General features: G+C 71.9%; 38 protein-coding genes and 4 pseudogenes (1 of these 42 cut by a window edge). 19 read left to right on the top strand and 23 right to left on the bottom strand.

What is annotated here, in order from left to right; translation table 11 throughout:
* Window positions 1–73 precede the first annotated feature (73 nt).
* From ACF09K_RS18995 to ACF09K_RS19010, 4 genes are all read right to left on the bottom strand, one after another.
* The gene (locus ACF09K_RS18995) at window positions 74–460 is read right to left on the bottom strand and encodes a DUF4440 domain-containing protein (protein WP_392244943.1); all 387 of its coding nucleotides are present in this window, start codon (window positions 458–460) and stop codon (window positions 74–76) included.
* A gap of 50 nt (window positions 461–510) precedes the next feature.
* Window positions 511–2,646, bottom strand: a complete 2,136-nt coding sequence (locus ACF09K_RS19000; RefSeq protein ID WP_392244945.1) for a putative bifunctional diguanylate cyclase/phosphodiesterase — start codon at window positions 2,644–2,646, stop codon at window positions 511–513.
* The gene (locus ACF09K_RS19005; RefSeq protein WP_392244947.1) at window positions 2,643–3,455 is read right to left on the bottom strand and encodes an SAM-dependent methyltransferase; all 813 of its coding nucleotides are present in this window, start codon (window positions 3,453–3,455) and stop codon (window positions 2,643–2,645) included. The genes ACF09K_RS19000 and ACF09K_RS19005 overlap by 4 nt, the downstream gene beginning before the upstream one ends.
* Before the next feature lie 335 nt (window positions 3,456–3,790).
* Window positions 3,791–4,768: an SCO0930 family lipoprotein gene (locus tag ACF09K_RS19010; RefSeq protein ID WP_392245105.1), complete on the bottom strand. Its 978-nt coding sequence runs from the start codon at window positions 4,766–4,768 to the stop codon at window positions 3,791–3,793.
* Between the two features lie 991 nt (window positions 4,769–5,759).
* On the opposite strand from ACF09K_RS19010, the gene ACF09K_RS19015 reads away from it, so the two are divergent.
* The 3 genes from ACF09K_RS19015 (at window position 5,760) to ACF09K_RS19025 (ending at window position 7,511) form a co-directional block, all read left to right on the top strand.
* On the top strand, window positions 5,760–5,888 hold the full coding sequence (locus ACF09K_RS19015) for a hypothetical protein (RefSeq protein WP_392244948.1): 129 nt from the start codon (window positions 5,760–5,762) through the stop codon (window positions 5,886–5,888).
* A 21-nt stretch (window positions 5,889–5,909) separates the two neighbouring features.
* Window positions 5,910–6,674 (top strand): hypothetical protein, encoded by a 765-nt coding sequence (locus ACF09K_RS19020; protein WP_392244950.1) that lies wholly within the window; start codon window positions 5,910–5,912, stop codon window positions 6,672–6,674.
* Window positions 6,675–6,974: 300 nt separating this feature from the next.
* Window positions 6,975–7,511: a hypothetical protein gene (locus ACF09K_RS19025; protein WP_392244951.1), complete on the top strand. Its 537-nt coding sequence runs from the start codon at window positions 6,975–6,977 to the stop codon at window positions 7,509–7,511.
* Window positions 7,512–7,621: 110 nt separating this feature from the next.
* On the opposite strand, the pseudogene ACF09K_RS19030 reads toward ACF09K_RS19025, so the two are convergent.
* Window positions 7,622–8,020: pseudogene (locus ACF09K_RS19030) on the bottom strand (hypothetical protein); the annotation flags it as partial.
* An 807-nt stretch (window positions 8,021–8,827) separates the two neighbouring features.
* Here ACF09K_RS19030 and ACF09K_RS19035 point away from each other — a divergent pair.
* Entirely contained in the window at window positions 8,828–9,499 is a 672-nt protein-coding gene (locus ACF09K_RS19035) for a class F sortase (protein ID WP_392244953.1), read from the top strand.
* A 470-nt stretch (window positions 9,500–9,969) separates the two neighbouring features.
* Here ACF09K_RS19035 and ACF09K_RS19040 read toward each other — a convergent pair whose 3' ends face one another.
* Window positions 9,970–10,809 carry a polysaccharide deacetylase family protein gene (locus tag ACF09K_RS19040; protein ID WP_392244955.1) on the bottom strand — a complete coding sequence of 280 codons (840 nt, stop codon included), beginning with the start codon at window positions 10,807–10,809 and terminating at the stop codon, window positions 9,970–9,972.
* 464 nt (window positions 10,810–11,273) lie between these two features.
* Between ACF09K_RS19040 and ACF09K_RS19045 the strand changes: the two genes are divergently transcribed.
* Complete coding sequence (locus ACF09K_RS19045; protein ID WP_392244957.1) at window positions 11,274–11,735, top strand: universal stress protein; 462 nt, start codon at window positions 11,274–11,276, stop codon at window positions 11,733–11,735.
* Window positions 11,736–11,822: 87 nt separating this feature from the next.
* Here ACF09K_RS19045 and ACF09K_RS19050 read toward each other — a convergent pair whose 3' ends face one another.
* Window positions 11,823–12,953, bottom strand: coding sequence for a CapA family protein (locus tag ACF09K_RS19050; RefSeq protein ID WP_392244959.1), 1,131 nt, complete (start codon window positions 12,951–12,953; stop codon window positions 11,823–11,825).
* Between the two features lie 221 nt (window positions 12,954–13,174).
* Between ACF09K_RS19050 and ACF09K_RS19055 the strand changes: the two genes are divergently transcribed.
* The 3 genes from ACF09K_RS19055 to ACF09K_RS19065 all read left to right on the top strand — a co-directional run bounded on the left by ACF09K_RS19055 (window position 13,175) and on the right by ACF09K_RS19065 (window position 15,194).
* Complete coding sequence (locus ACF09K_RS19055) at window positions 13,175–13,723, top strand: sigma-70 family RNA polymerase sigma factor (RefSeq protein ID WP_392244960.1); 549 nt, start codon at window positions 13,175–13,177, stop codon at window positions 13,721–13,723.
* A 148-nt stretch (window positions 13,724–13,871) separates the two neighbouring features.
* Window positions 13,872–14,384: a hypothetical protein gene (locus ACF09K_RS19060; protein ID WP_392244962.1), complete on the top strand. Its 513-nt coding sequence runs from the start codon at window positions 13,872–13,874 to the stop codon at window positions 14,382–14,384.
* Between the two features lie 150 nt (window positions 14,385–14,534).
* Entirely contained in the window at window positions 14,535–15,194 is a 660-nt protein-coding gene (locus ACF09K_RS19065; protein ID WP_392244964.1) for a zf-HC2 domain-containing protein, read from the top strand.
* 152 nt (window positions 15,195–15,346) lie between these two features.
* Here ACF09K_RS19065 and ACF09K_RS19070 read toward each other — a convergent pair whose 3' ends face one another.
* Window positions 15,347–17,434 (bottom strand): SpoIIE family protein phosphatase, encoded by a 2,088-nt coding sequence (locus ACF09K_RS19070; RefSeq protein WP_392244966.1) that lies wholly within the window; start codon window positions 17,432–17,434, stop codon window positions 15,347–15,349.
* 157 nt (window positions 17,435–17,591) lie between these two features.
* Here ACF09K_RS19070 and ACF09K_RS19075 point away from each other — a divergent pair, with 157 nt between their 5' ends.
* The gene (locus ACF09K_RS19075) at window positions 17,592–19,013 is read left to right on the top strand and encodes a lipase maturation factor family protein (RefSeq protein ID WP_392244968.1); all 1,422 of its coding nucleotides are present in this window, start codon (window positions 17,592–17,594) and stop codon (window positions 19,011–19,013) included.
* Window positions 19,014–19,045: 32 nt separating this feature from the next.
* On the opposite strand, the pseudogene ACF09K_RS19080 reads toward ACF09K_RS19075, so the two are convergent.
* Both ACF09K_RS19080 and ACF09K_RS19085 read right to left on the bottom strand, forming a co-directional pair.
* Window positions 19,046–19,183, bottom strand: a pseudogene (locus ACF09K_RS19080) (amidohydrolase); the annotation flags it as partial.
* Window positions 19,180–20,235: an aldo/keto reductase gene (locus ACF09K_RS19085; protein WP_392244970.1), complete on the bottom strand. Its 1,056-nt coding sequence runs from the start codon at window positions 20,233–20,235 to the stop codon at window positions 19,180–19,182. The pseudogene ACF09K_RS19080 and the gene ACF09K_RS19085, both read right to left, overlap by 4 nt.
* 380 nt (window positions 20,236–20,615) lie before the next feature.
* Here ACF09K_RS19085 and ACF09K_RS19090 point away from each other — a divergent pair, with 380 nt between their 5' ends.
* The gene (locus ACF09K_RS19090; RefSeq protein ID WP_392244972.1) at window positions 20,616–21,998 is read left to right on the top strand and encodes an amidase; all 1,383 of its coding nucleotides are present in this window, start codon (window positions 20,616–20,618) and stop codon (window positions 21,996–21,998) included.
* A 105-nt stretch (window positions 21,999–22,103) separates the two neighbouring features.
* On the opposite strand, the gene ACF09K_RS19095 is transcribed toward ACF09K_RS19090, so the two are convergent.
* Window positions 22,104–22,277, bottom strand: a complete 174-nt coding sequence (locus tag ACF09K_RS19095) for a hypothetical protein (protein WP_392244973.1) — start codon at window positions 22,275–22,277, stop codon at window positions 22,104–22,106.
* 460 nt (window positions 22,278–22,737) lie between these two features.
* Here ACF09K_RS19095 and ACF09K_RS19100 point away from each other — a divergent pair, with 460 nt between their 5' ends.
* Window positions 22,738–23,184 (top strand): hypothetical protein, encoded by a 447-nt coding sequence (locus tag ACF09K_RS19100; protein ID WP_392244974.1) that lies wholly within the window; start codon window positions 22,738–22,740, stop codon window positions 23,182–23,184.
* A gap of 266 nt (window positions 23,185–23,450) precedes the next feature.
* Here ACF09K_RS19100 and ACF09K_RS19105 read toward each other — a convergent pair whose 3' ends face one another.
* The 5 genes from ACF09K_RS19105 to ACF09K_RS19125 all read right to left on the bottom strand — a co-directional run bounded on the left by ACF09K_RS19105 (window position 23,451) and on the right by ACF09K_RS19125 (window position 29,921).
* Entirely contained in the window at window positions 23,451–24,992 is a 1,542-nt protein-coding gene (locus ACF09K_RS19105) for an SDR family NAD(P)-dependent oxidoreductase (RefSeq protein WP_392244976.1), read from the bottom strand.
* A gap of 103 nt (window positions 24,993–25,095) precedes the next feature.
* Complete coding sequence (locus ACF09K_RS19110; RefSeq protein ID WP_392244978.1) at window positions 25,096–26,436, bottom strand: wax ester/triacylglycerol synthase family O-acyltransferase; 1,341 nt, start codon at window positions 26,434–26,436, stop codon at window positions 25,096–25,098.
* A 212-nt stretch (window positions 26,437–26,648) separates the two neighbouring features.
* Complete coding sequence (gene glgC / locus ACF09K_RS19115; RefSeq protein WP_392244979.1) at window positions 26,649–27,869, bottom strand: glucose-1-phosphate adenylyltransferase; 1,221 nt, start codon at window positions 27,867–27,869, stop codon at window positions 26,649–26,651.
* Window positions 27,870–27,919: 50 nt separating this feature from the next.
* Entirely contained in the window at window positions 27,920–29,089 is a 1,170-nt protein-coding gene (gene glgA, locus ACF09K_RS19120) for a glycogen synthase (protein ID WP_392244980.1), read from the bottom strand.
* A gap of 46 nt (window positions 29,090–29,135) precedes the next feature.
* The gene (locus ACF09K_RS19125) at window positions 29,136–29,921 is read right to left on the bottom strand and encodes a (2Fe-2S)-binding protein (protein ID WP_392244981.1); all 786 of its coding nucleotides are present in this window, start codon (window positions 29,919–29,921) and stop codon (window positions 29,136–29,138) included.
* 227 nt (window positions 29,922–30,148) lie between these two features.
* Between ACF09K_RS19125 and ACF09K_RS19130 the strand changes: the two genes are divergently transcribed.
* Window positions 30,149–31,435 carry a DMT family transporter gene (locus ACF09K_RS19130; RefSeq protein WP_392244983.1) on the top strand — a complete coding sequence of 429 codons (1,287 nt, stop codon included), beginning with the start codon at window positions 30,149–30,151 and terminating at the stop codon, window positions 31,433–31,435.
* On the opposite strand, the pseudogene ACF09K_RS19135 reads toward ACF09K_RS19130, so the two are convergent.
* Window positions 31,425–31,823 (bottom strand): annotated as a pseudogene (locus ACF09K_RS19135) (M23 family metallopeptidase); the annotation flags it as partial. The gene ACF09K_RS19130 and the pseudogene ACF09K_RS19135 overlap by 11 nt on opposite strands.
* Before the next feature lie 153 nt (window positions 31,824–31,976).
* Window positions 31,977–32,651, bottom strand: a pseudogene (locus tag ACF09K_RS19140) (transglycosylase family protein); the annotation flags it as partial.
* A 316-nt stretch (window positions 32,652–32,967) separates the two neighbouring features.
* On the opposite strand from ACF09K_RS19140, the gene gndA reads away from it, so the two are divergent.
* Window positions 32,968–34,407 (top strand): NADP-dependent phosphogluconate dehydrogenase, encoded by a 1,440-nt coding sequence (gene gndA, locus ACF09K_RS19145; RefSeq protein ID WP_392244985.1) that lies wholly within the window; start codon window positions 32,968–32,970, stop codon window positions 34,405–34,407.
* A gap of 588 nt (window positions 34,408–34,995) precedes the next feature.
* On the opposite strand, the gene ACF09K_RS19150 is transcribed toward gndA, so the two are convergent.
* Genes ACF09K_RS19150 through panD form a run of 3 tightly spaced genes read right to left on the bottom strand, consistent with a single transcriptional unit; the run spans window position 34,996 to window position 36,440 of the window.
* Entirely contained in the window at window positions 34,996–35,634 is a 639-nt protein-coding gene (locus ACF09K_RS19150; protein WP_392244987.1) for an aspartate/glutamate racemase family protein, read from the bottom strand.
* A gap of 9 nt (window positions 35,635–35,643) precedes the next feature.
* Window positions 35,644–35,991 carry a GNAT family N-acetyltransferase gene (locus ACF09K_RS19155; RefSeq protein WP_392244989.1) on the bottom strand — a complete coding sequence of 116 codons (348 nt, stop codon included), beginning with the start codon at window positions 35,989–35,991 and terminating at the stop codon, window positions 35,644–35,646.
* A 29-nt stretch (window positions 35,992–36,020) separates the two neighbouring features.
* Window positions 36,021–36,440: an aspartate 1-decarboxylase gene (panD, locus tag ACF09K_RS19160; RefSeq protein ID WP_392244991.1), complete on the bottom strand. Its 420-nt coding sequence runs from the start codon at window positions 36,438–36,440 to the stop codon at window positions 36,021–36,023.
* Between the two features lie 667 nt (window positions 36,441–37,107).
* On the opposite strand from panD, the gene ACF09K_RS19165 reads away from it, so the two are divergent.
* From ACF09K_RS19165 to ACF09K_RS19190, 6 genes are all read left to right on the top strand, one after another.
* The gene (locus tag ACF09K_RS19165; protein WP_392245107.1) at window positions 37,108–37,278 is read left to right on the top strand and encodes a helix-turn-helix domain-containing protein; all 171 of its coding nucleotides are present in this window, start codon (window positions 37,108–37,110) and stop codon (window positions 37,276–37,278) included.
* 230 nt (window positions 37,279–37,508) lie between these two features.
* Complete coding sequence (locus ACF09K_RS19170) at window positions 37,509–38,684, top strand: protein kinase (protein ID WP_391413906.1); 1,176 nt, start codon at window positions 37,509–37,511, stop codon at window positions 38,682–38,684.
* Window positions 38,685–38,814: 130 nt separating this feature from the next.
* Window positions 38,815–41,874 carry an SNF2-related protein gene (locus ACF09K_RS19175; RefSeq protein WP_392244993.1) on the top strand — a complete coding sequence of 1,020 codons (3,060 nt, stop codon included), beginning with the start codon at window positions 38,815–38,817 and terminating at the stop codon, window positions 41,872–41,874.
* The gene (locus tag ACF09K_RS19180) at window positions 41,871–47,321 is read left to right on the top strand and encodes a hypothetical protein (RefSeq protein ID WP_392244995.1); all 5,451 of its coding nucleotides are present in this window, start codon (window positions 41,871–41,873) and stop codon (window positions 47,319–47,321) included. Before ACF09K_RS19175 ends, ACF09K_RS19180 begins: the two co-directional genes overlap by 4 nt.
* A complete protein-coding gene (locus tag ACF09K_RS19185) occupies window positions 47,318–54,055 on the top strand; it encodes a DEAD/DEAH box helicase (RefSeq protein WP_392244996.1) in 6,738 nt (2,245 codons plus the stop codon). Before ACF09K_RS19180 ends, ACF09K_RS19185 begins: the two co-directional genes overlap by 4 nt.
* Window positions 54,052–56,358: a UvrD-helicase domain-containing protein gene (locus ACF09K_RS19190; RefSeq protein ID WP_392244998.1), complete on the top strand. Its 2,307-nt coding sequence runs from the start codon at window positions 54,052–54,054 to the stop codon at window positions 56,356–56,358. The genes ACF09K_RS19185 and ACF09K_RS19190 overlap by 4 nt, the downstream gene beginning before the upstream one ends.
* Before the next feature lie 57 nt (window positions 56,359–56,415).
* Here the strand turns inward: ACF09K_RS19190 and ACF09K_RS19195 are convergent, their stop codons facing one another.
* Window positions 56,416–57,474, bottom strand: coding sequence for a hypothetical protein (locus ACF09K_RS19195; RefSeq protein WP_392244999.1), 1,059 nt, complete (start codon window positions 57,472–57,474; stop codon window positions 56,416–56,418).
* A 63-nt stretch (window positions 57,475–57,537) separates the two neighbouring features.
* Window positions 57,538–57,671: the end of a hypothetical protein gene (locus ACF09K_RS19200; protein WP_392245001.1), read on the bottom strand. The gene runs 4,870 nt beyond the window's last position; only the last 134 of its 5,004 coding nucleotides appear in the window; its start codon lies off the right edge, out of view; the stop codon is at window positions 57,538–57,540.

Here is a 57,671-nt window from a genome sequence, read left to right on the forward strand (position 1 = left end):
GCCCCTGGGGTGGGCCTCCGGGGGCGGTTCGCGGTGGTGTGTGTGGTTCCCCGGGGCCCCGGGTGGGCTGTCGTCAGGGGATGTCGTGGGGTACGGGGGTGGCCTGGTGGTAGTACATGCGCCAGCCCGTGTGCTCGTCCTTCTTGCGCCACAGGGAGCTGCGGCGGGCCCGTCGGCCGGCGAAGCGGGTCTCGTAGGTGAGGTGGACCAGGCCGGGGGCCAGGAGGGTGCCGGTGATCTCCGCCGGTTCGTCACGGGGGCCGGCCGGGGAGCTGCCGGGGTGGTCGGGGAGCCCGACCACCGTCTCGGCGTACGTGTAGCGGCGGCCGGAGGCGCCCACCTCGGTGAACTCGGGGTCGAGCAGGCGTGCGGCCTCGGTGCGGGAGGAGCGGACGGCGGGGTCCATGAGGCTCAGTTCGCCGGCGATGGCCGCGGCGACGTCGTCCGGTTCCTGGGTCACCCGCACATGATCGCGGGTGACCCGGCCCCTCCCGCGACCGGATCGCGCCATCAGCCCGTGGCGTCCACCAGGGCCAGCTCGTGGAGGCGGTCCGGCGGGCCGGGACGGGCGTAGTACCAGCCCTGGGCCGTGTCGCAGCCCAGTACGCGCAGCTGCTCGGCCTGGGCGCCGGTCTCCACGCCCTCGACCGTGACCGTGAGGTCCAGGCTGTGGGCGAGCGAGACGATCCCCTCGACGATCTTGAGGTCGACGGGGTCGGCGGGGAACTGCTGCATGCTCTGGGTAAAGGAGCGGTCCAGTTTGAGGACGCTCACCGGCAGCCTGCGCAGGTTGGCCAGGTTGGAGTAACCGGTCCCGAAGTCGTCCAGCGCGATGTCGACGCCCATCTCGGCGAGCCGGCGCAGCGGCTTGAGGAGGTCGTCGTCCGCGCCGATCAGGGCCGACTCGGTGACCTCCAGGCAGAGCGCCTCCGGCGTCACGCCCGCGCGTTCCAGGATGTCGACGGTGTCCTGCACCAGCCCGGGGTGGGTGAGCTGGCACGGCGAGAGGTTGACGTTGACGCGCAGCGGGCCGGGGTCGCCGCTGTGCCGCCACCAGTCGCGGGCCTGGCGCACCGACTGCTCCAGGACCCAGCGGCCGAGCGGCACGATCAGCCCGGTGTGCTCGGCGAGCGGGATGAACCGGTCGGGGCCGAGCACCCCGTGCTGCGGGTGCAGCCAGCGCACCAGGGCCTCCGCGCCGCGCACGCTGCCGTCGCCGAGGTGGACGAGCGGCTGGTACTCGATGAAGAACTCGCCCCGTTCCAGCGCCGCCGGCAGGGCCGTCGTCAGACCGTGCCGGGTGATCGCGCGGGCGTCGGCCTCGGGGTCGGCCAGCTCGAAGCGGTTGCCGCCGGCCGACTTGGCGCGGTACATGGTGATGTCGGCGCTGCGCAGCACCTCCGCCGGGCCGCGCTCCCCCGCCGGGCCCTCCACGATGCCGATGCTGCCGCGCACGGTCAGCTCCCGGCCCTCGATGCGCACGGGCGCGACCAGGGCGTTCATGATGCGCGTGGCGAGGTCGTCGACCTCGCGGTGGGTGTCGGGGCCGGTGGTCAGCGCCACGAACTCGTCGCCGCCGAGCCGGGCGACCATCTCGCCGGGCGCGGTGGCGCAGGCCTGGAGCCGGTCGGCGACCTCGACGAGCAGCCGGTCGCCGGCCGCGTGCCCGAGGCTGTCGTTGATGGTCTTGAAGCCGTCCAGGTCCAGGTAGCACAGGCCGAAGCGCTGGCCCTCCCCGGCGGCCAGGACCTTCTCCAGGCGTTCGAAGAACAGGGTGCGGTTGGGCAGCCCGGTGAGCGCGTCGTGGGTGGCCTCGTAGCGCAGCCGCAGGTTGAGCAGCCGGCGCTCGGTGGTGTCCTCCATCAGCGCCAGCTGGTACTGCGGCCGCCCGTCGGCGTCGCGCAGCAGCGAGACCGTCAGGTTGGTCCACAGGACCGTTCCGTCGGGGCGGTAGAAGGCCTTCTCGACGTGGTAGTGCTCGCGTTCGCCGCGCACCAGTTCCTCGTAGAGCCGCCAGACCTGGGGGGCGTCGTCGGCGTGCGTCCACTCGCTGACGTTGCGTCCGCGCACCGCCTGCTCGCCACCGCCGAACATGCGCACCAGGGCGCCGTTGACCTCGAGGATGTTGCCCTCCAGGTCGGCGATGCCGATCCCTATCGCGGCGCCCTCGAAGACCGCGCGGAAGCGGGCCTCGCTGGCGTGCAGCGCCTGCGCGACCACCCCCTGGGCCCGCAGCGCGGCCTGCGCGATGGCCTCCTGTTCGGCCAGCGTGCGCTCACGCAGCGCCTGCGCGAAGCCGGCGGCCATGGCGTGCTGGAGCCGGGAACAGCGGGTGCGCAGGTCCTCCTGGGGACCGTCCGCGCCGCAGTAGAGCACCAGGTAGGCGTCGATGCAGTCCAGGCTGTGGGCGAGGGCCTCGGGGTCGGTGCAGTGGGCGTCGACGAGGTCGGCCCCGACCGTCCTGGCCGCCTCCGCGTCGAAGTTCCTGGCGCGCAGCGCCTCGCTCAGCCGCCGGGCCAGCGGCAGCAGTCGCTCCTCGAACTCCGGCCGGGTCAGCGACGTGGAGGTGACCGGGAAGACCGCCCGGCTCCAGATCGTCGCGAACCGCCGCAGTCTGTCCTCCGGCCCGTCCGGCTCGGCGGTCACGAAGTGCGCCCCACGCCCGCGAAACCGGAGAAGGCGTACGGGTCCTCGTCCTCCGGCGCCGTCTCCGGCCGCCAGTGCGGCATCGGCACCAGTCCCGGCTCCACCATGTCGTACCCCTCGAAGAACCGCGCGATCTCGTCACGCGAGCGCATGACCAGCGGGTTGCGAATGTCCTTGTACACGTCCACCGCGCCCTCGGCCCGCCCCTGCGGCAGGGGGATCCCCTCGTACGAGGCGTGCGTGAGGACGAGCAGGCTGCCGGGCGCGAGCGCGGCGCTCAGCTCGGCGACCGCGGCGTACGGGTCGTCGGTGTCTTCCACGAAGTGCAGTATGGCAACCAGCAGCAGCGCCACGGGCCGCTCCAGGTCGATCAGTTGCTCCACCTGGGGGCTGGTGAGGATCTCCCGCGGCTTGAGCAGGTCGGCGGCGACGACGCCGGCGTCCGGGTTCTCCCCCAGCACCGCCTGGCTGTGCGCGACGGCGACCGGGTCGTGGTCGACGTAGACGACGCGGGCGCCGGGACGGGCCGCCTGGGCCACCTCGTGGACGTTGCCGAAGGTGGGGATGCCGGAACCGACGTCCAGGAACTGCGTGATGCCCGAGTCGGCCGCGTAGCGCACCGCGCGGCGCATGAAGGCCCGGTTCGCCTGCATGATCTTGGGGAGTCCCGGCATGAACTCCATGGCCCTGCGGGCCGCTTCCCGGTCGACCTCGAAGTTGTGCGAACCGCCCAGGTAGTAGTCGTAGATCCGCGAGACACTGGGCACGGAGATGTCGATGCTCCGTGGGGCCCAGGCGGGACGATCCATCTATCTCTCCAAGGCGTAGGCGATCCGGTGTTCGAGCAGAGGCTACTGATCGCCCGCCAACAGGGCGAGCCGAAACGGAAATTGACCGTCCGTTCCCGGTCACTGCCTGCGGCACGTGCCGAAATGACATACCCGGATGTGCTCACGAAAAGTGCCCGGTGTGCTCCGGAGTGTTCCCGAGCCGTTCGAACACGGCGATGTCACCCGCACACGGCGGGTGGGGGGAAGTGCCGCCCGCAGCACAGGGGTCCGCCCCCTCCGTGCGGCACGGAGGGGGCGGACCGGGGTCGTACGGGTCGTCGCCGGAGCGGGATCGCCCCTGCGGCGGGTGATCCCTACTGCTTCGGCGCGCCGACCAGCTTGCCGTCGGGGGCCACGGCGTACCAGGTGCCGCCGACGCCCTGGCCGTTGATGTCCCCGGGGGACTTGTCGCCGGAGAAGGTGTAGATCGGCGAGCAGTTGACCGTCATCTGCTTGACGCCGTCGGGCCGGGTGAAGCTCATCAGGCCCTTCTTCTGCACGCCCTCGGTGTCGTCGGTGGCGACCGGGGCGACGGCCGGCCACTTCTCGAGGCAGGCGCCCAGGCACGCGGTCACCGGCTTCGGCCACGCCTTGTCCTTGACGAAGCGGTAGACCGTCATGCCGTTCTTGTCGACGACGATGTCGCCGAGGTTGGGGTCCTTGCGCACGGACAGACCGGGCGCGGCGGCGGAGCCGGAGCCGGAGGCCGACTTGGCCTTCTTGCCGTCGGGGGCCAGCGCGAACCACTTGCCGTTGACGCCCTGGCCGTTGGTGTCACCGGCGTTGGTGTCCTTGGCGTAGCGGTACACCGGCCAGCCGTCGACGGTCAGCTGCTTGCTGCCGTCGGAGCGGGTGACCTCGCCGAGCAGCGACTTGTCGACGCCGTCGCCGGCGGTGGCGTCGTCGGCCGGCACGGGCGGCCAGGTCGTCGCGCAGTCGCCGTCGCAGCTGGACCGGGGCGGTTCCGCGGTGTCCGCGTCGAAGCGGTACAGCGTCATGCCGGCGGCGTCGATCAGCACCTTGCCCAGCTCGGCGTTGGCGGAGACGGCGAGCTGGCCCGCCGTCTCCGCCTGCGCGCCGCCCGCGGCGGCCGGGGCACTCGCACTGGGGCTGGTGCCCGCGCCGACGCTTCCGTAGCCGGTGCCCACGCCCGCGACGGTGCCCGCCGGGGCCGTGACGCCCACGTTCTGGCTGGACGCCGCGCTACCGCTTTCCTGACCGCACGCCGTCGTCAGCGCCAGAACAGCCACAGCGCTCGCCACGAGTGAGGCGCTCCGCCAGGAGGTCTTCATCTTCAACTCCCCGATCATCCCGAACGTGTTGCCGCGCCCTGCTGCGCCGCCGCACGGCCATGGGTACGCACGGCGGGGGGCCTCGTGTTCAAAGACGGCACGAAATTCTTTTCGCCGCCCGTGCCGCCGCCCGTGCCGCCGGCCGTCCCGGGCCGTCCCCTCGGCACGGGCGCACGCGGTCCGTCCGCGGCGGCGCGGCCCCGGTCGGTCCACCTGCGGGTGCGACCGCGGGTGCGACCGCGGGTGCGACCGCGGGTGCGACCGTGAACGAGCAAGCGCGGCGGGCCCGCACGCGGAGGCGGGCACCGTTCGCCCGCGCACCGTTCGTCCACGCGCCACCGCCCGCGATCCACTCGCATGTGCGTGCGCGCGGCCGGACGTGCGAGCGCACCCGGGGCACGCCCGACGCGACGGGATTCCCCCGTTCGGGGCAATCGCCCCGCACGCCGGCGTGTACCCGCGCGTGAAGCCCCATGATCTCGTCGTGCATGGATCCGAACCGACCCGATCCGCCCTGCTGACCAGGGCGTCGGCCCTGGTGGCCGTGGCCTGGATCCTCATGGCCGCACCGGCCGGGACGGCCGTGGCCGACGCCTGCGCGTACGCCTCGACGGGCCCGGACGGCATCGAGGCGGTGGCGGTCGCGGGGAACCTCGGGTGGCCGGCCCCGCCGGGGTGGCCGGCCCCGCCGGGGTGCCCGACACCGACACCACCGGAACCCGAGCCCCCGCCACCGCCGGGACCGACACCGCCCCCTCCCCAACCGACACCGCCACCGGGGCCCGCACCGGAACCGCCCCCCGAGCCGGCACCGGAACCCACGCCGCCGGCCCCACCGCCCCGGGCCCGGCCCGAGCCTCCGCGGCCCGCACCCCCGAAGCCCGCGGCCCCCCTCCCGCCGCCGCCCTCCGCGCCGAAGCCCCGTCCGGAGCCCACGCCCACGCCCCCACCGCCGCCCGCGCCCGCCCCGCGGCCGTCCGCGTCGCCGCCCATGACGTACCCGGTCCACCGCACACCACCACGCCGGGCACCGGTCCGGCACCACCAGTCGCCGGTCACCTACGTCCTGCTCATCACCGCGCCCGCGGTCATCGCCGTCGCCGCGCTGCGGCCCCGCTGACGCCCCTCCAGGAGGCATCTCTTGCCGGAATGGCTTGTTCTCATCCTCGCGATGCTCGCCGCGTGCGTGGTGGTGATCGCCGTCACCTTCGTCCGGCACCGCACGGTGTCCGACGACGAGGACCCGTCCGAGACCCCGGACGTCATCGAGTACATGACGATGTGGATCGGCGTGGTGTACGCCATCGTCCTGGGCCTGGCGATCGCCGGCGTCTGGGAGGCCCGCAGCGTCGCCCAGGACCACGTCCAGGCGGAGGCGCAGTCGCTGCACGAGATCTCGGAACGGGTCCGGGTGTACCCGCCCGACGTCCGGGACCGCATCCGCGGGGACGTCGACGCCTACGTCGGCCACGTCGTCACCACCGAGTGGAAGGTCATGGCCGACAAGGGAGAGGTGACCGAGCGGGGGGACGAACTCCTCGAACGGCTCCGCGTCGACCTCACCGACCACCGGCCCGCCTCGGACTTCGAGGCCCAGGCCTACCAGCCGCTCCTCGACCAGCTGGCCGCCGCCGACCAGGCCCGCGACAACCGGGCCGGCTCGACCGGGACGACCATGCCCGGCGTGGTCTGGTTCGGGCTGATCACCGGCGCCGTCGTCACCGTCGGCATGGTCTTCGCGCTCCAGATCCGCCGCACCACCCGGGAACTCGTCCTGGCGGGGCTGTTCTCCGCGCTGATCGCCTTCCTGCTGTTCCTCATCTGGGACTTCGACGCGCCCTACAGCCGGGGCATCGCGGCGTCGGCCGAGCCCTTCCTCCGTCTCTTCCCCGACGCCAAGGGCTAGGTGCGCCGGCCACGAGCCCGGGCCGGTCCCCTCCGGTCCCGTCCGGTCCGGTCCGGACGAGGGGCCCCGACCGCACCGACCGCACCGACCGCACCGACCGGGGCGACGGTGGACGACACGCCGGTTCCGTCCCCCGGTCGCGGGACGCGTGTCCTCCGTACGGCCCATTCGTTTGACCCGTTCGCGTGACAGGGATCGCGGGAGCGGACCCTCGTTCCTAGCGTTTCGGTCATCGAGGCGCATGCGACGAGACGCGCGGAGAAGAACCGCGGCTGCTCCTCGGAGACCGGAGGAAACACCATGCACGCGATACGCGCCGCCTCGGCCGCACTGCTGTGCCTCGGCACCCTGGCCCTCCCCGCGCCGTCCGCCGTCGCCGCCGACGGCGACGGCACCGCCCCGTTCGGCTTCAGCGTGCTGCCGTCGACGATCGTGGCGGGCGGCCGGGTCACCCTCCGGATCGACCGGGGCGACGGCGGCTGCAAAGGCGACGTCACCATCGCCTCGGGGATCTTCGCCTCGGTGCGCATCGCCGCGCACCGCTCCTCGGCCACCACGACGGTCGATGCCGACGTCAAGGCGGGCGCGGTGCACCGGGTGACGTTCATGTGCGACGGCGTCAGCGCTTCCACCGGACTGACCGTCGCCGACGCCCGTCCGGCCACCCCCACTCCGGTGCCCGACGCGGTCCCGCGCGCCGTGCGGGCCGGTGCGGGCGGGACCGTCGCCGGGTTCGACCTGCGGGAGGTCGGGCTCGGCGCGGCGCTCGTCGCGGGGTCGGTCGGTGCCGCGTACCGCTTCTCGCGCCGGCGGACGGGCGAGGACGGCGGCGCCTGACGGCACTCGGGCGGGCATCCGGGCGTCGGGCCCCCGCCCCGGTTCCCGGAAGGGAAGGGGCGAAGGCCCGTGACGTGCGGTGGCCGTGCGCCGGAGGGGCCGCGGGGGGGTCAGGCGCGGCGTTCCGCGCGTCGGCGCATCCAGAACACGCCGCCGCCGACGGCCGCCGCGGCCACCAGCCCGCCGCCGATGGCCATGTCGGTCGGGGTGGCGCCGCTGGAGCTGCTGCCGCCGAGACCGCCGCGGACGCCGCCCATGACGGTGAAGGCGGTGGGGTTGGTGAGGGTACGGCCGTTGCAGTTGACGGTGATGCTGTGCGAGCCGGGGCGCGCGTTGCCGTTGACCGTCGCGGTGCCCCGCGCCGTGTGGTGGGCGCCGTTGAGGGGCCGGAGGTGGGTCGTCCGGAAGGCGTCCGAACTCATGGTGCCGCCGCCCCGGCAACCGTCGACGGTGACGGTCAGCTGACCGCCGCGGGGGACGACGCGGGGGTGGGCGACGATGTTGCTCGGGAAGATTCCCCCGTTGCCGCCGTGTCCCCCGTGTCCCCCGTTGCCCCCACCGCCACCCTCGTTGTTCCCCCCGTTCCCCCCGTTCCCCCCGTTTCCACCGTTGCCTCCGTTACCTCCGTTGTTCCCCCCGTGTCCCCCGTTGCCCCCGCCACCACCGCCGTTGTTACCCCCGTTGCCCCCACCGCCTCCGCCGTTGTTCCCCCCGTTTCCACCATTGCCTCCGCCGTTCCCCTCGTTACCGCCGTCGTTTCCCCCATTGCCGTTGTTGCCGTTGTTGCCGTTGTTCCCGTCGTTGCCGAACCAGTTGCCGTCTCCCGAGTAGCCTCCGCCGTTGTTGTTTCCGGCGTCGACCCAGGAGTTGTCGTTCTGGCTGCCCGGGTTGGGCGGCATACCGTCCGCGACGGCCACGGGGGCGGCGAGCCCGAGGACGGCGACCGCTGTGGCCGCGGCCGCCAGGGCGCGTGAGTTTCGCATGTGATCCTCCGCGGAAGGCGCCCCGGGGCCCGTCCCCGGTCTGTCGGCGAGAGAACGCCTCCCGGATCGACCCTCAGATGCCGCGCACGGGCCCGCATTTCGGGAATGGTCCGTCCTGGTGAGAGGACACGCCGAGGGAAATGCACGCAATCGGATATCGCCGCAGGTCATGGACCGTCAGAAATTTCCTGTGCGCGGCAACTCGGATGGCGGACCGCAGGACGCACGGGCCACCCGTTCGCCGCCGCCCCGTCGCCGGTTGCCGTTGCGGGACTTAGCGTTCTCGTATGCGCGAAAGGACGTGGCGACGGCCGCGTCGAAAGGGGATGGCGAATGTCTGGGTACGAGCTGTCCGGAATGGCGGAAGAGGAGGAGCGACCGAAGAAGCGCGCTCCTTGGGGCGTCATAGCGCTTGTCCTGCTGACCGGGCTCGCGCTCATCCGGAACGGTTCGGGGGAGTTCGACGCGGGCCCGCCGCAGCCCGCCTCCGCGGCGGCCGCCGACACCCGTGCGGCCGAGGACACCTTCGGGAAGACCGTCCAAGCCCTGCCGTTCGCGGAGCCCGACCGGGTCCGGATCCCCGCCATCCGGGTCGACGCCCCGGTCATGCAGGTCGGCCTGGACACGGACGGCTGGGTCGGCGCGCCGCCCCCGGAGGACCCGAATCTGGCCGGCTGGTTCACCGGTGCCGTCTCCCCCGGTGAGAAGGGGACCGCGGTCGTCGTCGGCCATGTCGACAACCTGCAGGGGCCGGCCGTGTTCTACGGCCTGGGTGCCCTGAAGAAGGGGAACCACGTCGAGGTGTCCCGCCGGGACGGGAAGACCGCGGTGTTCGAGATCTACGGCGTCGAGGTCTTCGAGAAGAACAACTTCCCCGGCGACCGCGTCTACGCCTCCAAGGGCGCCCCCGAGCTCCGGGTGATCACCTGCGGTGGCGGTTTCTCCAAGGCGAACGGCTACGACGGCAACGTGGTCGCCTTCGCCCGCCTGGTAGGGGTCAGCTGAACGGACCACCGGGGACGGGGTGCCCGCCCAGCGGGACGTCAGCGGGCCGGGCGAGCGCCGGGCACGGGTGCCGCCGTGCGGGATCGGGCCGAAGCCGTCGTACTTCTCGGCGTCGAGGCGCCGAAGCGCCGGGCCCGGTGGAGTCCCGCGCGCATCGCCACCCGCCGGGAGCCCCCGCTCGCCGGGCGGACGCACGCGACGAGCGGAACGTCGGGCAGTTCCCGGGAGGCCCGGTCGGTGACGGCGGTGACGGCGGTGACGGCGGAAGCGGCTTCACCGGCGAAGCCCCCGACACCGGCCCCGACCCCAGCCCCGGCCCGGCCCGGCCCGGCCCGGCCCGGCCCGGCCGGCACGAAGCGACGATCGCGGGACGGCTCTCGGGGCTCGCGGGAGAACACCGTGCGGGCGGGCAACGCTCCGGCCTGGGAAGCCACGTCGCAACACCCGCAGGTCGGTTTCCGGGCAGGTCCTCAGACGCGCTGCCGCCGCGGCACCGTGACGTGATAGCCGGAGTCGAGGAGCTGGGGCAGGTAGCGGCGCAGGGCGTGCACGCTCTGCGAGCGGTCGCCGCCCGCGTCGTGCGAGAGGACGACGACGCCGGGGGCGGCGCCGTCCTCGACCCGGTCGACGATGATGCCGGTGCCCGGGGTGGTCCAGTCCAGGGTGTCCACCGTCCAGGCCAGGGGCTCCATGCCGAGTTCGGAGCCCAGTTGGAAGGCGGCGCGGTTCCAGGCGCCGTAGGGGGCGCGGAACCAGTGGGGCCGCTCTCCGTAGGTGTTCTCGATGACCTCGCTGGTGCGGCTCATCTCGGAGTGGATCTGGCGGCGCGTCATCTTCGTGAGCAGGGGGTGGGACCAGGTGTGGTTGCCGACGGTGTGTCCCTCGTCGGCCATCCGGGTCAGCAGGTGGGGGTGGTCGGCGGCCATCTCCCCGCACACGAAGAACATCGCGCGCACGTCGTACTCGGCCAGGGTGTCGAGGATGCCCGGGGTGTAGCGGGGGTCGGGGCCGTCGTCGAAGGTGAGCACCATGGTGCGGCCGCGGCCGGTGATCCGCAGCAGCGGCTCGCGCCGCACGGGGGTGCGGATCGTGGTGCGCGGAGGGCCGTAGCCGGTCCACGGCTGGAGGCGGTAGGCGGAGGGTCCCGTCGGGAGGCGGTAGGCGGGGGCACCGGCCGCCGGGGCACCGGTGCGGGCCGGTGCCCCCGCGCCCGTCCCCCACGCGAACAGAGAGGCCGTGCCGACCGCGCCGACGGTGGCGGCACCGGCGAGCAACGCCCCGCGCCGCGTGAACAACTGATCCTTCTGCATGTCTCATCACTCGCCCGGCCGGACCCCGGCGCACCACGACGGCACCGGCCCGGCGGCATGAATCCACCCGCTCGGCGCAGCACGCCGGCCACCCCGTCGCCACCGGCCGGACCAGCGGCGACGCGAGTCCGCGCCCCGGCCGGCCAGGGGCGGTGGCGTCGGTGCGCGACCGGCGGCGGGCACGACCTGCGGCAGGCGCGAACGGTGACGGGCACGATCGGTTGCGGGGCGGCCCGGCGGCGGGGCCACTACGGGCGGGCCGGGGCACACGTCATGGACCTCATGAAGGCCGAGGGCTCCCGGCTCCCGGCTCCCGAGACCGTCTCCCCGGCCGGGAGAGCCGCTCGCGGGCGGCCGTGCCGGACCGGCCGGGGTCGTCCCTGTCAGGGCGCCCGCGGTCGCGGCCGCGGGAGGGGCCGGGCCCGCGCGGCGGTGGGACCTGCGGGTTCCGATAGCCTCTCGTCGTGACGGAACAGCACCCCTCCCCGTTCGAACGGGGCACGGACGGCCCGAAGGTCGTCCTCGTCGGCGTGGACGGCTCTGATCCCTCGATGCGCGCCGCGGCCTACGCCGCCGGGCTGGCCCGGCGCCAGAACGCCCTGCTCGCCGTGGTGTACGTGCAGCCGGTGATGGCGGCGGGCGCCGCGCTCGGGGCGCCGGTCGCGGAGGCCACCGACGAGATCGCCCAGGACATCGTGGCGCAGATCCGGGAGGCCACCGAACGGACCCGGGGGATATTCGACGTGCGCTGGGAGTTCCACACCTTCCACGGCGACCCGTACAACGGGCTGGTGAAGGCCGCGGACCGGCTGAAGGCCGACGCGGTGGTGGTCGGCGCCTCCGAGCAGGCCGGTCACCGGATCGTGGGGTCGGTGGCGGTGCGGCTGGTGAAGGCGGGGCGCTGGCCGGTGACGGTGGTGCCGTAGGGGGTGTCGCGAAAGTCCCGCCTGCCCTTCGGGCGGACGACGCCGCTTTCGAAACACCCCGTGGCCGCCGCGCCCCCGCCCGTCCCTCTACTCCCCCGTCACCAGCCCGTCCTGTGCCGCTCCCCGGCTGAGCACGAGGTCGCGGACGCGGTCGCGGACGCCCCCCACGTCGGCGCCCTGGGCGAGGGCCTTGTCGAGGTCGACGACGCGGCCGGCGTCGAGGTCGAACAGCCCGGGGACGAAGGCGGCCCGCGTCACCTCCCAGCGGGCGCCGGGCCGGGCGGGCGGGGAGAAGGTGAAGCGGGCGACGCTGGACTGGTTGGCGCGCGGGTCGACGACGCCGGCGCGGTTCGGCGTCTCGCCGGCCACCTGGTCGCCGAGGCCGTAGACGACCCAGGTGCCGTTGACCTTCTCGTACGCCTGCGGGACGTGGGCGTGGCTGCCGAGGATCAGGTCGATGTCGGGGCGTGTGCCGGTGCGGGAGGCGGTGAGGGTCCTGGCGAGGGTGAGCTGCCGGTCGTCCGGGGCGTCCTGCCACTCCGTGCCCCAGTGCAGGGAGACGACGACCACGTCGGCGCCGGCCCGGCGGGCGCCGCGGGCATCGGCGACGATCTTGTTCTCGTCGATCAGGGAGAGCGCCCAGGGCTGTCCGTCGGGGAGCGGCCGGCCGTCGGTGTCGTAGGTGTAGGCGAGGTGGGCGACCTTCGCGGGGCCCGCGCTCAGGAGCGGGACGGCGGCGGCCTCGGCCTCGGAGCGGGCGGTGCCCGCGTGCCGCACGCCGGTGGCGTCGAGGGCGTCCAGGGTGCGGCGTACGCCGTCGGGGCCGTCGTCGAGGGCGTGGTCGGAGGCGGTGGAGCAGCCGTCGTAGCCGGTGGCGGCGAGGGCCGCGGCGAGCCGGGGCAGGGAGGCGGCGGCCGGGTCGGCGGCGACGCGGACGGCCTCCAGGTGGCAGAGCGCCAGGTCGGCGCCGGTGACGACGGGTTGGATCCCGGCGAACATCGGGCCGAAGTCGTATCCCGTGCCGCCGGCGTCGAAGCGGGCCCGGTCGACGACCGAGGCGTGCGGGACGATGTCGCCGGTGGCCACGAGGGTGAAGCCGCGGCTCGGCGAGGGGGCCGGGTGACCGGAGGCGGATTCGCGGTCGTGGGCCTGGCAGGCCGCGGCCGCCGCGAGGAGGGCCGTGAGGGCCAGGGCCACCTGGTGTCTGCGTGCGATCACTGGATCACTCCGTTGCACATGGATCGTCGTATTTACGCACGTATCACTACTAATCCATGTGCGGACCCGTACGGCCCCGGCGCTCCCGCCGCCGGGCCGGATGCGCGCGATCGGCGTAGCCCGGACCGTTCGTCGAACCGTTCGTCGACGCGATCGACCGTCCGCCGCAGACCCCTGTGCGCGCTCTGTCCCGAACCGGCGCCCTGGGGTGCCATACGCGCATGACCGCCGGAACCATCCTCACCGCCAGGACGACGACCGCCGAACACGAACTCGCCGCGCTCCAGCGTGAGCACGGCCGGCCGCTCTTCGCGCTGCTGCTGAGGCTGTGCGACGGCGACCGCCAGCGCGCCGAGGACCTCGTCCAGGAGACCCTGGTGCGCGCCTGGCAGCATCCCGAGGCCCTGCGCGCCGACGCCTTCGACTCCGTACGGCCCTGGCTGCTCACCGTCGGCCGGCGGCTCGCGATCGACGCGCGGCGGGCCCGGCAGGCGCGGCCGGCCGAGGTCGGGGACGCGGTGCTGGAGAACGCGCCGGTCTGCGGCGACCACGCCGACCGGGCCGCCGCGGCGCTCGACGTCCGCGAGGCCGTGAAGACGCTCACGCCGGAACACCGCGAGGTCCTGGTGCTGGTGTACTTCCGGGGGGCGAGTGTGGCGGAGGCCGCCGAAGCCCTCGGCATCCCGCCCGGCACCGTGAAGTCCCGCGCGTACTACGCGCTGCGCGCCCTGCGCCGGGTGCTTCCCGGTTACGCGCCCGACCTGGACTGAAACCCGCGGCCGGGTCAAGTCTCCGCAAAGTGCCTTGCCGTGGACCCCGGTTGAGTAATCGGGTGTCCTTATCCGTGTTCCGGAGGGAGCCCGGTCGCCGGTTCTCCGGCGCCGCACGGAGCGCACGCACCGGAGGAGGCGGGAAGGGATGCCGCACAGAGGTCATCAGAGCACGGACGGCACCGGCGGCGGGGAACTCACCGTCCCCATGGCCTGGTTGTACGCCGAGTACATCGCCGACGAACTGCTGCGGACCGGCGATCTCATGCCGCCGACGTCCTTCGAGTTCCGCGCCGGGCGTGACGCCCTGGCGCTGACCGTCTTCCTGTCCGACACCGACGGCGAACTGCCCGGGATCCGGGTGGTCACCCAGCTGGAGACGTGGCTCTCGCTCACCGCGTACGACCAGCCCTGGCAGGACTGGGTCGCCGGACGTATGTCGCAACTGACGGCGCGGGCCGCCGAGTCGGAGGGCCCCGACCCCGATCTGGAGCTGGCGTCGGCGGCCTGGCGCTGGCTGGAGGAGACCGAACTGCTCGCCCCAGACCTCGACGCGGTGCCCGGCGGCACACCGGCCGGCGAGGACGAGGGACCCAAGGTCTGGACACCCGCCTGGCAGCTCGGTCTGCCCCTCGGGCACCTCGCGATCCACCTTTTCTAGCTTTTCCGCATCCGGACCAATCCGCGGGCCGGACCGCTCCGAACGTCTGGGTCACGATTCGGTACGTGTCTTGAGTGATTCCGCCGCCTGGTCCGTACCGGTGGGAGCAAGGAGTAACCCCACTGGCACTCAACGGCGCGAGGTTTCGGCATGAGGTCCCTGGAGAGGCATCGCGACGTCGGCGCGTACGCGCTGGGCGTGCTGGACGAGGCGGAGGCCTTCCGTTTCGAGGACCACCTCATGGAGTGTCCTCGCTGCACGGCGGAGGTCACCGAGTTCGGCGCCACCACCCGGCAGCTGATGCTGTACCGCAGGGCGACGCCGCGCGCCGTGCACCCCTTCGCCGGCCCCGGCCCGCAGTTCCTCGACCGGCTCCTCCACGAGGTCGCCGCCCGGCGCCGGACCACCGGACGCCGGCTGCTGTACGCCGTGGCCGCGGCGGTCGTGGCCGCCGTCGCGGGGCCGGTGCTCGCCATGACGGCCGCCGCCGGCGACGGTGCGGAACCGGCGCGGGTCGTCGCGGCGACGGACCAGAAGTCGGGCGTGTGGGCGCAGGTGACGTCCGAGGACGAACTCTGGGGCAGCCAGGTCGAACTCGAGGTGAAGGACGCCGCGGGCCCGCGCGCCTGCCACCTGGTCGTCATCGGCCACGACGGCTCGGAGGAGATCGCCACCAGCTGGATGGTCCCCGACCACGACGCCCGCCCCAACACCGTGAAGGGCGGCGCGACCCTGCGGGCCGACGGCATCGCGCGCTACGAGGTACGCACGACGACCGGCGAGACCCTCGTCGTCCTCGAGCCCCGCTAGCAAGGCGGGCCGGGACCGATGTGCCGCCCCGCGCCCGAGCCGCCGGAGCGGCCGCCGCGGGTCCCGACCGCGAGCGCGACCGCCGCCGCGGCCTCCGCCCCCGCAGCCCCGGCCTCCGCGCCGGACCGGAGCGCCGCCGCCGGGCGCGAGCCTCAGCTCTCCTCCGGCATCCCGAACTCGCACCACACGCACTTGCCGCCGCCGCGGGCCTCCACTCCCCACGCGTCGGAGAGCAGGTCGACCAGGAGCAGACCGCGGCCGGAGACGCCCGTGTCCCCGGCTTCGCGGCGGCGCGGCAGGGCGCTGGAGGAGTCCTCCACCTCGACGCGCAGCAGGCGGCCGCCGCCGGTGAGGAGGCGCAGGGTGACGATGGCGGCGCCCTCGGTGTGCATGAGGGCGTTGGTGATCAGTTCGTCGGCGACCAGCTCGACGTCGTCGGAGCGCTGCCGGGCGCCCCAGGAGCGGACGGCGGCGCGGATCATGTGCCGGGCGTGGGTGAGGGCCTCGGGGTCGCCGGGCGCCACGTGCTGCTGGAGCCGGCTGCCGGCCCGGGGGGCGTCCGTGCGGCGGCGGCGGAGCAGGAGGAGGGCCGCGTCGTCGTCACCGTCGCGTTCCTCGGCGACGTCGATGAGCCGGTCGGCGAGTCGCCGTACGTCGCCGGGGCCGGTGGCGACCAGTTCGGCGAGGGCCAGCATGCCGTCGTCGAGGTCGACGCCGGGCTGTTCGACGAGTCCGTCGGTGCACAGCAGCAGGGTGTGGCCGGGATCGAGTTCGAGGGTGGCGACGGGATAGTCGAGGCTGTCGAACTCGGCGGACAGGCCGAGCGGCAGTCCGCCGGGGACGGAGAGGCGCCGGCAGGTGCCGTCGGTCCCGCGCACCAGCGGGTCGATGTGGCCGGCCCGGACCATCTGGACGACGCCGGTGGACAGGTCGGCCTCGGTGTAGAGGCAGGTGGCGAAGCGGTCGGTGTCGAGTTCGTGGAGGAAGACGGAGGCACGGGCCATCACGGTGGCCGGGGGGTGCCCTTCGGAGGCGTACGCCCGCAGGACGATGCGCAGCTGGCCCATGACGGCGGCGGCGTGCGTGTCGTGGCCCTGGACGTCGCCGATGACGGCGCCGACCCGGCCGCCGGGCAGCGGGATCAGGTCGTACCAGTCGCCGCCGATGTCGCGGCCGTGGGAGCCGCCGATGGTGGCGGCGCGGTAGCGGACGGCGACGTCGGCGCCGGGCACGCTGGGGATGGTGCGCGGCAGCATGGCCTGCTGGAGGCCCTGGGCGATGTCCTTCTCCTGCTCGTAGAACATGGCCCGTTGCAGGGACTGGGCGATGCTGCTGCCGAGGGCGACGAGGATGTTGCGTTCCTCGGGGGTGAAGCCGCGCCGGTCGCTGTAGAGCAGGCCCATCGCGCCGATCGGGCGGGCCTGGACGATGAGCGGCAGGTAGGCGGCCGAGGTGATCTCCAGGCCGGTGATGTGCGGCCACAGCACGGGGTAGCCGGCCGCGAACTCGTCGGGCGACTCGATGAACCGGGGGGTGAGGGTGCGCACCACCTCGCTCATCGGGTACGGCTCGTCGATCCGGGTGACGAGGGTGCCGGGCACGAAGCTGCCCTCGGGGCCCTCGGCGATCAGCCGGATCCGGCCGGCCTCGACCAGGCCCATGACCAGGCTGGTCGCACCGAGGTGGATGAGGCCCTGGGTGTCCTTGAGGACGTCGATGACGTCCTTCACCGTGCGGGCGTGCGCCAGGGCGGCGGTGGTGAGCTCGACGACGTTGGTCTGCTCGCGACGCGCGTCGTCGAGGGCGGTCCCCTCACCGTGGGCGGCGAGGTCGCGCAGTTCGTCGGTCGCGTCCCGGACGATGCCGATGATCCGGCGGGGCCGGCCCGTGTCGTCGCGCCGGATGTAGCCCTGGGTGTGGGTCCAGCACAGGCGGCCGTCGCGGCGGCGGACGCGGAAGTAGGCGCCGTAGTTCTCGCTGCCGTCCTTGATGGCCCGGGCCACCAGGGCGTCCAGGCGCAGGGCCTCGGCCGGGGGGACGCGCGGGGAGAGGCTCTCGGGGCGGCCGTCGTACTCGTCGGGGGTCAGGTCGAAGATCTCGTGGGCGCGGGCGTCCATGGCGAACAGACCGGTGTCCAGGTCCCAGTCGAAGCCGCCCATGCGGTTGAGTGCCAGGATCGGCTCCGGGTGGGCGGGCCAGTCCTCCGGGAGGGACAGCGCGCTCGCTCCCCGATCGGCCATGGGCCCACCTTGCCAGGATTCGCCCGATTCTTCGACCGGGAGGGGAACGGGAACGGAGGGCGGAACACGTGCGTGATGCGGCCCGGCGTGGAACACGGGGGATGTCAGGACAGGGGGCCGGGGAGGGCCGGGAGGGACCGGAGAGGAGCGGGCGTCCGTGGAGTGGTTCACCGCACCCGACTACTGGCTGAGCCGGACGGTCTTCCAGCGGGCTCTGGCCTGCGTGTACCTGGTCGCCTTCGGCACGGCGGCGCTCCAGTTCCGGGCGCTGCTCGGCGAGCGCGGGATGCTGCCGGTCTCCCGGTTCGTCGAGCGGGTGCCGTTCCGGCGGGCGCCGAGCCTGTTCCACCTGCGCTGCTCGGACCGCTTCTTCGCCGGGTGCGCCTGGACGGGCTGCGCGGTGTCGGCGGCGCTGGTCGCCGGCGCGGACTCGCTGCTGCCGCTGTGGGCGGCGATGCTGCTGTGGCTGGTGCCGTGGGCCCTGTACGTGTCGATCGTCAACGTCGGCCAGACCTGGTACGGCTTCGGCTGGGAGTCGCTGCTGCTGGAGACCGGGTTCCTCGCCGTGTTCCTCGGCAACGACGAGGTGGCGCCGCCGTTCGTGGTGCTGTTCCTGCTGCGCTGGCTGCTGTTCCGCGTCGAGTTCGGGGCGGGGCTGATCAAGATGCGGGGCGATCCCTGCTGGCGGAGGCTCACCTGTCTGGACCACCACCACGAGACCCAGCCGATGCCCGGCCCGCTGAGCTGGTTCTTCCACCACCTGCCGAAGCCGCTGCACCGGGTGGAGGTGGCGGCCAACCACGTCACCCAGCTGTTCGTGCCGTTCCTGCTGTTCACCCCGCGGCCGGTCGCGACGGCCGCCGCGTCCCTGATGATCCTCACCCAGCTGTGGCTGGTGCTCTCGGGCAACTTCGCCTGGCTGAACTGGCTCACGATCGTGCTGGCCGTCCCCGCGCTCGGCCTCCCCTCCGACCCGCCGACGGTGCCGGACGCCCCGCTCTGGTACGTGGTGGTGGTCCTGGCCGTGGCCGCCTTCCTGCTGTTCCTCAGCCACCGGCCGGTGCTCAACATGCTCTCGCGCGGGCAGGTCATGAACCGTTCCTTCGACCCGCTGCACCTGGTCAACACCTACGGCGCGTTCGGCAGCGTGAGCCGGGTGCGCCACGAGGTCGTGATCGAGGGCACCCTCGACGAGGTGCCGCGGGAGGACTCCGACTGGCGGGAGTACGAGTTCCGCGGCAAGCCCGGCGATCCACGGCGCTGGCCGCACCAGTTCGCCCCCTACCACCTGCGGCTGGACTGGATGATGTGGTTCGCCGCCCTCTCCCCGGCCTATGCCGGACCCTGGTTCGGCACGCTGGTGGAACGGCTGCTGGAGGGCGACCGGGCCACGCTCCGCCTGCTGCGCCGCTCGCCCTTCCCGCCCGACCGGCCCCCGCGGCACGTCCGCGCCCGCCTCTTCCGCTACCGGTACACGAGCCCGCGGGAACTGCGGGAGACGGGGGCGTGCTGGAAACGGACGTACGTGCGGGAGTACCTGCCGCCGACACGGCTGGCGGGGCCGGCCCGGAGACCGTAGGGACGGGTGGCGGGGCCGGCTCGGAGGCCGTGGACGCGGGTGGCGGTGGTCTCGGGCGCGAGGTCGGCGAGGGTGAAGTCGCGCCGCAGCGGCCGGAGTCCGGGGCCGCCGAGCCGGTCCTGGTCGCGCACGGACAGGTCCCACACGTGGTGGTGGGCGTCGACGGTCACGGCAGCTCCCGCTTCGGTCCGCGCGGTTCCTTCTCGTCGGGGACCGGGGTGCCGGGGACCGGGATGCCGGGGCCTCGCGTGTCGGGGACCGGGGCGTCGGGCGGCAGGAGGCCGGTGTCGCGCAGTTCCCGCCAGAACTCCGGGGGGACCGTGGCGCCGAACAGGTCGGCGCAGTCGTCGGCCTCGGCCGCCGAGCGGGCGCCGACGAGGACGCTCGCGACGGCCGGGTGCGCGGCGCAGAAGGCGAGGGCGGCGGCCCGCAGGGTGCTGCCGTGGCGCTCGGCGACCGCCTGGAGGCGCCGGGCGCGGGCGACCAGCTCCCCGGGCGCCGGCGCGTAGTCGTAGGTGGCGGCCCGCCCGGGGTCGGCCAGCAGGCCGGAGTTGAAGGCGCCGCCGATCACGACGGACGTGCCGCGCTCCCGGGCGGCCGGCAGCAGGTCGGTGAGCGCGCTCTGGTCGAGGAGGGTGTAGCGGCCGGCGCACAGCACCACGTCGACGTCGGTGTCGCGGACGAAGCGGGTGAGCAGGGCGGTCTGGTTCATGCCGGCGCCGATCGCGCCGACGACGCCCTCGGCGCGCAGGCCTTCCAGTGCGGGGTAGCCCTCGCGGAAGGCCGTCTCGGCGTGGTCGTCGGGGTCGTGGAGGTAGACGACGTCGACGCGGTCGAGGCCGAGGCGGTCCAGGCTCGCCTCCAGGGTGCGGCGGACGCCGTCGGCGGTGAAGTCCCAGACCCTGCGGTGGGTGGCGGGGACGGCGAAGCCGTGGGTGAGGTCGTCGCCGCCCGCCGCCGAGGGCTCCAGCCGGCGGCCGACCTTCGTGGACACCGTGTAGTCGGCGCGCGGGTGCCCGCGCAGGGCGGCGCCCAGGCGGCGTTCGGAGAGGCCGAGGCCGTAGTGGGGCGCGGTGTCGAAGTAGCGCACGCCGCGCCGCCAGGCGGCGGCCACGGTGGCGTGGGCCTGTTCTTCGTCGACCTCGGTGTACAGGCCCGCGAGGGGGGCGGCGCCCAGGCCGAGCCCGGTGACCCGTACGCCGCTGCGGCCGAGGGTGTTCACGCGCCCGCCGGACGCGGTCGCAGGCCCTGCATGCCGCCGTCGACGGCGAGGGCGGTGCCGGAGGCGCCGCCGGTCACCAGGGCGGTCAGTTTCTCGAAGTCGTGCACGCCGTCCGCTCCTTTCGTCCGGTGAGGTCGGCGGCCCAGAAGGCGCCGCCGGGATAGGTGTACCGCGCGATCGCCTCCGGACACATGGCGGCGGGGAGGCGGCACGGGCGGCGGCCGCCCGCGTGGGCGGGGTCGAGCAGTGGCCGCGGGACCGGGCGGACCCCGAGGACCTCTCGACGTGACGCGTTCCGCGGGGCACAGTTCTCCCTGTACTGACCAGTAGCGCTCGCTCGCCGGCAGTACCCCCGCACGCCCGCACACCGAGGAGCGCCTGTGACCGAGTGGGTCGGCCGGACCGCCGTGGAGATCGCCGCCGCCGTACGCGAGAAGCGGGCCGAGCCCCGGGCGGTGGTGGCGGAGCATCTGGAGCGGATCGCGCGGCTGGACGGGCGGATCGGGGCGTTCCGGACGGTGCGGGCGCGGGCGGCGCTCGCCGAGGCCGACGAGGTGGCGGCCCGCGCCGACCGGGACCGGCTGCCGCTGGCCGGCGTACCGGTGGCGGTCAAGGACAACCTCGCCGTGCGGGGCGAGTCGACCCTGGTCGGTTCGGCCGCGACCCCCGTCGTGCCCGCCGGCGCCGACCACGTCACCGTGGCCCGGCTGCGCGCGGCCGGCGCGGTGGTGGTGGGTCTGACGAACGTGCCGGAACTGTGCGTCTTCGGCACCACGGAGGGCGTGCACGGCACCGCCCGCAACCCGTGGGACACCTCGCGCACGGCGGGCGGTTCGTCCGGCGGCAGCGCGGCGGCGGTGGCGGCCGGGATGGTGCCGATCGCCCTCGGCAACGACGGCATGGGTTCCCTGCGCATACCGGCGGCCAACTGCGGTCTGGTCACCGTCAAGCCGGGCCACGGCGTGGTCCCGGCGGGGATCGGCGACGGCGACTGGTTCGGGATGTCGGAGAACGGTCCGCTGGCGACGACGGTGGCGGACGCCCGTCTGATGCTGTCGGTCCTCGCCGAGGCCGCGGTACCGGAGGCGGGGCCGGCCGCGGAGTCGGCCGCCGGGCCGGAGGCGGCGGAGGGGCCGGGCGCGTCGCGGATCGCGGTGTCGGTGCGCAGTCCGCTGGCCGGGGTGCGGGTGAGCGGGCCGTACGTGGCGGCGGCGCGCGAGGCGGCCGGGGCGCTGGCGCGGGCGGGGTGGCAGGTGCGGCGGGCCGATCCGCCGTATCCGCTGACGCTGGGCGTCACCTCGCTCGCGCACTGGACGGCGGGCACGGCGGTCGACGCGCGGTCGCTGGACCCGGGCCTGCTGACCCGCCGCACCCGTGTGCACGCGGCGCTGGGGCGGCGGTTCCTGGACGGGGTGCGCGGCGGTACGGCGCGCGAGGAGCTGCGCCGGCGCCTGGAACCCTTCTTCGCGGAGTACGACGTGCTGCTCACCCCGGCGCTCGCGCGGCGGTCGCCGAGGTCGGCGCCGTGGCACGAGCGGGGCTGGCTGCGCAACGTGCTGGCGAACACGAACTACTCGCCGCTGACGCCGCCGTGGAACCTGACCGGCTGGCCGGCGATGGCGGTCCCGCTCGGCACGCTCCCGTCGGGCGCTCCCACCGCCGTCCAACTGGTGGGGCTGCCCGGCACGGAGGCGCGGCTGCTGCGGGTGGCGGAGCAACTGGAGGCCCTGCGGCCGTGGCGGCGGACGGCGCCGCTCGGCTGAGGAGCGGCCGGGGTCCGCGGGGCGCGGTGTCGCCGGGGCCTCGTGTCGCATGGGCGTGCTGTCCGCACGCCCATGCTCCCGGCGGTCGCGGGCGGCCGGCCGGCGTCAGTCGATGCCGGGCAGGATGTGGGGTTCGTTGAGGTCGTCCTCGTACCCCGCCAGCCGGATGGGGGCGGAGCGGGCCCACACGTCGAGACTGCCGATCTCTCCGGGCCGGCGGCCCGCACGCTCGGTGCGTTCCTTGGGGCGTTGCTCGCGATTCGTCTTCTCCGGTGTCACCGCGCACTCCTTATGTGTCGGTCACCCTCGGGGCGTGCCGGTCGGTCCGCGGATCCGGCGTCCGGCGTCCCTCGGGTCTGGTTCAAGGGCAGTTCTGACGCGGTGGCGCCGGGAAACTCCAGGAGGAGCAGGCCGCTGTGAACCGGCGTGTCCCATGACGGACGGTGGGTGTGGGGTGGCACTCCGTCCTGCTGTCCGTCGGCTACAGAGTAACCAGATGAGCGGGATACCGCTCGATCGGGCTGAAAATTTGGGGTAACCATGGCAAGTCACCCATGTGTCCCCGCAGATGATTCAACCCCTTCCGCCCGGAAAGCACCCTATGGTCTTCACTCGTACGGCGTACCGGACGCACAGGCGTGCCGTCAGCGCCGTGAGGTTCAGGTCCCGTTGGCCCGGCCGCAAACTCACCGTGCTCTGCTGGCGTACCGCTACGGCCGTCTCGCGGGAGGACCGACGCATGGAACTGCGCAGCGTCGAGGAGCTGATGGACCTGCTGTACACCGGGCGCGGGGTCGGCGGGCAGGGGGCCGGTGCGCATGAGGTCGACGTGCACGACCACGCGCTGCAGACCGCCGCGCTGCTGCGCCGCGCCCGCCCGGCCGACAAGGAGCTCCAGGTGACCGGACTGGTGCACCCCGTCGGCCTGCTGCTGGCGCCGTCCGACCCGGCGGGCCGGGCCGGGCGCGCCGCCGACGCCGTACGGGGGCTGCTCGGTGGGCGGGTGGCGGGGCTGCTGCGGCGGCACCCCTGGCACGGGCCCGCCGTCGACGACGACCTGGCCGTGCTGCGGCAGGCCGACGAGGACGGCCGGGCCGCCGGGTTCGACGCGGGGGTGCTGGAGGACTGGCGGACCGTGCTGGAGCTGGTGGCGGCCCGCGCCTCGCAGCTGCGCGCCGTCGACTGACGCGAGGCCGCGCGCCGTCGGCCGACGCGAGCCTCGACGGCGTCGGCCGACGGAGACCGGGGCCCGCCGGCCGGTCGGCGACCGGAACCTGCCGGCCGACCGGCGACGGGTCCCGGCCGGTCACTGCGACCGGTGCCTGCCGGCCGACTCGCCGCCGGGGCCTGCCGGCTGACGGACCGTCACCCGTCGCCCGCCACCCATCGCTCGCCGGGGGCCGCCCTCACCACCCCTCGGACGCCGCCGTCACCACGTGCCGGGGCCGCGCGTCACCACTTGCCGGGCGCGTAGTCCTTGAGGAAGACGCCGTACAGGTCCTCGCCCGACTCGCCGCGCACGATGGGGTCGTAGACGCGGGCCGCGCCGTCGACCAGGTCGAGCGGGGCGTGGAAGCCCTCCTCGGCCAGGCGCAGCTTGTCGTAGTGCGGGCGCTCGTCGGTGATCCAGCCCGTGTCGACCGAGGTCATCAGGATGCCGTCGGTCTGGAACATCTCCTGGGCGCTGGTGCGCGTGACCATGTTCATCGCGGCCTTGGCGGCGTTGGTGTTGGGGTGGCCGGCGCCCTTGTAGCCGCGGCCGAAGACGCCTTCCATCGCCGAGACGTTCACCACGTAGGCGCGCTTTCCGGAGGACCGGCGCGCCGCCTCGGCCATGGCCGGGCGGAGCTTGCTGATCAGGATGAAGGGCGCCGTGTAGTTGCACAGCTGGGTCTCGAGCAGTTCCACCGGGGAGATCTGCTCGATGGTCTGCACCCAGGTGTTGGTGTCGACGACGTCGGGGACCAGGCCGCCCGCGTCGATGGCGGTGCCGTCCAGGTGGCGGGCGACGCTGGCGTTGCCCGCCACCAGGGCGAGGTCGGCGACCTGCTGCGCGTCCATGCCGCCGGCGCCGAGGGGCAGCGCGGCCAGGCCGTCGACCGCGCCGGAGCCGAAGGCGCCGATGACGTGGTGGGCGGGCAGCTCGCCGGCGGGCAGCGGGGCGCTCTCGCCGTCGACCAGGGCGGCGTAGGCGGAGGGCAGCCGGCGTACGGTCTGCGTCGCGTTGTTGATCAGGATGTCGAGCGGGCCCTGCTCGGCGACCTGGTCGGCGAGCGCCACGGCCTGTGCCGGGTCGCGCAGGTCGATGCCGACGACCTCCAGGCGGTGGATCCAGTCCGCCGCGTCGTCCATCGCCGTGAAGCGGCGGATCGCGTCCTTCGGGAAGCGGGTCGTGATCGTGGTGTGCGCCCCGTCGCGCAGCAGCCGGAGCGCGATGTACATGCCGATCTTGGCGCGGCCGCCGGTGAGCAGCGCGCGCCTGCCGGTGAGGTCGGTGCGGGCGTCGCGGCGGGCGCGGTTGTCGGCGGCGCACTCCGGGCAGAGCTGGTGGTAGAAGTAGTCGACCTCGACGTAGCGCGCCTTGCAGGTGTAGCAGGAGCGGGGGCGCTGGAGTATCCCCGCGATCGTGCCCTCCTCCGTGCGGGAGGAGGGCAGGATGCCCTCGGTCTCGTCGTCGATGCGCTGGGCGGAGCCGGTCGCGGTGGCCTCGGTGACGGCCCGGTCGTGGGCGGTCTTGGCGGCGCGGCGCTCCTGGCGGCGGCGTTGCTTGACCGAGCGGTAGATGCCGGCGGTGGCCCGGCGCACGGTGATCGCGTCGGGGTGGTCGACGTCGAGCTTGTCGAGTTCCTCCAGTACGGCGAGGCAGACCGCCAGCCGCTCCGGGTCGATGCCGGGCCCGTACGCGGCCGCGCCCGTGGTCTCGCCCATGGCCCTGTCCACGGCCTCGCCCATGGCCTCGTCCACGGCCGCCGGGCCGTCCTCTGTCACCGTCATCGCGCTGCCGTTTCCCTGCTGCCCCGTGCGGCGCTCCGACCGCGCCCGCTTTCGAACAGGGAATTCTACGGAGCGCCGGGCCGCCCCTCCAAACCCGCGCGGGTCAAGAGCCGCAGGCCGTGATGAGCGTCTCCACCTCCGCGGTCAGCGCCCGCGCGAACCGGTCGAGGTCGGGGACCGCCGCGGCGTCCGCGACCAGGCCGAAGTGGACGAGGCCCCGGTACGTCGAGATCGCCACCGCCAGGGACTGGCCGCGGGCGAGCGGGGCGTAGGGGTAGATCTCCGTCACCGGGTTCCCGGCGAGCCTCAGGCCGATGCCCGGCAGCGGCACGCTGGTGACGAGGATGTCGAACCAGAGCCGGGCCGCCTGGCTGACCAGGGGGCCGCCGAGGCGGTGCCCGAGGGCGGGGACGTGGTCGGCGAGCAGGGCGACGGCGCCCGCGCCGCGGCCCGGTCCGGCGTCCTTGTTGCGGTCCATGGCGGCGCGGACCGCGCCGAGCCGGCCGAGCGGGTCGGGATCGTCGACGGGCAGCCTCATCAGGTACCCGGAGAGCCGGTTGCCCTGCGGGTGGGCGGTGCGCGGACGGCGCTGGGAGACGGGGATGAGGGCGCGCGGGGACACGCCGGCGCTGCCGTCGCCGCGCTCGTCGAGCCAGGTGCGCAGCGCCCCGGCGACGACCGCGATCAGGACGTCGTTGACGGTGCCGCCGACGACCTTGCGCACCCGGTGCACGTCGTCGAGGTCGACGGCCACGCCGCCGGTGCGGCGGGTGCCGGTGGGAGCGGCGGTGAGGGCGGTGGTGGAGCGCACGCCGAGGGTGTGGACGGCGACGGAGGCGCCGATGTCGAGGGCGCGGCCCACGTCGGACAGGGCGTCGGAGAGGGCGCCGCGCAGCAGGCCGGGCAGGGCGCGCGCCTCGGGCAGGCCGCGGGCCGGCGCCGCCGGGCGGGGCCGGGGGGCGGGTAGGTCCATGGGGTCCAGGACGGCGGCGGCCAGGGTCAGCGCGCGCAGCCCGTCGGCGAGCGCGTGGTGGAACTTGAACAGGACGGCGAAGCCGTCGCCCGCCCCGCCCGGCAGGACGTGCGCCTCCCACGGGGGCCGGCCGCGGTCCAGCGGGTGCTCCATGAGCCGCCCGGCCGCCTCCTGGAAGTCGGCGGTGGGCGCGTGCAGGTGCACGTGGCGCTGCGGGTCGAACCCCGGATCGGGCTCGCGGACGGCGCCGCCGAGGGAGAGCGGCGCGGTGAGCGGCCCCCACACGTCCCGGATCCGCATGCGCAGTCCGGGGACGGCGGCGGCCCGGCCGGCGAGCAGGTCTGCGGCGTGCGCGGCGGCGGTGGCCGAGGGCGCGGTGAAGACGCCCAGCGCGCCGAGGTGCATCGGGTTCTCGGGGGTCTCGATGTTCCAGAACGCCAGGTCGAGGGGTGCGAGTGGATCAGCGGTCACGGGCTTGCCTCGCGTCGAGGGAGAGGGAGCCCGTAGTCAACCGCCCCCGCACGATCACGGTCAAGCACGATCGGGCTACGCACAGTTAAGAAGTGGTTACGTATGCGTCAAAAGGAGCACATGCTTCGAAATGGTGATCGACGGGACCGCTCGGCCGGCGGCGCCTCCGGGCGCGGCGGTTCCCCGTGTCCCCGCGCGCGCCCGCGCTCCGCTCACGACACCCGCTGCCCCTTGCCCAGGGCGATGACGCCCGCCTTCGACACCGAGTACAGCTCGGCGTCCCGCTCCGGGTTCACGCCGATCGTCGCGCCGGGCGGCACCTCGACGTTCTTGTCCAGGATCGCCCCGCGCACCACCGCGCCCCGCCCGATGTGGACGTTGTCGTGCAGGATCGAACCCTGCACCACCGCCCCCGGGTCGACCAGGACACCCGGCGACAGCACCGAACGGCTGACCTGCCCCCGGACGAGGCAGCCCGCACTGATGATCGACTCGCTGGCGATGCCGCCCGCGTTGAAACGGGCCGGGGACAACTGGCCCGAATGGGTGTAGATCGGCCAGCTGCGGTTGTACAGGTTGAACGCGGGCCGCTCGGCGATCAGGTCCATGTGGGCGTCGTAGTACGCGTCGAGCGTGCCGACGTCCCGCCAGTAGCCCTGGTCGCGGGCGGTCTCGCCGGGCACGTGGTTCTCGCTGAAGTCGTACAGCCGGGCCTCGCCGCGGTCGGTGAGCTGGGGCAGGATCGAACCGCCCATGTCGTGCACCGAGCGCTCGTCCTCGGCGTCCCGCTGGAGCGCCTCGATGAGGGCCTTGGTGGTGAAGACGTAGTTGCCCATGGAGGCGAACACGCACCCCGGGTCGTCGGCGAGGCCCGGCGGGTCGGCGGGCTTCTCCAGGAACCGCTCCACCGTCTGCCCGTCCGAGCCCGGCGTGATCACGCCGAAGGACGCGGACTCGGCGCGCGGCACCCGGATGCCGGCCACCGTCACGCCCGCGCCGCTGTCGATGTGCTGGGCGAGCATCTGGCGCGGGTCCATGCGGTACACGTGGTCGGCGCCGAACACCGCCACGTACTCCGGCCGCTCGTCGTGGACGAGGTTCAGCGACTGGAGGATGGCGTCGGCGCTGCCCAGGTACCAGCGCGGGCCGAGGCGCTGCTGGGCCGGGACGGGGGTGACGTAGTTGCCGAGCAGGCTCGACATGCGCCAGGTCGTGGTGATGTGCCGGTCCAGCGAGTGCGACTTGTACTGGGTCAGGACGCAGATGCGCAGGATGTCGGCGTTGACGAGGTTGGACAGCACGAAGTCGACGAGACGGTACGTCCCGCCGAAGGTGACCGCCGGCTTGGCGCGGTCCGCCGTGAGAGGCATCAGGCGTTTGCCCTCGCCGCCCGCCAGCACGATTCCGAGGACCGAAGGTCCACCACGACGCATGGCCGCTCCCCTCACCCTGGTTGATCCATTGCTGCCCCGCACGGGGCGCGCTACGCCTGTTCGAGGGTGTTCTCGTAGAGCCGGACGGTGCGCCGGGCGACCGCGTCCCAGCCGAACTCCTCCACCGCGCGCACCCGTCCGGCCTCGCCCATGCGGCGGGCCGTCGCCGGATCGCCCAGGACGGAGTCCAGGGCCCGTGCGAGACCCGCCTCGAAGGCGGCGGCCCCCTCCTCCCCCTCCGTCACGGGGACCAGCAGTCCGGTCGCGCCGTCCTCGACGACCTCCGGGATGCCGCCGACCCGGGAGGCCACGACGGGCGTGCCGCAGGCCATCGCCTCCAGGTTGACGATGCCGAGCGGCTCGTACACGGAGGGGCAGGCGAAGACGGCCGCGTGGGTGAGGAGCTGGATGACCTCCGGACGCGGCAGCATCCGCGGGATCCAGTGCACGCCGTCCCGGGCCCGGCTCAGCTCCGCGAACAGCTCGCGGAACTCGCGGTCGATCTCGGGGGTGTCGGGCGCGCCCGCGCACAGCACGACCTGGACCGCCGGGTCGATGTCCCGGACGGCGCGCAGCAGGTGCGGGACGCCCTTCTGGCGGGTGATGCGGCCGACGAACAGCACGTACGGGCGGGCCGGGTCGACGCCGATCCGGTGGAGGGCGTCGGTGCGGGGGTCGGGCCGGTACAGGGCGGTGTCGATGCCGTTGTGGACGACGTGGACCCGGGCCGGGTCCAGCGCCGGGTAGCAGGCGAGGATGTCCTCGCGCATCGCGCCGGAGACGGCGATCACCGCGTCGGCGGCCTCCACGGCGGTCCGCTCGGCCCAGCTCGAGAGGCGGTACCCGCCGCCCAGCTGCTCGGCCTTCCAGGGCCGCAGGGGCTCCAGCGAGTGCGCGGTCACCACGTGCGGGACGCCGTACAGCTCCTTGGCGAGGTGACCGGCGAGGTTGGCGTACCAGGTGTGGGAGTGGACCAGTTCGCGGCCCTCCAGCGCGGCGGCCATGGCGAGGTCCACGGAGAACGTGCGCAGCGCGTCGTTGGCGCCGTCGAGGACGGGCCAGGAGCGGTGGCGCCGGACGCCCTCGGTACGGCCCTCGCCCCAGCAGTGCACCTCCAGGTCGACCAGCTCGCGCAGCTCCCGGGCGAGGAACTCGACGTGGACGCCCGCCCCGCCGTACACGTCCGGGGGGTACTCCCGGGTCAGCAGTCCCACTCGCACCCGGCAACCTCCTGGATTCGCCTGTGAAGACCGGTCCTCTTCATGGTCACCCGGACGGGCCGCGGAGGAAAGGGCGCGGGGGCCGCGGGAAGCAGCAGTCGCCGCAGACCCCGCCGCCGGGCACCCGGTAGTACAGGCAGCAGCTGCGGCGGTGGAAGGCCGTGCCGGCGGGGGTCGCGGTGGGGGTTCCGGCGCCGGCCAGGAGGGGGTGGGCGAGGAGTTCGGCGGTGAGGGCGCGGGAGCGGGCGGCGGCGTCGGGGCGGCCGTTCGCCCGCGCCCAGCCCTCGAGCTGCCGGGCCGTGCCGGCCAGCGCCGAGGCGGCGTTGCCGCGCAGCAGGCCGGGGGCGACGCGGTGGCGGGCGCGCAGGGCGGCCGCCAGCGGTTCGAGGTGGCCGTGCAGGACCGCCGCCGCCAGGCTCTGCGCGTCGCCGGGCCGGGCGCGGACCTCCGTCAGCCACAGGTCGTCGGGGGCGCTGCCGTCCGGGTCCCAGCGCAGCAGTTCCGGCGCCAGGTCGGGCCGGCGGCCGTAGAGGACGGCGCAGCCGAGCGCGACCGACCAGAGCCGGGCCACGAGGCCCTGCTGGGCGAGGGAGGCGGCGACGCGCGGCTCGGGGACGCGCAGGGCGCGGGCCACCCTGCCGACGCGGCGGGCCAGGGGGTCGCCGTGGGCGTCGGCGGACACGGGGGACGCGGCGGGCTCGGCGCGGTAGGCCTGCGCGAGCGTCGGCAGGGGCCGGGCCGGTGCTCCTTCCGGGGCGGTGGGCGGGGTGGTGCGCAGGGCGAAGAAACCGCCGAGGGGGCGCAGGGCCGTCAGTTGGGGGTCGAGGTCCACGAAGTGCAGTAGTACCAAGGGGGTCGGGGGCCGCCGTCAGGGGGATCCCCGGCATGTTCCCCACCCTGGGGAGGAGTCGGGGTGCCGCGTACTCCATCGGTAGTAGGACGCATTGGGTGCTCAGGGACGACGACGGGAACAGATCGACAAGGCATCGTGTTTGCCATGAGAGCCGACCGTTCGCCGCGCCGGGCCCCGGGCCCCCGCCTCACGCAGAGGAGCAGCTCATGAGCGCCCTCGCGTTGTCCGTGGTCCTGTCGCTCGTCTCCGCCGTGGCGTACGCGGGCGGGGCGATCGTGCAGGAGCAGGTCGCGGTGTCCTCCCCCGACGGGCAGTACGCCCCGCTGCGGCGGCCGGGCTGGTGGGCGGCGGTCGGGCTGAACGGTCTCGGCGGCCTGCTGCACGTCGTGGCGCTCGCGTACGGTCCGCTCAGCCTGGTGCAGCCGCTGGGCGCGCTCACCATCGTCTTCGCGCTGCCGATGGCCGCGCTGTTCGTGGGCCGCAGGGCCGGGGCGACGGCCTGGCGCGGCGCCGTCATGGCGACCGTCGGTCTGGCCGGTCTGCTCTCCCTGGTCGGCGCGGCCGAGGCGCAGTCGCTCAGCACCCCGCAGCGGGTGGGCGCGGCGCTCGTCACGGGCGGCGCCGTCGTGGCACTGATGGTCGCCGGCCGGGCCGCGCACCGGCACCCGGCGGTGCGCAGCATGCTGCTGGCGACCGGCGCCGGCATCGCGTTCGGCATGTCGTCGGTGTTCACCAAGACCGTCGCGGTCGACTGGACCGACGGCGTCTCGGCGGCCGACGTGCCCTCCCTGGCCGTGATCGGCGTCCTGGCCACGGCCGGCATGCTGCTGTCGCAGGCCTCCTACCGCGGCGCGGGGCTCGCGGCCCCGCTGGCCACGCTCACCGTGGTCAACCCCGTGGTGGCGGCGGCCGTCGGCATCACGATGTTCGGCGAGACCTTCCGCTACGGCACCACCGGCACCGCGCTCGCCCTGAGCTGCGGCGTGGTGGCGGCCGGCGGCCTGATCCTGCTGACGACCGAGCGGCTGACGAGCACCCAGCCGGAGACCACCGGCCCGCGGCACGAGGAGACGCGGACGGTCCCCACGGGCGTCAGGGCGCCCGTGGCCGACCTCCTCGTCGTGTTTCCGGAGCCTGCTGACGGCACTGTCGCGGCGCGGCCCCTCACGGCGGTCACGGAGTTCGCCGCGGCGGCCGCCGCGGAGCGGACGGCTCTCACGTGCGCGGAACCGTCCCTCGCGGCGGCCGTCGTCCCGGCGGCCGCGGAAACCTCCCCGCGGGTGACCGACGCCGTGCCGGCCCGGGTGGTGGTGAGGGAACCGGTGCCGGCGGTGGCGCAGGAGCCGGTGGTCCCCGGGGAACCGTCGGTGCCGGTCGTCCCGGTGGTGCCGGCTCCCGCGCCCGTGCCGCTGCCGTGGTACGGGCCGTTCCACGGGGGACCGTACGTCCCGGTGCCGGTCTTCGACCGGCACCGGGTGCGCATCAGATCCTGACGCCGCCGGCCCGCAGATAGGCCAGGGGATCGATGTCCGACCCGAATCCGGGCCCCGTCCGCACCTCGAAGTGCAGATGCGGGCCCGTGCTGTTGCCGGTGGACCCGGAGCGGCCGATGCGCTGACCGGCGTCCACGGACTGCCCGTCCCGCACGGAGATCGCGGACAGGTGCGCGTACTGCGAGTAGCGGCCGTCGGAGTGCCGGACGACCACCTGGTAGCCGAAGGAACCGCCCCAGCCCGCGCTGACCACCGTGCCCGGGGCGACGGACTTCACGGACGTGCCGGTGGGCACGGGGAAGTCGACGCCGGTGTGGTAGCCCTTCGACCAGGAGGAACCCGTCGCGTGGTACGGCGTGCCGAGCCCGGCGTCGACGGGCGCGGCGAGGGAGTGGCCGGCCGACTTCCCGCCCGTGTCCGACTTCTTGCCCGTGGACTTCCCGCCCGTGGACTTCTTCTTCCCCGTGGTCGACTTCCCGCCCGTGGACTTCTTGTCCTGGGTTCCGGTTTCCGCGGACTTCTTCCCGGCCGACTTCTTCCCGGGAGCCTCGGTGGCCACGGCGCGACCCCGCAGGTCCAGCCGCTGGCCGGGCACGATGAGGTCGGGGTCCGTCCCGATCGTCGTCCGGTTCGCGGCGTACAGCCGCTGCCAGCCGCCCCGGACGTCCTCGGCGTCGGCGATCCCCGAGAGGGTGTCGCCGTGCACGACCGTGTACATCCGGGCGGTGCCGGCCCGCGACTGGGGTGTGGTCTGCGGCTGGACGTCCTTGAGGGTGCTCGCCGGCCGGGCGGCGGTCTTCTCGGACGCGCCGGCCGGCTCGATGTCGGGGGCGTCGCCGCCGGCGGTCAGCCCCGCCCGCACCGAGCAGGCGGGCCAGGCGCCCGGCCCCTGACCGTCCAGCACCCTCTCCGCGACGGCGATCTGCTGGTCCTTGGTGGCCAGATCCGCGCGCGACGCGTACCGGGTGCCGCCGTACGCCTCCCAGGTGGACCGGGTGAACTGCAGGCCGCCGTAATAGCCGTTGCCCGTGTTGGTGTTCCAGTCGCTGGTCGACTCGCAGGCCGCGACCTTTTCCCAGGTGTCCACGTCCGCCGCCTGGGCGGATCCGGCGCCGATGAGCGGGATCGCCATGCCGGCGCCACCCGCCGTGACGGTGAGCGAGGCCCGGTTGATCCTGTTCGGCTGATACCGGCGGTGCCGGCCGCGTGCGGCCATGGAGATCCCCCTCGACATGCGTCAGGAGGGGCAAAAGTAAGGTCCGCTCACTGCCCGTGACAAGACGACAATCGGCCGCGCCGGCTCAACTGGGCCGGATCGCGCGCTTGTTGCGTGACCTCTGAGACGGACGGGGCCCTGTTTCCGTATCCGGGTGGGCGACTTCGCGTGTCCAGCACGTGCGGCGGGCCCACCGACACGAAAGGATGTGCACGGGCCGGAACCGGTGTCGACCAGCACGGGTCGCGCACGGATCACGGGCCGGCCGAGCACGGAGCATCACCTGTCTACTACAGATTTTCGAGGAGCCAACCGCATGACCAACTCAGCCCAGATCGGTGTCACGGGACTCGCGGTCATGGGCCGCAATCTCGCCCGCAACTTCGCCCGCAACGGCTACACGGTCGCCCTGCACAACCGGACGGCGGCGCGCACGCACGCCCTCGTGGAGGAGTTCGGCGGCGAGGGCGAGTTCATCGCGACCGAGACCGCCAAGGAGTTCGTGGCGGCGCTGGAGCGTCCCCGCCGCCTGGTGATCATGGTGAAGGCCGGGGAACCGACCGACGCGGTGATCCGGGAGTTCGCGCCGCTGCTGGAAGCCGGCGACATGATCATCGATGGCGGCAACGCGCACTTCGCCGACACCCGGCGCCGTGAGCGCGAGCTGCGGGAGCAGGGCATCCACTTCGTCGGCACGGGCATCTCCGGCGGCGAGGAGGGCGCGCTGCACGGCCCCAGCATCATGCCGGGCGGCTCCCCGGAGTCGTACGAGTCGCTGGGCCCCATGCTGGAGAAGATCTCCGCCAAGGCGGCCGACGGGGCGCCCTGCGTGACGCACGTCGGTCCGGACGGCGCCGGGCACTTCGTGAAGATGGTCCACAACGGCATCGAGTACGCCGACATGCAGCTGATCGGCGAGGCGTACCAGCTGCTGCGGGACGTCGCCGGGTACTCCCCCGCCGAGATCGCGGACATCTTCCGCACCTGGAACACGGGCCGGCTGGACTCGTACCTGATCGAGATCACGGCCGAGGTGCTGTCGCACGTGGACGCGGCGACGGGTGAGCCGTTCGTGGACGTGGTGGTGGACCAGGCCGAGCAGAAGGGCACCGGCCGCTGGACCGTGCAGATCGCGCTGGACCTCGGGGTGCCGGTGTCGGGCATCGCGGAGGCCGTCTTCGCGAGGTCGCTGTCGGGCCACGCCGCGCTGCGGGAGGCTTCGCGCGGCCTGTCGGGACCGAAGGCGGCGCCGCTGGACCGGGCCGAGGCCCAGGCCTTCGCGGACCGGGTCGAGCAGGCGCTGTACGCCTCCAAGATCGTCTCGTACACGCAGGGCTTCCACGAGATCGCCGCGGGCGGCGCGGAGTACGGCTGGGACATCGACCTCGGCGCCGTCTCGGCGCTCTGGCGGGGCGGCTGCATCATCCGGGCGGCCTTCCTCGACCGCATCCGCGCCGCCTACGACGCCCGGCCGGACCTGCCGAGCCTGCTGTCCGACGAGACGTTCGCCGCGGAGATCGGGGCCGCACAGGACGCGTGGCGCGAGGTGCTGGTCGCCGCGACGCTCCAGGGCGTGCCGACCCCGGGCTTCGCGGCGGCGCTCGCCTACTACGACGCCCTGCGCGCCGAACGGCTGCCCGCCGCCCTGACGCAGGGACAGCGGGACTTCTTCGGGGCCCACACCTACCGCCGGGTGGACCGGGACGGGTCGTTCCACACGCTGTGGGGCGGGGACCGGTCGGAGGTTCCGGCGTAGGGACCGTCCCTGAGGGGATTCCCGCGGGGCGTCGCGGTGGGCGGCGTCCTGCGGGGCCGTGGCGACGGGCGGCACCCCGCGGGGTGCCGCCCGTCTTCGCCTGCCGTCCTCGCCGGCCGGCCGTTCCGGGTGGTCCGGCGTGCCTGGTGGTTCGCCGTGCCTGGTGCCGGCCGTCCCTGGCGTCCGCCGTCCCTGGCGTCCGCCGTTTCCGGAGTCAGCTGAGCGGTGGGCCCGGCTCCGGGTTCGGGACCGGTTCCGGGCCCGGCGGGATCGGGGAGGGGTCCGGGTTCGGGTCCGGCGGGCCCGGATGCGGCGGGGCCGGCGGAGTCGGCTGCGGATCCGGTCCGGGGACGGGCGGGGTGGGCTCCGGCCCCGGGGGTGGTTCGGGGTTCGGGACCGGGCTGGGGTACGGGTCGGGAACCGGCGTCGGCGGCGGCTGGACGGGGTCGGGGTACGGGTTCGTCATCGTGTCCTCCGGGCCGGGGTGAGCTTGGCTCTGGACTACTCCCCCGCCTACCCGACGGCGGCGCAGGCAGTCACCCGGTGGTGGCACGCGGTGCGCCCGGCCGGGTCCCCCGCCGCGCGGGGTCAGCCGCGGCGCGCTGCCGCCGCGCCCGCGGCCAGGCCCGGCCCTGGACTGCTGAACACCGGTACCGGGGTGGTGGTGAGGTGCTGGGCGGGCGCCATGGAGGCCTGGGCCAGCACGATCGCGTCGGCGTCGGCGCCGGTGACCGCGTCGGCGCCGGCGGCGACGAGACGGACGTAGGCCTCGGTGTCGCCGGCCTCGAAGCGGTCCCAGGCGCCGTCGACGAGCAGCGTGCGCACGGCGACGGGGCGGCCCGCGCGATCCGCCTCCTCCGTCACGAGCGCCGCGGTGGGGCCGAGGGTGCTCTCCAGGGCCGCCAGGACGACGACCCGCGGGCCCGCGGCGACCGCGGCCGCGGCCATCGGCCGGTCGACGCGCAGCACGGGGACGCCCGGCGCGGCCGACTCGGCGACCGCGCCGAGGGTGGAGCAGGTGCACAGCACCGCCCGCGCCCCGCCGGCGACGGCGCGCGCGAGCACGGCCCGTACGTCGGCGGCGACCGCGTCGGGTCCCCGCTCCCGCGCCCGGACCAGCAGGTCCTCGTCGACGAAGTGCCGCAGTTCCAGGCCGGGGTGGGCCCGGTCACGCAGGGCGTCGAACACGGGCACGTGGACGGGCGAGGTGTGCAGGAGGGCGAGCACCGGGGCCGCTCAGAACCGGCCGGGGTGGGCGCGCAGCCACTCCTTGGCGGCGGTCAGCAGCGCGGGGTCGGCCGCCGGAGCCTCCTCGGGGTGACGCGCGGCCCACTTCACGACGTACGGGCAGAGCGGGGCCACCGGGACGCCCTCGCGTCCGGAGACGGCGTACAGCTCGCGGGCCAGGGAGCCGGCGATGCCCTTGCCCTCGTGGGCCGGCTCGACGATCGTGTGCACCGGGACCAGGGCGGGCGCGGGCGACTCCAGCACGAAGTACTCGATGCGGCCGACGACCTCGCCGCCCTCGCCGATGGCCTCGAGGCGGCCGGCCGGCCGGTCGTCGCGGATGCCGATGTCACTCATGGACGCTCCTGGGGCTGCTGGTGCGGTGGTCAGGCGGACACGGCCTGCGGGCTGCGCTCCTGGTCCGACCCCGGCACCGGTTCCGCCGGGTCGGCGCCCAGGGCCACGATCCGGTTGCCGCGGTCCACGTGCACGACGCGGGGCTCCAGTTCTCGCGCCTCGGCGTCGGTGACCTGAGCGTAACTGATGATGATCACCAGGTCTCCGGGGTGCACGAGATGGGCGGCGGCCCCGTTGATCCCGACGACCCCCGAGCCGCGCTCACCCTCGATGACGTACGTCTCCAGCCGCGCGCCGTTGGTGATGTCGACGATGTGCACCAGCTCCCCCGGCAGCAGATCGGCGGCGTCCAGCAGGTCCGCGTCGATGGTCACCGATCCCACGTAGTGCAGGTCGGCCTGGGTGACGGTGGCACGGTGGATCTTGGACTTGAACATAGTACGCAACATCGGGGCACTCCCACAAGTAGGCTCCCTGCCTGCGTTTTTGCAGGTCAAGGGCTGTTTCCACACCCTACAACGAGTCGCATGTTCGGGCAGCTTTCCCCAGGTTTTTCAGGACTCATGCTGACCACTTGCTGACTTTCCTGACGCCCCGTCAGGTGGCAGAGGGAGGGCTTCGCCCCCTCTCGCGGACCCCACCGCGGCGACGACCCAAGCCTACGCAGCACCCCCCGAAGGACGTCCGTGATCACCGTCACGCGGACGGTCTGGACGGCGGTCAGGAGCGAAGGCGCTCGACCGGAAGTCGGACCACGCGCCGCCATGGGTCAGCCGGCCCAGGCCCCTCGTATCCCGTCTCAAAGGAGGAGGCGCCCACAGCTCCATGAATCTGAGTGGCCGAAGCAGCGCGGCAACATAGCGGCGGATCGCCGGTTAGCCAAACCGGCGATTCTCACGACCATGGCTGTGGCTCGTCCGGTGACTCTTGGCGGTGGCACAGGGCGGGCGTCAAGGACGTTTGAAATTCGACCAGAGCAGAGCGCGAGCCGCTGCCGCGATCAGGCTCAGGCCAGCCTCAAGGAGCATCTTGCCCGTGGAACCGCAGTCGCACCCCGATCAGACCCGCACCGATATCGACTCGTCGCACAGGCGTCGTAGCGTCGAGCCCGTCCTTATGGACACTTCTGAGGTCGCTGCGATGCTCAATATGTCCACGAGCTGGGTCTATAGGGAGGCATCCAAACTGGGCTTGAAGGGCTACAAGCTCGGCCGAGGCAGGAACGCCAAGGTCCTGTACAAGAGGGCCGAGATCTTCAAGTGGCTGGAGCAGCAGAGGATCCATTAGAAGAGGGCAGTTTCTTGCCGGCCCCCGGACTCGCAGACAGCGGTCGTCGACACAGCGGCTGCTGGAGACCCCGGTGCCCCGACTTCCTCACGGCCGGTTTCGGCATGCATCGCGTTGCTCGGTGGCCTGATCAGGGCGAAAGCACCTCAGGCTGACCTCTTGGCCGATTAGAGTGTGGCGGGCAAGAGCGCCGATCGGATGAGGCGCGGGGGAAAGGTGAGTCGGTGCGGATGAGCGGGGCGCCCACGCGGATCGGCCGGTACACGGTGGCGCGGGAGCTCGGCTCGGGCGGAATGGGTGAGGTCTATCTCGCCTACACGCCTGCAGGTGATCCGGTCGCGGTGAAGGTGATCCGCAACGACAAGCTCGATCCGCTGACGCGTGCCCGCTTCGAGAAGGAGGCGTTGATCGCCCGCACGGTGATCGGCACTAACCGGGTGGCCCGCTTCCTGGACGCAGATCCTTACGCAGACCGGCCTTGGCTGGCCATGGAATACGTGGCCGGTCGCACACTGCTGGCCTGTGTGGACAGCGACGGTGTACTTCCGCTGCCGCTGGCGGCCAGCCTCGGGGCGTTGCTCGCCGAAGGCTTGTCGGCAGTCCACGCCGCGGGGTTGCTCCATCGAGATCTGAAGCCACAGAACGTCATCCTGGGCGATGACGGCCCGATGATCATCGACTTCGGGCTGGGAGCGTTCATGGACGCCTCTCAGGAGACGCTGTCACACAGCGGCATGATCATCGGCACCGTCCGGTGCATGCCTCCGGAGCAGGCCGGCGGCCATCCACAGGTGTCACCCGCGGCAGATGTGTATGCGCTGGGCACGGTCCTGCTGTACGCGGCGGCCCGCCACTATCCGTACGACGGATCACGCTGGGAAGCTATCGCGGCACAAGTTACCAATCCCGAGATCGCTCCCGATCTCTCTGGTGTACCTGCGCCGCTGGTGCCCCTGTTGGAGTCGATGTTCGCCCACACGCCGGAGGAGCGGCCGACTCTGCCAGCGGTCTCCGAAACCTGCGCGAGGGTCCTCTCCGACTCCGGGGTGACACCGGCGGCTGCCCGGCTCGCCCTGATCGCCCACACCAAGGGGGGCGAGGCTCCGTCGACCCCTGGTGAGCCGCCGACAGTGCCGTTCGAGAAGCTCATCCACGAGCAGGCTGATCTTGTCGAGAACAGTGAACCGGTGAGCCCGCTCGACGGCCCGCCGCGGGCTTCACAGGCCGAGGCCAGCGAACCGGAGCGGGAGCCAGAAGAGCCTGAGGCTCTCCTGCCCAAGCCGACCCCGGGGTCCGGAAGGCGGAGCGCCCCTCCGAAGGCCGGCGCGGCCAAGGGACGCCCCCTGGCGTCGAAGCGGATCGCGGACGAGTTGCGCTCGTTGTATGCCGCCGATCCCGTTCTGTGACTCCTGCGCTGACAGTGCTGGGTGAGAGTCTTTGTCGGAATGGCGCGCTCGGACGGCGTAGTCCGTCGTTTGCAGGCGTGTGGGGTGTATGCGGCCGTCGGTGGCCGCTGGTGATGGATCGGAGCGGACGTTGAGCGTCGAGGCGGAAGCCGTGGGCGGCCAGGGCGATGAGGTGTGGGACGCCTGGGCGCCGGAGGATGCTCCAGCCTCGCGGCGGACCAGCGGGTCCTCCGGCTACGCCCCGGGGTCCCAGGTATTGATCCGCGACGAGCTCTGGCTCGTCCGGAACTCCAAGGACGTCGGCGCAGACGGGTGGATGGTGGAGGTCACCGGCATCTCGTCCTTCGTGCGAGGCACGGACGCGGTCTTCTACAGCCGACTCGACGCGATCCAGGTGCTGGACCCGCGGGAGACGCGGCTCGTCCCGGACGACTCACCCAACCACCGGCGGGGCCGTCTGTTCCTTGAAGCGGTGATGCGCAAGACGTTCCTGCCTCAGACCGAGCACGGACTCGCGCTGGCCGACGGGTTCCTCATGGACCAGCAGGTGCACCAGCTGCGGCCCGCCGAATTGGCGCTGTCCTTGGAGAAGAACCCGCAGCCGCGGATCCTGATCGCCGACGTGGTGGGCCTCGGCAAGACCCTGGAGATCGGGGTGCTGCTGGCCGAGCTGATCCGACGCGGGCGCGGCGAGCGCATCCTGGTCGTTACCCCCCAGCATGTGCTGGAGCAGTTCCAGCGGGAGCTGTGGACCCGCTTCGCCATCCCGCTCGTCCGTCTGGACTCCACCGGTATCCAGCGCATCCAGCAGGACATCCCGGCCGGCCGGAACCCGTTCGCCTACTTCAAGCGCGCGATCATCTCCGTGGACACACTCAAGAGCGACGTCTACGCGCACCACCTCGAGCACACCAACTGGGACGCCGTCGTCATCGACGAGTCCCACAATCTGGTCAACCGGGGCACCAAGAACAACGAGCTCGCGCGTCTGCTGGCTCGGAAGACCGACGCGCTGGTGTTGGCGTCGGCCACGCCCCACAACGGACGTGCCGAGTCGTTCGCCGAGTTGATCAAAATGCTGGACGAGGCAGCCATCGCCAACCCGTCGAAGTACGAAGTGAAGGACCTTGAGCACCTCTACATCCGGCGTACGAAGACGACGGCGGAGGTCCGCGACTCGTTGAAGGGCGCTTGGGCGGACCGTGGACCGTCCCAGCCGATCCACGTATCGGCCAGTGAGAAGGAACTCGCCGTCTTCCAGGAGCTCGCCACGCGCTGGATCCCGGCCGATCCCGACAAGCCGTCGGTCAGCCGACACCAGCTGGTGCCCTACCAACTGCTGAAGTCCTTCCTGTCCTCGCACAAGGCTCTGCTGGAGACCGTCAAGACGCGACTGACGACGCTGGACAAACAGCCGGCCGCCGAGTCGGCGCGAGGCGGGCAGAGGCCGGCCCGCCCGGTCGACCCGGCGGTCCGGGAGGCGGCAAGGCAGGCGGAGCGCGCCGCCTTGTTGGACCTTCGGGACGTGGCCGAGCGGATCCAGGACGATGACTCAGCGAAACTGGCGGCCCTCCTGGACGAGCTACGCAGCATGGGTGTCGGCCCCGGTTCGGAGACCCGCGTGGTGGTGTTCTCCGAGCGCATCCCCACACTGAAGTGGCTCGCGGAGGCTGTCCCGGCCGCACTCGGTTTCCGTCGCGGCGCCAACCCTGACGAGAACAAGCCCTGGCTCGCCTTCGGCGGCGCGGTCCAGGTCATGCACGGCGATGCCACCAGCGACGAGGAGCAGCAGGCCATCGTCGAGAAGTTCGGGCTGCGCGACGACCCCGTACGCATCCTGTTCACCGGCGACGTCGCCTCCGAAGGCGTCAACCTCCACCAGCAGTGCCACCGGCTGATCCACTTCGACCTGCCGTGGTCCCTGATCCGTATCGAGCAGCGCAACGGCCGTATCGACCGCTACGGCCAGCAGCACCGGCCTGAGTTCCGCGCTCTGATCCTCACTAGCGACATCCCCTGGCGGACGGACGAGACGACCGGGGAGCCCCGCACGCTGGACGACCGCCTCGTGGGCGAGAAGCTCCTGAAGCGCGAGGAGGAAGCGCACAAGATCGAGGGCTCGGTGGAGGCGGTCACCGGCCTGTACCGGGCCAAGGAGGAAGAGAACCGCCTCACCCAGGACCTGATCGCAGGCCGGACCGTCGAGGAGTCGATCAAGCAGTCCCAGCAAGGAGGGGCGGCGTTCCTTTCCGGACTGCTCGGCCAGGTAGGCGCCGTCCCGGAGCATCCCGAGGTGCGGCGGGCGTACGTGCCACGTCTGTTCTCCTCCACCGCAGACTACTTCGACGAGGCGTTGCGTCAGATCTGCCGTCCGAACCCCGAGGACCAGCTCTCGATGCGCCGCGACGACGACGGCACGATCGCCTTCGAACCGCCGCGTGACCTGCTTTACAGGCTGAAGGCACTGCCGAAGTCGTACCTCGAAGAGCAGCGGATCATGCCCCGGAACACTGAGCCTGGACGGATGCGCATCACCTTCTCCAAGGACCTCGCGGACCGGCGTCTGAAGGCGGCCCGGGAGTCGTCCAAGTCACAATGGCCGAACGTCTCCTACGTCACCGACGTCCACCCGGTCCTGGACTGGTTGACCGACAAGGTGCTCGTCGAGGTCGGCCGCCACCAGGCCCCCGTGCTCGCCGCCTCCGTGGACTCACCGACGTTCCTGGTGCAGGGCATCTGCTCCAACGCACTGGGGCGGCCCACCATCGTCGAGTGGATGGCCGTCCACGGCGAACCGCACGACCTTCAGGTGACGCCTCTGACCCCGGAGGTGCTGGAGGACTACGGCGTGGGTCCGACGATGCCTGGCCGCGCCGCACCGCGCGACCTCAGCGGCCTGACAGAACTCGTGCCCGCAGCCATCGACAGGGCCGAACAGCACCTCCGGGACCTGAAAGAGGCGTACGGCAAGGAGATCGAGGCGATCCTGGCCCCGTCTCGCAAGCGCGTCGTGCACTGGCAACAGGAAGCCATGTTCTCTTCTGATGGGACGGGAAAGCGCGGAGTGAACCTCAGCGCCAGCAGGCGGCTGAGCCTTCTCAACTCCCTGCAGACCACGGGCGATCCGATGCTGCGCCTGCTCGCCGTCCTGGAACCGCTCAACGCCGCTGAGGGAGGCACCGACCGATGAGCACCGACTTCGACTCCTTCAGCAACCGCGGCGAATACTTCGCTGCGCACTACTTCGCCGAACAGCTCGGATCCGACCTGAAGAAGGGCCTGTTCGCCACCTGGGCCCTGCGCGAAGGTGATGAGCACGACCCGCGGAAGACTCCTCGGGAGCTCCTCCGCTCGCTGCGCGGCGCCTACCTCTCCGAGGACGTGCGCGGCTACTTCGCTGAGGCCGCCGAGCGCGACGCAGGAGATGAGGTCCGACCGCACACCCACAACAATCCCGAGTGGCGCAAGCGTCTGGCCGAGTGGCACCACACGGTCCTGCAAGCCCTCGGCTTCGAGGCCACTCCCACCGAGGTCACTGTCCACCGCGCCGGACGCGACCACTCCCTGACCGTGGCCTACCACGGCCACGGGATCATCGCCCTGGACTGCGGCTGGGCCGCCGACAACGACGCCGCCCTGAACGCGACAGGCCCCGGCCGACTGCTGCACCCGCTGCGTGTCAGTGCAAGCGAAATGTACGAGACCGGCCCGGCCCTGGCGTCCTGGCTTTTCCAGAGCGAGCTCGGCGAGGCCGGCGGGCCTCGCCCGCGCTTCGTCCTGCTGTTGTGCGGAGGCGTGCTCGTCCTCGCGGATCGCCAGTCCTGGAACGAGGGCCGCTACCTCGCCGTCAACCTCGACGCGGCGCTTGAACGCAACGACCGCAGCCAGCAGGGCGAACTCTCCACCATCGCAGCGCTGTTCAGCCTGGACATGCTCCGGCCCGGCGAGAACGACCAGAGCCGGGCCGTCGATGCTCTGCTGAAGTCCTCGAGCGCCAACGCCGCTGGCGTATCCGGCGAACTGCGCCACGGGCTCCAGCGCTCGGTAGAGATCATCGCCAACGAAGTCCTCGCGCGAATGGCCGAGCCGCAGAACAACGTCACACCGGCCGACATCGAGAGCCCCAAGATCCCCTTCGCCCGGGAACTCACCCGCGAATCCCTCCGCTACCTCTACCGCATCCTGTTCCTCCTCTACGCCGAGGCCCGCCCCGAACTCGGCATCCTCCCCGCCGACGACGGCAGCTACGAGGCCGGCTACTCGATGGCCCGCCTGCGCGAGCTCGTCGAACGCGACGAGGAACTCGTCGAGGAGGAGGCCCGCAACGGCTTCCACCTGCACGAATCTCTGGACGTCCTCTTCAACAAGGTCAACTTCGGCCACCGCCCGTACGGCACCGAGGCCGACGACGACCAGACCGGCGACGACGAGGAGACCCGCAAGGTCAAGGCCGCCCGCCGCAGCGAGGACCGCGGCCTGCGCTTCGAACCCCTGCGCAGCGAGCTCTTCGAGCCCCGTTCGGTACGCCTCATCGGCAGGGGCGTCCTCGACCCTCGCAGCGATGAGGACAGCGACCCGCAGTGGCTCGACCTGCGCCTGCGCAACTCCGCCCTGCACGAGGTGCTGCGTCTGCTCACCATGAAGAAGGGCAAGCGCGGTGAGCGGGGCGGTTTCATCTCCTACCGCAACCTCGGCATCAACCAGCTCGGCGCCGTCTACGAGGGCCTGATGTCGTACACCGGCATCATCGCTAAGGAGGAGCTGTGCGAGGTCGCCAAGGGCGGCGACCCGGAGAAGGGCTCCTGGCTCATCCCCTTGAAGAAGCAGGACCAATACCCCGACAAGACCCTCGTCCACTACGACGAGGACGACGCCCGCAAGGGCCTGCGCGGCGTCAAGAAGTACGAGAAGGGCTCCTTCGTCTACCGCCTCGCTGGCCGCGACCGCGAGACCTCCGCCTCGTACTACACGCCCGAGTCGCTGACCCAGGTCACGGTCGAGCTCACGCTCAAGCACCGCCTGGACCAGGAGCGCGGCGCCGACGGCAACGTCATCAAGACCCGCGCGTCCGAACTGCTCAAGTACAAGATCTGCGAGCCCGCCCTGGGCTCCGGCGCATTCCTCAACGAGGCGATCAACCAGGTCGCTGAGGAGTACCTGCGCCGCAGGCAGGACGAGCTGGGCGTCACCATCCCCACTGCGGACGCCCTCACCGAGAAGCAGAAGGCCAAGGCGTACATCGCCCTGCACAACGCGTACGGCGTAGACCTCAACGCCACCGGCGTCGAGCTCGCTGAGGTGTCCCTCTGGCTCAACACCATGCACCCGGGCATGCGAGCCCCCTGGTTCGGCCTCCACCTCCGCCGCGGCAACAGCCTCATCGGCGCCCGTCGCGCCGTCTACGCGGCCGACGACGTCACCGGCAAGGAATGGCTCAAGGCCAAGGGCGCCCTGGCCCCTACCCCTCTGCCCTTCCTTAAGGACGGCGAGCCTCAGTCACTCCCCCAGGACGCGGTACATCAGTTCCTCCTGCCGAGCCCCGGGTGGGCGGCGGTCGCGGGTTCGAAGGAAGCCAAGGAACTCGCGAAGGAAGGCGTCGAGCAACTCGCCACCTGGAAAAAGGGCATCCTCCAGCGCCCCAAGCGCAGCAATGTCGGGAGGTCGAGGAAGGAGCCGGTGTCCCAGTTCACCCGCCTCCGGGACGCCGCCCGCCGCGTTGAATTCCTCTGGTCGCTCGTCGTCAAGCGTATGGAGCTCTCCGAGCAGGCAATCGCCCGCCGGATCGAGGTCTGGGGGGCCGACCCCACCGACCCCGAGTACGCCTTCCTCCACCGTCCCGACCAGGCCGTTCCCAAGGAGCAGGTCCTCGAGGACCTCTTCAACGCCGCGGACACCCCGTATTGGCGTCTGAAGAAGATCATGGACGCCTGGTGCGCCCTGTGGTTTTGGCCAATCGACAAGGCGGGACTGCTCGATGGTACGGCCGTGGATTACGCGGCGTGGCCGGAGGTGACGGGAGCAGACAGCCTCAGTCGGCTACTCGACGGCGCGCCACCAACCACGGAACCGCCCGCTCCCTCAGCTGGTCACGAAGCGTCCTCTGTGGCGGAGCGCCAGCCTGTGCCGCGCTTCGTCGAGGCGACGGCTCTGTTCGCTCTCGGCCCCGAGCAAACCAGCTTCGAGGACCTCGAACTAAGCGCCGATGACTCGGTCGTGGAGGTCAAGCAGGTCAGGCCGCGAGGAAGGGCGCAAGTCACAGCATCGAAGCCGAAGGCCCCGGAGCGTCGGTCGATCATCCCGCTCAAGGATCTCGACGACTGGCTAGAGTTTTTGGAGGCCATGCTCGGCACTGCCGACGTGCCCGAGGGCACACTTATCGACAGCCTCAAGGACCTCGACGCACTCAAGAGCTTCGAGGAGACGCTGCCCAGCTTCATGGGCATGGATGTTGGTAATCCCGAGGACCGCTTCCCGTGGATCCGTGAGGTACGCGACATCACGGAGGACCAAGGATTTCTCCACTGGGAGCTGGAGTTCGCCCTCGTATTCTCCCGGAATGGGGGTTTCGACCTGCAGGTGGGCAACCCGCCTTGGGTCAGGCCGCGTTGGAACGAGTCGGCTGTGCTGGCGGAGCACGAGCCTTGGTTTGAGCTGGAAGACAAGGCATCGGCGAACGAGAAGGATCGTCGACGCCGAAAGCTGCTGGCGTCCGAGGATGCACATCGGTACGTTGTCGGAGAGCTGACGAGCACAACTGCCCAGGTAGCCGTCTTCGCCTCACCGCAGGTGTACCCACTGCTGACCGGCACCCAGCCGGACCTGTACCGCGCGTTTATGTCCCAGGTGTGGGCTCACGCCTCGTCCCATGGGACGGCCGGGATGGTGCACCCGGATACGCACTTCACGGGGGACAAGGAGGGCGCGCTTCGGGAGGCGGCATACCGAAGGCTGCGGATTCACGGAGACTTCGTCAACTCCGGTCAGAGGTTCTTCCCGCGGCCAGTCGGTGACACAGCCCACTTCGGGGTGCACATCTACGGCCAGCCCTCGGAAGTCGGCTTCGACCACCTGTCCTGGCTGGTCTCCGTCGATGCGCTGCGCCACTCCGGCGAACACGATGGCCGGGGCGAGGTTCCCGGAATCCGTTACCTCAACGGCGAGTTCGACGAACGTCCGCACCGAGCTCGTGTCGTCAGGGTGGACAAGCATCAACTTGCCCTCTGGCAGCGCCTATTGGACGAGGCCGACCAGCCCGTCGAACAGGCGCGGTTGTTGTTCCCTGTCAGCACCGGCGAAGCCTCGGCCATCGAGGCTCTGGCGAAGTATCCGCTTCGCCTTGGTCCTCTGCGACCTCAGATCACTCGCGGATACGAGGAGAGTGGCGCCAAGCAGGACAATCTGATCGACTACAACCGTCCAGACCCAGCTACGGGCCAGGAGTACCACCCGGATCGCTGGCGTCACGTGATCCTTAAGGGAACCCAACTGAGCGTCGCAACTCCGGTGTTCAAGCGCCACGACGCCAACAGCAACGATCCCTACGGGCGGGATCTCGTTAACCTGGCGCCCGATTTCGTCCCCGATACTGCGTACGTGCGCGCCATCGGCATGACCAAATTCTTCCTGGCCGAGCAGGATCGCTGGATCGACCATCGTGCTCTGGCCCGACTGCGCGCAGATAACAGGGCAGTCGCCCAGGCACGTGCGCAGGTCGCAGAGCGAGGCAAGGTAGTCGAGCAGGCAGCCGACCTGACGGAGGTCGACGCGCTGCTTCAGGAGCGGTCGCGCCGACGGTACGCCGTGTTGCCCCGCCTTGCCTGGCGCCGTCAGGTGGCAACCAACACCGAGCGAGCGCTGTACGCGGCACTCGTGCCACCAGGCACGACACACATTGACGCGGTGCATAGCCTTGCCATGCCGTCGGTTCAGTTGACGGCTCTCACAGCTGGTTTCTGGGCTTCCCTTCCCCTGGACTACTTCCTGCGCGCCACGGGACGCGGAGACCTCCGGGTAGCCGGGGCCAAAGCTATGCCCGCGCCGGCCCTTCACCACCCCCTGGCCTCCGCCCTCCTACTCCGCGCACTCCGCCTCAATTGCCTCACCCGCGCCTACGCAGACCTCTGGGCGGAGCTCTACGACCCCACCTGGCCCGCCTACGAGCCGTGGGCCTGTGACTGGCCTGACCTCCAGCCACTCCACGAGATCACCCCGGATTGGCGTCCTGAGACACCCCTCCGCAGCGAGCGGGCCCGCCGTTCCGCATTGGTCGAGATCGACGCGCTGGTCGCCGTATGGCTCGGCATGGAAGCCGACGCACTCATCGCCGCGTACCGAGGCCGCTTCCCCGTGCTGCAGAAGTACGAGGCCGTGACCTGGTTCGATGCCGACGGCTGGAAGATCGCGGGGAACGCCCGCACGATCGGACAGCGGCAGACGAAGGAGAGCTGGGCGCAGTTCGAGGCATACCGGTCCGAGCCAGCCAACGCGCCCGTGCCGGAGGGGTACACCGCGCCGTTCTACAAGGCTGACCGCGAGGCGGAGATGCGGGCCGCGCACGCCTACTTCCAGAGGCGGCTCGATGACGCCGTCGCCCGTGGCGAGTGGGATCCGGTGAAGCAGGAGGTGCCGAAGCCGTGAGGCCGACTCTTCAGGCGCGCGGGCTCAAGGAGAGCCTGCTGCAGTACCTGTCGACGACGTACGCGCTCACCGACGAGGGTGCGCGTGAGGCGCTACACCGGTTCCTCGGGGACGAGACATCGGGGATGTTCCGTGGCCCGTATCTACGAATCCGGACGCCCTTCACCGTGGCCGGCGAGGAGTGGCGCAAGCATCTGGAGTGGCAGCGGCAGGGCTTCAAGCCGTATGCGCATCAGGCGGTCGCCTTCGCGCGGCTGACCTCAGCGCACGGCCACACCCCGCAACCGACGCTGGTCACCACCGGCACCGGGTCCGGTAAGACGGAGTCGTTCCTCTACCCCGTGCTGGACCACTGCCGTCGGGAGCGGGCCGCCGGCAAGACCGGGGTGAAGGCGGTATTCCTGTACCCCATGAACGCCCTGGCCACCGACCAGGCGCAGCGCATCAACGATCTGCTTACGGAGAACGCCGAGATCGGGAAGCTGTCGGCCGGCCTCTACATCGGAGAGCGCGCGGCGACGCAGTACGAGAAGGTGCGAACGCGGCGCTCGGACATGCAGCTGTCCCCGCCGGACATCCTGATAACGAACTACAAGATGCTGGACCTCCTCCTCCAGCGTGCGGACGACGCGCCCCTGTGGCGGGAGTCGGATATCCGCTACGTCGTCGTGGACGAGTTCCACACGTACGACGGGGCACAGGGCACGGACGTCGGGATGCTGCTGCGTCGACTCGCCGCCTCCGTTGGGGCAGCCGAGGAAGGCCGTCCGCTGGGGAAGATCTGTCCGGTCGCGACATCGGCGACGCTTGCTTCCGGCACGGACGAGGACGGCACGGCGCAGCTGCTGGAGGTGGCCACCCACGTCTTCGGCACGGAGTTCACGGCGGACTCCATCGTCGGGGAGAACCGGCTCACGGTCGAGGAGTTCATCCCGCTCGGCGACGTGACCATGCAGCCGATGCCGACACCCGACGAGTTGCTGGCGCTGCCCGATCCGGCGACCGGCGATGAGGCGTTGCTGGATCTGATCGAGAAGGTGACGGACGTCCGTGACCTTGATCCATTCCTCCTCGGCAGGAACCTCAAGCGGCATTTGTTCACTCGTGCGGTGATGCAGGCGCTCGGCAGCGGAGTGAAGACCAGTGCCGAAGTGCTGGATGTGATGTGGCGTGCGGGCGCCGCCGGCTGGTCCGAGGCGGTGGCGCGACAGCCGGAGAAGGCGGCCGAGGCGCTGGCGCGGTTCGTCGCGCTGCTGTCGTACGCCCGCGATCCGGAGTCCTCGCCCGCCGAGCCCCGGCCCTTCGTGCACGTCGAGGTGCATCAATGGGCGCGTTCGGTGTCTCGGCTGCTGCGCGGGGTGCTGCCGTGGCCGAAGGCGGAGTTCCGCTGGGATGTGGCCGGCACCGCCGATGCCGGCGCGGCCGACAGCGGCCGTATGGCGCCGGTGACGACGGCGACGTCGGGGCAGAGCGCGAACCTGTTCCTGCCGGCGATCTACTGCCGTGACTGCGGGCGGTCGGGTTGGGCGGTGTTCTCGCCGGAGAGCGATGACCACGATGTCCAGTTCGACACGTACAAGATCCGGCGGGCGTCGCTGGGCCAGGACAAGGCCCGGGTGCGGAACCTGATCGCCGCGACGGACCGGGAGGCCCGGGAGGGTTCCGGGGCCGCGTTGCTCACGGCGGCCGGCGGCAAGGGGGGCCCGGCTGCGTCGCAGGGTGCCGGCGGGGTGCTGATGGTGCTGGACGGCACCCGTAAGCGGCTGCGACTGCCTGATCCGCTGAACGACTACGACCGGGAGACCAAGGAGCCCCGGCTGGCGGCCCGTGACTCGGCGTTCGTGCTCGTGAACTTCGGGGAGACGGCGAACACCGCGGCCAAGGAGGACTGGTGTCCGGCGTGCGGTGAGCGCAACGCGATCCGCTACCTCGGTACGGGTGCCGCCGCGATGGCGGCCGCGTCCATCACCCAGCTTTTCACCGGTGGGGAGCTCGACAAGAAGCTCCACGAGAAGAAGACGCTGATGTTCAACGACTCGGTGCAGGATGCCGCGCACCGTGCCGGGTTCGTCGCCAACCGTTCGTACACCTTCTCGCTCCGTGCGCTCCTCGCCGACCACCTGCGGCACGACGAGCCGACCGCGCTGAATGACCTGATCGCGAACGTCGTCGACGCCACGACGGACAAGGACACCCTCTCGGCGGTGGTGCCACCGGACCTGCACGGCTTCAAGGGCGTGAACCGGTTGCTGTCCGGCCAGGGGCGCGGTGGGGACCTGAAGACGTGGCGGCTGATCGGTCAGCGGCTGGCGTTCGAGGCGCTGATGGAGTTCGGCTTCCGGTCCCGGAACGGCCGTACGTTGGAGCTGACCCGAACCGCCGCCGCGCAGGTCCGCATCGACGACCCGGCGGCAGTGATCGCGCTGGTCAAGCGGCTGCACGAGGAGTGCGTGCGGGACGGCCTGCCGCTGGTGGCGCAGGACGACGCCCGCTATCTGGCGTTCGTGCGCATTTTCCTGGAGCGGCTCCGTACCCGGGGTGCGGTCGCCCATCAGTGGCTGAACAAGTACATCGACGAGGCGGGCACCAGCCGGTACTACATCTGGGGCAAGCGGGCTCCGGGCATGCGGGCCTTCCCGAAGGGGATCGCCGCCCCCGTGTTCCTGCTCGGGCAGCCCAAGAACGGCAGCGAGTTCGACTTCGCGACCGGACGGCTCTCCTGGTACGAGCGGTGGGCCGGGCGGTGCCTGGAGCTGCCGCGTGAGCTGGCACCCGAGCTGTGGAGCCGGCTGCTGCCCGAACTCGCCTCGATGGGGCTGGTGTCGGTGCGCACCCCGAACGACACCTCGGTGCGGGTGTACGGGCTCAAGCCCGGCAACATCGAGGCCCGGCTGCTGGACGACGAGCAGGTGCGGGTCTCGTACGTGCGGTGCCCGGTGTGCTTCTGGGAGCAGACGGTCCACCCGTCGCTGCTGGACCAGTGGCACGACCAGCCCTGTCCCTCCTACAGGTGCCGACGGGGCCGCCTTGTGGCCGGCGACCGGCCCGAGGGGCTGGGAGTACACCACCGCGACCGCGACTACAGGGACGACTACTACCGCCGGCTCTACCTCGGCGCGGGTACCTATCAGGTGGTCACCGCCGAGCACACGGGCATGCTGACGCGGCACCAGCGCGAGAAGGTCGAGGAGGCGTTCAAGCGCGGCGGCGGGTTCAAGGACCCCAATGTGCTCTCCTGCACGCCGACGCTGGAGATGGGCATCGACATCGGCGACCTGTCCGCCGTCGTGCTGGCCGCGCTGCCGCGCCGCCCCGCCTCCTACGCCCAGCAGGTCGGCCGGGCCGGCCGCCGCACCGGCAATGCCTTCCTGCTGACCATTCCCGACCGGCGGCGCCGTGACCTGTACTTCCTCGAGCGCCCGAAGGACCTGATCGCGGGCACCATCGTGCCGCCCGGGTCCTACCTGTCGGCCGTCGAGATCCTTCGTCGTCAGTACCTGGCGCATCTGCTGGACCTCGCCGCGGCCGGCCGTCTCGTCCGGGCGGACGGCATCGTGCTGCGCGCGCTGCCGCACAAGGCGCCGCGCCTGTTCGGCCCGTCCGGCTATCTCACCGATCTGGTGGAGCTGGCCCTCGACCAGGGCGAGGAGCTGGTCAAGGGGTTCCTGCGGCTGTTCCCGGTCGGCGTCAGTGAGCAGGCCGGAGTCGACCTGGAGGCGTATGCGACGCACGGTCTGCGCAGCGCCGTAGAGAGGGCGGAAGGCGAGTGGCGGCGCGCCGAGGACGCGCTGCGGGCGCGGCTGCGGGAGATCGACGAGGCCCACGGCGAGCTGCACGACAGCGACCCCGACCAGGCCCGTCAGAAGGCGGAACTGGACGCCGAACGGCGCGGGGTGGGCAGGCAGCTGCTCCACCTGGGCGACACCACGGCGCAGACCGCGCTGTGTGACCTGGGTCTGTTGCCGAACTACGCCCTCATCGACTCGTCGACGACATTGTCGGCGACCCTGTACGGCGAGGACGGCATCGACCCGAAGACGGGCAAGGTGGTGTACACGTCCGAGACGGTCTCCTACGAGCGGCCCCGCCGCTTCGCGATCCAGGAGCTGGCGCCGGGCAACACCTTCTACGTCAACGGCTACCGGCACGAGATCACCGGCTTGGAGCTGTCGACGGGTGGGCGCCAGGAGTGGCGGACCTGGCGGGTGTGCCCAGGGTGCGGGTACGTACGCACCGAGGACGCCACTGACGATCGCTCTCCGTGCCCCCGGTGCAGGACGAGCCAGATCGCCGACGACGGCTCCTGCTTGTTCCAGGTCGTGGAGCCGGCCACCGTGACGTCGCGGGACAAGCGTGAGGACGCACGGATCCGGGACGACAAGGACGACCGTGATCGTCGCTCGTACACCGTCGTGGACGCGGTGGACATCCCCGTCGAGAAGATCGAGCGGGGGAAGTCCTGGCGGCACGACCGCGAGACGTTCGGCGTGGACTTCTGCCGTACGGCGATGATCCGACGGATCAACGTCGGCCCGGTCCGCTACGACGCTCCCGCCCGAGATGACTTCGCCGGCCACCTGGTCCGGCTGAACCCCTTCCACGTGTGCACGGCCTGCGGGGCCGCGAGCGCGGACGGCCGTCCGGTCTTCGACCACGACACCGACGCCCTTGAATCGGCAGCAGCCCGTGCCCCGCAGCTCAAGCACCATCGCCCGTGGTGCCCCCTGCGCCGCGGCAAGAAGGACGGCGTCACGCAGGAGCAGGTGCTGCTGGCCCACCAACTGCAGACCGAAGCCCTGCGGATCCTCATCCCGGCCGCGACAGCCGACGTCGACGCACGGGTGCACTCCTTCCGGGCCGCCCTGCGACTCGGTGTCGACCTGCACTTCGGCGGCGACCCGCAGCACCTGGACACCACGGTGGCCTCCATGCCGGACATGGACAGCGGCGAGCGCCGCTGGTTCCTGGTGCTCTTCGACTCTCTCCCGGGCGGCACCGGCTACCTGGACCGGCTCACCGACCGCCGTGCCTTCCGGGACACCCTCGCTCGGGCGTACGAACAGCTCAAGGCATGTCCGTGCGCCGAGGAGCAGCGGCGCGCCTGCCACCGCTGTCTGCACCGCTACACCCCCGAGCAGTTCCAGGACGTCGTCTCGCGCCAGGCGGCGCTCAGCATGCTGGAGTCGCTGCTGTTCAAGGGGGACGGCGAGGACGGCTGGGACATCAGCGATGTGGAGCACACCGGGCTGGTCGGGCTGGACGCTCAGGTCGAATCCGACCTGGAGGCCCGCTTCCTGACCGCGCTGCGGGACTGGGTGAAGGTCACCGACGACGCGGCCTTGGATGAGGAGGGCCACGCCAGCGGACATCTGCGATTCACCGACGGCTCGGACGTGATGCACTGGAGGCTGACGGCCCAGCGGCAGCTCGAAGGCACCCGAACGGACTTCACCTTCACCCGCGTCGGCGGTCCGGTGCAGAGCGTGCACGTCTATCTGGAAGGCTTCCGGTTCCACGCCAGCCGGGAACACAACCTCATCGCCAAGAACGCGGCCCAGCGCACCCGGCTCCGTGCCGACGGAAAGATCGTCTTCCAGATCACCTGGGCCGACATCGACCTGTTCGAACGGCGGCCGGGGCGCACCAAACCGGTCTGGCCGCCGTACCGGGGCACCGCACAGGAGCAGGCCAAGGCCGCCTACGAGCAGTACGGCGGCAACCGCGCCCACTTCGGCGAAGCCGTCTTCGCCAACCCGATCGACACGCTCATCGCCTATCTGCGGGACCCCGACGCCACCCGTTGGGCCCGTCGGGCCTGCGCCCTGGTCACTGGCCTCACCGCTGTTTCCGCCACGACCGCCGTCGCCGCGACCGGCAAGCGCAGCGAGCTCGTCGCCGCGCTGCGCGAACAGCTCGCCTCCTTCGGAGCCGACCGACAGCATGGCAAGCCGGTGGTACCCGACGCCGGCAGCCTCGGTCCCGTTCATGTGTTCCGGACCCAGGACGAGCACGGTCTGCCGATCGTGTTCGCGCTGGACGCGGCCGATCCTGACCACCTGCGGTGGACCGCCCTGACGGTCCTCGACGACAGCGACGCCGTCCTCGACACCGACGAGCACAAGCTGCGGTGGCGGTCCTGGCTGTACTGGACCAACATCACTCAGTTCCTGTCCCTCGTCGGCGGGGACGGTGTCCAGCTCGCCGTCAGCAGCGCTGCGGACTTCGAGGTAGAGGTTCTCGCCGTGTGCGGTGGCCTGGGTGAACTCGACTCGCTCGCCGCAGCACTCGCCCCCGCGCCCACCGTCGTGCCCGAGCCCGCAGTCCGGCCCGCCGCCTCGGAGCCGAGCACGGACTCGCCGGCGGAAGCCGCCCTCCGGAAGATCATCCGGGACGCCGTCTGGGACGACGACATCCTGGAGATCCTGCGCGAGGACCCCGACGAGGCACCTGCCCTGCTCCGCCTCGCCGAGACGCTCGCCGAGCACGGAAAGCAGGCCCCCGTCTTCGGGTTCGAACTCGGAAGCAGCCGCTGGCAGGCGGACTTCGCCTGGCAGACTCCCGGCCTCAAGATCGCCGTTGTCGCCGCTCACCAGGGCGACGAGGACATCGAGGCCCAGCGACGCGACGCCGCCTACGCCGAGGACGGCTGGACGGTCCGGACCGCCGCAGCATGGCTCGACCACCTCGACACCCTGCTCGTACAGCTCCCCGATACGGAAGGCACCACCCGATGACCGCCCGGCTCAGCCTGTACCGCAAGGCCGAACAGGAGCTGTACAAGCTCGACCGCTCGGTCAAGGCCCAGTTCTACGATTTCTGCCACGTCTTCCGGAACAACCCCAACCAGCCGGGCTTGAAGCTGAAGAAGCTCAAGGGCGACTCCCGCATCTGGTCCGCGCGGGTCAACGACTCCTACCGCGCGCTGCTGACCCCGACCGGAGCAGACGCGGACGGCACCCAGAGCTGGCTGGTCATCGCCGTCCGCCACCGCAAGGACGTCTACGAAGAGCTCCAGGTCGCGGTCAACCGCGTCACCGGTGAGATCGAGTTCGTCGACCTCTCGGTCGTCGGCGACAGCGCACTGCGCCGCGCCGGGATCACCCTGACCCCGGCCGAGCCTGACCGGACCGCGCCGTCGGCCGAGCCCGAACCACAGCCGACGGTGGAGCCCCCTCCCCTGCTCGCCGCGTACAGCGCCGACCAGCTGCGTGAGCTGGGTGTCGCCGACCAGTTGATCGAGCTGGCCCTCGCCGTCACCGACAGCGCCGAGCTGGACCAGCTCGTCGAGGGCGCCCCGCTGTTGTCCAAGGACGTCCTCTACGGTCTCGCCGCCGGTATGACCATCGACGAGGTCCGCAAGGAGATCACCCAGCCCGTCGAGCTCGGCCACGAGCCCGATCTCGGTGACTTCGCCGCGGCCCTGAGCCGTACCAAGGTCACCGCCGTCGACGATGCCGTTCAGGCGGCCATCGACGAAGGGGACTTCCGAGCCTGGAAGGTCTTCCTCCATCCCACGCAGGAACGCATCGTCCACCGCCACTACAACGGACCTGCCCGCGTCTCCGGCGGGCCCGGCACCGGAAAGACCATCGTCGCCCTGCACCGGGTCAAGCACCTGGCCGAGCAACTGCCCCCCGGCAGCAACAAGGCGATCCTGCTGACCACGTTCACCAAGAACCTCACTACGGACCTCCGCCTGCGTCTGGCGTCCCTCGTCGAGCCCGAACTCCTCGCCCGTGTCGAGATCGCTCACATCGACCAGCTCGCCGCCCGCGTCCTGGGTGAGAACACCGCACCTGGCCGAGGCCGGCAGCGTGTCTACGACCACGTGGCACTGAATGAGATGCGCCAGCTTCTCGCCGAACTCGACGACCGCCGCTGGGAGGCCGAGTTTCTCCTGGAGGAGTGGGAGCAGGTCATCCTCGGCCAGTCCGTCGCCACCCGCTCCGCCTACTTCCAGGCCCGCCGTGCAGGACGGGGCCGTTCCCTGACCCGGCCCGAGCGCAACCACATCTGGAAGCTCGTCGAGCAGTTCACCGCCCGCCTGGACAAGCTCGGCGTGGAGACCTGGGGCCAGGCTTCCGAGCGCGCTGCCCGCTTCGAGATCGAGCGTGCCGCGAAGATCAGGGCCCGGCAGGAGTACAAAGAGGAGGTCGGCGGCAAGGACCTCATCCACCGCGACAACAGCTCCGGCATGCGCTACCTGAACTACCGCTACCGGCACATCGTCGTCGACGAGGCCCAGGACCTCAGCCCCGCACACTGGAAGATGCTCCGGGCCATGGCCGACCCCGACCTGCCCAACGACATGTTCATCGCCGGCGACACCCACCAGCGCATCTACGACCACCAGGTAGCCCTCGGCAGCCTCGGTATCAACATCCGCGGCCGTTCCTCTCGCCTCACCCTCAGCTACCGCACCACCAAGGAGATCCTCACCGAGGCCCTCCGTGTGGTCGACCCCGTGAAGCCCGGGCAGCAGGTGAACTACGACGACCTGGACGACGGCACCGACAACCTCGCCGGATACCGTTCCGTCCTCCACGGCCCCGCCCCGGCCTTCACGCCGTACGACACTTGGGAGGACGAGCTCGCCGGCCTTGCCACCACCCTGGCCACGTGGCGCGAGGAGCTTTCCACGGACGAGAACGGCTCACCCATAGACCCGAGCGGCCATATCGCCGTCTGCGTCGCCGACCGCGACATGGTCAGCCAGACCATGTACTACCTGGTCACCAAGGCCGGCATCACCTGCGCTGAACTCACCAAGGACGGTCCCAAGGGCGACGGCGAGGTCCACGTGGGCACGATGCATCGCTTCAAGGGGCTCGAGTACCAACGCCTCGCCATCGTGGGTGCCAGTGACGGCATCATCCCCCGCACGCATGTCATCGACCGCTACCGCACCGAGGATCCGCCCCGCTACGAGCGCGAACAGCGCAAGGCCCGTTCCCTGCTCTTCGTGGCGACCACGCGCGCCCGAGACGCGCTGAACATCAGCTGGCACGGCAAGCACAGCCCCTACCTGCCGGTCTGACACGGACGTGGGCCTCCCCGGCCTCGGGGAGGCCCACACTCTCTTCCTGGCTGAGAATCAGAAGTGCGAGAGGGAACTCGCCTCGTAGCGCAGTTGATACGCCCGCACGCCACCGCCGTTCATCCGGTAGATCGTGATCGCGGAAAGGAACTGCTCCTTGACCTCCAGGGTGCGCCGCCGCTCCTTCCCCTCGACGTCACTGATCCAGTCCTCCACCTGCTTCGGCAGCTTGAAGGCAAGCTCGTACGCGCTTTCCTCACCCAGCGGCGACAGCGTCCACTCCGCCGAACCGCCATTGCCACGTCGCCGAATGCGCACCGCATGATCCGGCTGGGCATCCGCGTACGTGGTGAACGCCAGGTGATCGCTGGCGGCCAACGGCAGGATGAACGGTGCCGACGGGAAGCCCAACAGCAACTCGGCACCGCTGTTCTGCTGGAGCGCGGCTGCGAAGCCGGCGATCGCCGCCTCAGCCTCGTCCCGGAATCTGCCGTCCGCCGGCGCCGGAGTCGGCTGCAGCTCCGCAGACGCGGTCCAGGTCCCCAACTCCTTGCGCAACTCCGTACGCATCCACGTCACCGGGAACGTCCCGGACGCCCCGAGGTGGAACTGCGCCTGCTCCAAAGTCCACGCGGTGGTACCGATCGTCCCGAGCAGCCATGCGAACGAGGCGCCCGACAGATCCACCAGCGAAATCTGGTGCGCCAAGGCGTACTTCTGGGCGTCCGGCGTGAACCCGCTCGTCGAGAACAGGGCGTACGCGTACTGATACCGCTGCCGCGGCCTTCTACCGGCGTGCATCACGAAGTTCTCGTTCACGTCGTGCAGCACCCCGTGGGCGTTGCGCACGATCTCCAGTCCGCAGCGCTCCTGGTAGAACTTCGCCTCCAGGAACAGCCGCACCGGCATCGAGAACGCCGGTGTGAACGCGAACTCCCCCAGTGCGTCCACCTGATGCAGTGCTCCCCTGCCCCGCACCCGAAGCGTGTTCCCTTCGGTCGCCAGCTCCTCGGGGTCCTGGCTCTCGTGCACCAGCAGGCGGTAGCCGGAAGAGCGCAGAAGCCAGGCAAGCGCCTCCTCCAATAAATACCCCCGCAGCGCGGCGCCCTTGATCATGGTCAACCTCCTACACGGGCCGTGCTCTGCGGTCGTGCCCGGGCCAAGCGCGGCAACAGCCTGCTACCGGATGCTTGTCTTGATTTCGGTGACGATGGTCCCAGGCTCGCCTTGTCCCTGTGCCGTGCGGCCGGCGCTCTGGCTGAACTCTCTCCAGACACGGGGGTGCTCGGCGGTCACAGGCTGCCGTTCGCCGA

Source organism: Streptomyces sp. NPDC014882 (assembly GCF_043081325.1).
Taxonomy (GTDB): domain Bacteria; phylum Actinomycetota; class Actinomycetes; order Streptomycetales; family Streptomycetaceae; genus Streptomyces.

Excerpts from the sequence above, each read along its gene's own strand:
- ACF09K_RS19005 (WP_392244947.1), bottom strand. The coding sequence starts at position 3,455 with ATGGATCGTCCCGCCTGGGCCCCACGGAGCATCGACATCTCCGTGCCC.
- ACF09K_RS19010 (WP_392245105.1), bottom strand. The coding sequence starts at position 4,768 with ATGAAGACCTCCTGGCGGAGCGCCTCACTCGTGGCGAGCGCTGTGGCT.
- ACF09K_RS19015 (WP_392244948.1), top strand. The coding sequence starts at position 5,760 with ATGACGTACCCGGTCCACCGCACACCACCACGCCGGGCACCGGTCCGG.
- ACF09K_RS19025 (WP_392244951.1), top strand. The coding sequence starts at position 6,975 with ATGCACGCGATACGCGCCGCCTCGGCCGCACTGCTGTGCCTCGGCACC.
- ACF09K_RS19035 (WP_392244953.1), top strand. The coding sequence starts at position 8,828 with ATGTCTGGGTACGAGCTGTCCGGAATGGCGGAAGAGGAGGAGCGACCG.
- ACF09K_RS19040 (WP_392244955.1), bottom strand. The coding sequence starts at position 10,809 with ATGCAGAAGGATCAGTTGTTCACGCGGCGCGGGGCGTTGCTCGCCGGT.
- ACF09K_RS19055 (WP_392244960.1), top strand. The coding sequence starts at position 13,175 with ATGACCGCCGGAACCATCCTCACCGCCAGGACGACGACCGCCGAACAC.
- ACF09K_RS19060 (WP_392244962.1), top strand. The coding sequence starts at position 13,872 with ATGCCGCACAGAGGTCATCAGAGCACGGACGGCACCGGCGGCGGGGAA.
- ACF09K_RS19065 (WP_392244964.1), top strand. The coding sequence starts at position 14,535 with ATGAGGTCCCTGGAGAGGCATCGCGACGTCGGCGCGTACGCGCTGGGC.
- ACF09K_RS19070 (WP_392244966.1), bottom strand. The coding sequence starts at position 17,434 with ATGGCCGATCGGGGAGCGAGCGCGCTGTCCCTCCCGGAGGACTGGCCC.
- ACF09K_RS19100 (WP_392244974.1), top strand. The coding sequence starts at position 22,738 with ATGGAACTGCGCAGCGTCGAGGAGCTGATGGACCTGCTGTACACCGGG.
- ACF09K_RS19105 (WP_392244976.1), bottom strand. The coding sequence starts at position 24,992 with ATGACGGTGACAGAGGACGGCCCGGCGGCCGTGGACGAGGCCATGGGC.
- glgC (WP_392244979.1), bottom strand. The coding sequence starts at position 27,869 with ATGCGTCGTGGTGGACCTTCGGTCCTCGGAATCGTGCTGGCGGGCGGC.
- ACF09K_RS19130 (WP_392244983.1), top strand. The coding sequence starts at position 30,149 with ATGAGCGCCCTCGCGTTGTCCGTGGTCCTGTCGCTCGTCTCCGCCGTG.
- gndA (WP_392244985.1), top strand. The coding sequence starts at position 32,968 with ATGACCAACTCAGCCCAGATCGGTGTCACGGGACTCGCGGTCATGGGC.
- ACF09K_RS19155 (WP_392244989.1), bottom strand. The coding sequence starts at position 35,991 with ATGAGTGACATCGGCATCCGCGACGACCGGCCGGCCGGCCGCCTCGAG.
- panD (WP_392244991.1), bottom strand. The coding sequence starts at position 36,440 with ATGTTGCGTACTATGTTCAAGTCCAAGATCCACCGTGCCACCGTCACC.
- ACF09K_RS19165 (WP_392245107.1), top strand. The coding sequence starts at position 37,108 with ATGGACACTTCTGAGGTCGCTGCGATGCTCAATATGTCCACGAGCTGG.
- ACF09K_RS19170 (WP_391413906.1), top strand. The coding sequence starts at position 37,509 with ATGAGCGGGGCGCCCACGCGGATCGGCCGGTACACGGTGGCGCGGGAG.
- ACF09K_RS19180 (WP_392244995.1), top strand. The coding sequence starts at position 41,871 with ATGAGCACCGACTTCGACTCCTTCAGCAACCGCGGCGAATACTTCGCT.
- ACF09K_RS19190 (WP_392244998.1), top strand. The coding sequence starts at position 54,052 with ATGACCGCCCGGCTCAGCCTGTACCGCAAGGCCGAACAGGAGCTGTAC.
- ACF09K_RS19195 (WP_392244999.1), bottom strand. The coding sequence starts at position 57,474 with ATGATCAAGGGCGCCGCGCTGCGGGGGTATTTATTGGAGGAGGCGCTT.